This window comes from Neobacillus soli NBRC 102451 (assembly GCF_001591665.1).
GTDB lineage: Bacteria > Bacillota > Bacilli > Bacillales > Cytobacillaceae > Neobacillus > Neobacillus soli.
In genome coordinates, this window is record NZ_BCVI01000035.1 from 1 (window position 1) to 49,756 (window position 49,756).

A 49,756-nucleotide genomic window follows, 5' to 3' on the forward strand; every position below is an offset into this window, starting at 1 on the left:
GAACAATATAATTTCCAAGTGAAGAATTCTAATTGACTTTTCACTGGCTCTTGTCTTACTTTTTTATCAGCCGCTCAAAAGCGACTTCATTAATTTATCATATCTCACTTCGTTATGTCAATAACTTTTTTTAATTTCTTTTTTTCGTTGTTGACTCTCTCGAAGAGGACAGGAATTAATATAACATGATAAATAAATGTTTGCAATATAATTTTAAAAGTTTTTTCAAAATGTATTTTTCTTAGTTTCATTATCATCTATATTAGTCCTGCCCTAATATATCCTTTTATTACTTCTTTCACCCAGACAAAAAGCAAGACGCCGGCAATTGGTATTAATTAAAAGAGTGAGTAAACTCATAAAATAAACAACAATTGTATATGTAATAAGAGATAGCCTTTTTCGAACATTTTAATTGAATAATAAATAAGCTGTTATTAACGCACATACATGAAGGGCAAGTCACTCACCAATTAGGGGGTTCCACTGATTAGGAATTAATTTAAAAAAAGCTTCAGTTAACCTACTCTTTTATAATGGACGTGAATAGATATGAGCAGTATTGATATGAATATTTTAATTAAGTTGGGAATATCAGCTGTTTTGGGCCTTATCATTGGTCTTGAACGTGAATTAAAAAGAAAGCCAGTGGGACTTAAAACAAGTCTTGTTATCTCCGTGGTTAGTTGTTTGCTGACGATTGTATCTATTCAGTCTGCCTACATGTTTCCTAATTCGGATAATGTCAAAATTACGATGGACCCTCTTCGGCTGGCAGCACAGATTGTCTCAGGGATTGGCTTTTTAGGCGCCGGGGTCATATTGAGAAGAGGGAATGACAGTATTTCCGGTTTAACGACTGCCGCTATGATTTGGGGGGCTGCTGGTATTGGAATTGCCGTAGGGGCCGGTTTTTTCATTGAGGCGTTCGCAGGTGTTTTCTTACTAATTATCAGTGTAGAATTCATCCCTTTTTTAATGAAACTTATTGGGCCTAAGCAATTACGAGAAAAAGAAATTATGCTTCAACTATTTATTAGGGATCAATCGCAGATTGATACAGCAATTTCTTTTTTATTAGAAAAAAAGTATATCGTCCGCAGACTAAAAATAAAGGATTTAGATAATGGGGATCATCTTGTTCAAATATTAGTGGCCGTTGATTATCGTGAAAAGACGACTGAAGTTTATGCATCTGTTTCGAATTTAGACGGAGTAAACAAGGTTGAAATAGAAAGTATTGGTTAAGGACGAAATATTTTTTCCCTTTCTTCAAATTTTCTCTTGCAAGAATTTTATTTTGCAGATATAATTTTTCTTGTACCACTCATATTGGGGGATTAGCTCAGCTGGGAGAGCGTTTGGCTGGCAGCCAAAAGGTCAGGGGTTCGAGCCCCCTATTCTCCATACGAAATAATGATTGAATAAAAGACCCGTCATATATAAATGATGGGTCTTTTTTCGTTTTTTTTCTTCTCTAAATTACATTTTGTCTATTATTAACCCAACCTAATTAACTCCGTCGGGAAGGTTGTAAGTACTTTTGCTTCTCCATCTTCTCCGATATATATATTTTCTTCAATACGGACGCCACCGAATCCAGGAATATAAATACCTGGTTCAATAGTAAACAAAAATCCCGGCTCTAAAGTTAATTCATTTTTTTCATGAATTGACGGTTCTTCATGTACTTCCATGCCTAAGCCATGTCCCACGCGGTTATTATAATACTGACCATAACCATTCGCTTTAATCACATTACGGGCAGCAATATCCACACTTCCGGCCAAAACACCGGCTTTCGCTGCAATAACTCCTTCACTTGTAGCTTCTCGGACGATCTCAAAAATTCTTCTCTGTTCAACTGTTTCTTCGCCTATTACGAAGGTGCGCGTAATGTCTGAACAATATCCATCAACAATCACACCCATATCAATTAATAAGAATTCACCGTTGTTAATGTTCTTTCCATCAGGGCTTCCGTGTGGTAACGATGATTTTGCTCCTGATAATACCGTCGTAGGAAACGCAGGACCTTCTGCACCGAACTTTCTCATTAAATATTCAAATTCAGCTGTTAATTCTAGTTCTGTCATGCCTTTTTTAAAATTTTTAATTCCTTCGCTTAATACTTTTTCAATCACTAGAACCGCATTTTGGACCTTCTTGCACTCTTCAGGGGACTTCCTCATTCGCTGGCCGGAAATAAATTCTCCTACATTTTGATAGCTAAAGCTAGAAAAGAAGTAATTGAGCTGTTCTTGTTGAAATAAACTAACGTTTTTCGTTTCTAAACCTATTGACGTTACACCTTCACCGATTGTATCTTTTAACACTTTATACGGATTTGATTCGTCTGAGATTGGAATAATCCTTTTTACATACGAACTTTTCTCTGCATCCTCTTGATCAAGTGCGGGAACAAATAAATAATTGGTTTCATTGCGCAGATCGATGACTAAAGCCATGAAACGCTCATATGGTTCAGAGTTAAAACCTGTATAGTAAAATACATTCTTAGGAGAATTTACAATTGCCATGTCCACTTGCCGTTCTTTCAAATACTGAACTAAACCATTCAATCTGGTTTGATACTGCTCACTCATAAAAACACTCCTCTATCGATGCGAATATTTGCGCTTACTTACAAGCGAATTCGAGTACCCAGTCCGTTTTGAATCGCTTTTTCGTAAACATATTTTGCTGTTACAATATCAACAACAGCCAGTCCGACTGACTTAAATATGGTTATTTCTTGGTTGCTTTCTCTTCCTCTCCGCTTTCCGCTGACGATTTCCCCTAACTCTGCATAAATATCACTTTCTTTAAAAACTCCCTCGTTAATCGGGATTTGCAAGTCTCCAGTCTCCTCTAAGGCTGCTTCTTTTGATTCCACCACTACTTTATCAGCTGTGGAAATGGCATGTGACGGAAGTTCTTGCATCGTAGGTTTGAATGAACCGATTGCATTCACGTGAACACCTGTTTTTAAAATTTCAGTAAAAACGGGCGCAGAAGAGTTTGTTGCCGTGACGATAATATCCGCTTCACGAACTGCCTCATTTGGGTCTGAATATACTTGAACATTCCTATTGAACTTCTTCGTAATGTATTCAGCAAAATCGGCTGCTTTTTGTCTTGTTCGGTTAGAAACAATAATTCTTTCAATATCCCGCACAGCAAGCACTGCTTCAACCAACCCTTCACTTTGTCCCCCTGTGCCAATAACTGATAATATTTTTGCATCTTGCCTTGCTAAATATTTTGTCGCTACCCCACTTAAGGCACCAGTACGGACCATCGTTAGATAGGACCCTTCCAAAAGTGCAAGCGGCTCTCCTGTTTCAAAGTCTGATAGCATGACAAGTCCGTTTATTGTCTTCTTTCCTATTTTCGGATTATTTGGTGCCACTGTTACAACTTTTATTCCCCATGTGCCAAGCCCTTCAGCTACCGAGGGCATCACTAACGCTGTATTTTGAGAATCATAGAATGGCAACGCCGCTCGGATTGGGGTCACCGTCCTAGACGCCGAAAATTCTTTTAGAGCACTAGCTGCATGTTCAATCACTTCATTCATATCTATTAAACTCTTCTGTTCCTCTGCATTAATCACTAGCATGCTTTCCCATCCCTCCCTGCTTTTCTGGAACTGGGCACTCACTATTGAAAAAGACTTAAGCCAATAAAAACCCTTGTTTCAATGGATCTCTTGGATCGATAACAAACTGGTGGAATCCCGTAATAAATGCCTGGCCGGTAACCCTTGAAACAATCGCTTCAAATTCATCTACCTTTGTCCTTGACAGCACTTCACCAATGAATTGTCCATCGGTAATACATTCATGGACGAAACTCCCGCCTTCTTTTAAAACACCTTGTTCTACTAATGTAGCTAGTCTGGCTGACGTCCCTGTCCCACAAGGGGATCGATCGACCTGCTCATCTGCAAAGATGGTTACATTCCTTAGGTCAGCACCTTCTTTTTTTGGCTCATCGGAAAATATAACACCATATATTCCTTTTAAATCCTCTTCAAGCGGGTGCTTCACTTCCATATTACTTTCAATATATTGTTTGATTTTCGTGCCCCATGTTTGAATCTCGGGTAAATCTTTGAAATTCACTTTAAGACCGAATTCTTTACTATTTACTACTGCATAAAAAGCTCCACCAAAAGCGATGTCGACTTGAAATTCGTATCCTTCAATTTTAACGGGAACATCCTTTTTAAAAACAAAGGAAGGAACATTTTCAAATGAGACAGATTCCACTTGGTTACCATTGTACTTTGCATAAGCAATGACCTCTCCAGCAGGGCTATCAATAACAAATTTTTGTTTACCACCTGTCAAATCGAACATACCCGTTTCTATTCCATATGTTACAACAGCAACGATTCCATGGCCGCACATTGTGCTCCATCCTTCATTATGCATGAACAACACGCCGAAATCGGCATGTGAATTTGCTGGCGGTGTAATGATACAACCGTACATACCATGGTGTCCGCGTGGTTCATACATAAGAACCTCTCGTAAATGATCCAAATGCTCCATGCAGTATGCACGTCTTTCCAATTGGGTGCTGCCTTTTATTTCTGGCAGACCACCGGTAATAATCCGTAATGGTTCACCGTAAACATGCATATCCACTGTCGTGTACATTTTACTGAAATTCATTTTCTTTCCCCCTCTGGATTTTGTATTTTCACGCTTTATAAAAAAATTTTATCTAAAAGTATGAATCTTCATTTGCGTATGTATTATACCCATTTCGTTAATTACCTTTGATTAACACTTTTTACATTTACCGGGGAACTATCCCCGGCACATTCTAACCTTGCTTTTATGCTCTTGAAACGGCCGTTAAGCTCGCTAAAATGTCTTTAAGTTTTTGATCTTCCTCAGGTGTTAACCCTAAACGCGGATAACGGGATGGTCCTCCTGCTTGGCCGTTCAACTCCATCGCACGTTTAACAATTTGCACATATTTCCCTGATCCTTCAAGGAATGTACATAGCGGTAAAATGCTATTATTGAGCACCCATGCCTCTTCTAGCTCACCATTTTGAAAATGGTTGAACATGTCTGTCACGAGCTTTGGTACAATGTTCCCCGCAACGGAAATCCAGCCTGTTGCCCCGACAAAATAGGACTCCATGACCAAATCTTCTGAGCCGCAGAAAACTTCAAAATCGCCTTTTCCATCTCTTGCTAAATCTCGTGCTTTGCGGATATCGCCGCTTGATTCTTTAATATGTGTGACTCTATCACACTCTTTCCCAATTTTAAGCATCAGCTCTGTGCTCATATCGACACCGGATGTAAACGGATTGTTGTAAAGCATAATCGGCACATTCACGGCATTAGAAATTTCTTTAAAGTGGAATAAAATTTCTTCTTCCTTTGGTTTGCAATAGTACGAGTTAATGATCAATGCACAATCAGCACCGTGTGCTTCAGCTTGTTTGGTGTACTCAATGGTTTCTTTCGTTGTTTCAGCAGCTGTTCCAACAATTACTGGAATACGGCCGTTAACTTCCTTCATAACCAATTCAACTATCTGAAACCTTTCTTCTTTTGATAAACTCACGAATTCTCCGGTACTGCCGTTGATCACCATCCCTGCTACGCCTTGATTTACGAAGTAGTTCACATTATTTTTCACTCCGGCCCAGTCAATCTCCTGCGCCTTATTCATGGGTGTAATCAAAACGGGATATGCCCCTTTAATTGATGCCATGTTCATCTCCTCCTCAAAGTTTTTATATCAAATTAGTATTTTTCTGATTTAATAGAATCCATTTTAAAAATTATTTTAATAAAAACCCAGCTGCTAAAGGATCTGTCGGATCTAATACAAATGTTTGTAAACCTGTAATGAAACCACGGCTTGTCACGGTAAACTGATAACCATTCTCTGCTTGTTCAGCAACTTTTGCTGCCAAGCGGCTTTCGAAAATACTTTCATTCACAAGTCCTTGTTCTGAACGCAATGCTCCCTTAGCTAGTAAACTTGTATAACAAGCAAGCGTTGGTCCAAAGCCAGGTGAACGAACGATAAATTGATCCTTTCGGAACGTTATTGATTTAATTCGTCCCACATCTAATGCAGAATCATCTAGTAAAATGGCTGCTTGTACCTGGACCTCTGAATCAAGTGCCTGAAACACCGTACGTGCCCAGCTTTTTAATTCAGATAGATCCTCCACCCGAATCTCTACAGGAAGATTGCGCTTCTCAAACACTGCATAGACTAGGTCCGCTTGCACGAGGGTAAACTTTGTGTTTAAACGTGAATGTGCGAGCGGGACATCTTGTTGGATCACTTGACACGGATCGCTTTCCAGCCTAACTGAAACGACTTCTTCCTCTGCGACGATGGCGGTAACGGAGATCACACCGGTGACCGTTTCGATTTTGTATTCACCTGTTTCATTTGTTTGCAAATGGCCGCATTCTAATAAAGCGGTAATCACGGCAACGATGCCGCCGTAATGAACAGGGACCGTTCCCTCATGGGTAAAAAAGAGTACTGCTGCATCCGCTTCCGGGCTAATCGGCGGAAGGGCAAGGCAGCCATTTAATCCAGCGAACCCACGAGGCTCATTTAATAATAGGTTTTTCTCCTCTTCATACATTTGCGGAAACTTTTCATACAGCTGCTCCAGGCTCTGATAATGGATAAATGGTACATTATGAATAATGCGGAACGCCTCGCCGGCTACATGGACATCTGTTGTTGAATACACTTTTTGAATCTTCATTTCACGTCCTCCGTTTCATGTTCCATCGGGGGAATGAGCAGAAACCCTTCTTTAAGCGGATCTCCTTCATGGTAAAAGAACCGGTGCATGCCCATTAGCCAAGCGGATCCGGCAATTTTTGTCACCACTGCCTCTACACCTTCCACATTAGTAGTTTCAAGGATGGATCCTCGAAATAACGAGCCGACAATACTTTCATGAATAAATTCTTTGCCGAGAGCAATTTTTTGATTGGCATAAAGCACAGCTAGTTTGGCAGACGTGCCGGTTCCACACGGTGAACGATCAATTCCCCCTGGAGGGACAATAACTGTATTTTTCACGTCGGCATCTTTATGTGTTGGATCGGTATAAAATTCAACATGGGTAAGACCGCGAATGAATGGATATTTAGGGTGAACAATCTCTGTATTTTCATTAATCGTGTTTCGGATAGTGATTGCTTTTTCGATAATCAGCGAAGCATTCTCCGGTATTAATTCCAGCCCGACCGATTTAGCATCAATGATCGCGTAAAAATTCCCGCCGTAGGCAATATCTGCATCCACTTGTCCAATCCCTTCGACGTCAAAGGAAACACTTTTTAAAAGAAAAGCAGGAACATTGCAAAAGGACACCTCTTTCGCTTTGCCCCCTTCTACAGCAATTTCTACTTCGACAAGCCCAGCAGGTGTATCCAATTTTACTGAAGTGACTGGCTCTTGAATCGGAATTAGTCCTGACTCCACTAAAGCCGTGCAGACACCAATTGTGTCATGACCGCACATCGGCAAATAGCCTCCTGTTTCTATGTAAATCACACCGATATCTGCTTCCGGATGACAGGGATCCGTGAGCAGCGCTCCAGACATGACATCATGGCCGCGCGGTTCGTTCATTAATAGTTTGCGAATCCAGTCATACTCCTCTTTCATATAAAGCATTTTTTCAGACATCGTTTCTCCCACTAATTCCGGGAGACCGCTAATGACCGTCCTTGTCGGATTCCCGCCTGTATGTGTATCAATCGTTGTAAATACTTTATGTGCCTTCACCTTGTTATCACCCTTTCTTTAAAACGATCAAAACGAAGCGGTTCAATCGGTATCGAAGTTTCTTTTTCATTAATCAGTTCTTCGATAATTTTCCCTGTGACGGCGGCTAAGCTGATTCCATCTCCTTCATGGCCGGCGGCAATGTAATAATTTGGGATATTCTCGACACGGGAAATGATTGGCAAATGGTCTTCTGTCCACGGCCTTAAGCCCGCATACGAACGAATCACCATCATATCCGCCATTTTCGGATAAAAGCGGATGGCGCGATTAGCTATGCATTTGATGACCTCATTGTTTACCTTCGTGTTGAAGCCGACAAATTCCCGGCTGCTTCCAATCAAAAAGTTCTGACTTTCCGTTGGTTCGAAAACAAGGGCCACTCCGTATTTTTCAGTAATTGGGTCGACATGGCGCTGCCCGCCGAATTTAGAAATTAGGTAACCAAACTCCATCACCTTGCGGGATCCGACATGCTGCTGCCTTGAAGCTACGATAATATGTCCTTTTCTAGGTTCGATCGGTATCGAAAGGTCAAGCATCTCTCCGATTCTCGGTGCCCATACCCCAGCTGCATTAACCACATGGTCGGCAGTAAAAACTCCATTTGACGTATCCACAGTGAATGTGCCATTTTCTTCTTTTTTCACTTGTTTTACTTCGGTTTGCTTCCAAGCCTTTGCTCCTTGTTTTTTCGCTTCCTCTAGCAGCGTAAAGGCAAGAAGATAGGGATTGACAGTGGAATCGGTCGCGCATTCCAATCCCCCTAACAAGTCATCTGCAAAGTAGGGAGATTCCTGACGGATATCTTGGCGGTCGAGCATTCTGAATGGAAGGCCGGCTGCTTTCTGACGGTCGACCCAGCGCTTGGCCGCTTCCATTTCTTCATCTGATTCGCAAACAAGAATGCTTCCCGGTGCCCGATATTCAAAAGAGTTTCCTAAATCTTTGCTCCATTCATCAACTAAGCGCTGGCTGAACAAAGACATCTGGCTATCAAAGCCAGGATCTTTATCAATCGCCAAAATATTCCCGTCACAACGGGAAGAGGTGCCGCTGACAAATTCCCCTTTTTCAATGATGGTTACAACTCTGCCATACTTAGAAGCATAATAGGCAATCGAACAGCCAATAATCCCCCCACCAATGACTAAAACGTCGCAATGCCTCACAAAACCTTCCTCCTTTCGTTTGATTATCTACTTCCTAATAATGCAAGTAGTGTGCCAAACAAAAATTCCAAAAGTGGATACCCAATAGTAAAAATATTTTAAATATTCCATATTGTTGTGTATAATTATTTTTACAGTGTTCATAAATTTTTACACATATGGAGGTTATTATGGCATTTTTATTACCACCGGTGAGAGTTATGATAAATCATAATCTAAAGAAGGCATCGATTGAAAAACACATGATTGAACAGAAAAATGGAGAATTTTTTTTTCGACTTTCAGAAAAGACAGCAGCCATTCCCTGCAAAGTTATCAAGGAGGATGATTCCTTCGATACCCTGATTCAGTCTTTTAGCGGTCATTCCGTGGTGGTTATTCTTGATAAAAACGACCTTTCTCTCGGCTTTATAACCGCTCAACAAATGGTCGGTTTCCTTCATAACGCCTACAAACAATTGGAGGCATTTTATGAAACAGTCATTCAAACGACTGATTCTTCCATTACTGTCATTGATGAAACTGCACGGGTACGCACTTGGACTGAAGGTGCTGAAAAAATTTTCTCCGTCAAAAAACAAGAGATTATCGGTCAACATATTTCTGATTTTTTTGACCCTAATAAACTGGAAATCTTACAAACACTGTATAAGGGAAAAAAAATTACTGGACATTACCATCAGCCCCGTTCTGATCTTTTTGTTTTAATTAACTCTAACCCGATTTACTTTAACAACCGGATTATCGGCGCAGTTGTTTCAGAAACAGATGTTACAAATCAAGTCGTACTCAACGAAAAATTATTTAACATGTCCACCGAAGTCCACCGTTTAGAGCAAGAAGTGGCAAAATACAAGGATTCTTCCGATCCGTTTCATTCCATCAAAGGGAACAGTCCTACTATTCAAAGAACGATCCATTTGGCAAGAAAAGTGTGTTCGGTTAAATCAACGGTGCTAATTTTAGGCGAAAGCGGTGTTGGAAAAGAAGTATTTGCCAAGGCCATTCATGATGCTAGCGAGAAGCCGAAAGCTCCCTTTATTTCTATTAATTGCGGTGCTATCCCCCCTTCTTTATTTGAAAGTGAGCTGTTTGGATATGAGCGCGGCGCCTTCTCCGGTGCGGACGTGAAGGGAAAAAAGGGGAAAATCGAACTAGCAAAAGGAGGAACTTTATTCCTTGATGAAGTAGGAGAAATGCCGCTTGAAATGCAGGTAAAGCTACTGCGAGTGTTGCAGGAGCGGAAATATTACCGTGTCGGTGGAGAAAAGGAAATCATTGCCGACTTTCGTGTGATCGCTGCTACGAACCGTGATTTGCATGAATTAATGAGCAAAGGCCGGTTTCGCGAAGATTTATATTATCGCTTAAACGTCGTTAGTCTCCACATCCCCCCGCTAAGAGAGCGGCACGAAGATATTTTTGAATTGACGCATTATTTTTTAAATGATTTTTCACAACGGTATCAACGGCCAATTTATGAATTTTCTCCAGATGTCATGCAGGAACTGCTCCGTTATCATTGGCCAGGTAATATTCGTGAACTTCGCAATATTGCTGAACGGCTCGTTGTCTTTGCAACTGATGGAGTAATAAAAAAAGATTATTTACCGTTTTCCGCAGGCAGTGTCGGCCTTGAAACCAACAGGATGATCTCACCCAATGCCTCCCAAGAAATAGATGACACCATTTTATCGCTGCAGGAAGAAATGGATCAGCACGAGAAAAAAGTTATTGAAAGAGCGTTACGAATTGTTGACGGGAACAAATTGGAATGTGCTAAACATCTTGGCATCACGAGGGCCACTTTATACAACCGATTGAAACGTCTTGGGTTACAGTGAAACTTCAATCAGTGGGGGGTCCATCCCCCACTGATTGTTAGTTGAACCAATCGGACTTTTACGGGCAGTTGATCCCCCAATTATCCTTATTTGTTTACTCAAATTTTTGAAGTGGGGGTCTTACTGCCCGTTAATGCGGGATAAAATAATTCCCTCCCCCTCTAAGTTGGTACGATTATTGCATAATAAATTTATATAAGAAAAATTAGAGGAGGAAATATCATGGCCAACATGGGGGAAATTGTTATTTGCCGTTGTGAAGAAGTTACATATGGACAACTTCAAGCGACAGCGGAAGAACATAAATGCACAGCGAGAGAATTAAAATTAAGAACGAGGGCGGGCATGGGCTTTTGCGGCGGTCGTACTTGCAGGCCCTCATTGGACAGAATCCTGGAAAGTGTCATTCCTAACATTGCTCCAGGTGAAATTCCGTTAAAATATCAGCCCCCAATCCGACCGGTGACATTTGGAACGGTAGGTGAAAATCAATGACCCGAATAATAGACCATCCAATCTTAGGGAAACTAGCTGACCGGGAGATCATTACCTTTCAGTTTGATGGCAATACATATGAGGCATATGAAAATGAAACGATTGCTGCCGCACTTTTAGCAAATGGGATTAGAAAACTGCGGGTTCATGAAGGATCCGGGACACCTCGGGGGATTTATTGCAATATCGGCCACTGCATGGAATGCCGTGTAACGGTTAATGATCAAGCGAACGTAAGAGCATGTTTAACAGTAGTGAATAAAAACATGATTGTTGAAAGCGGCAAGCAGCATCCCAACATTTTCAAAAGGATGGTGGAGCAGCGATGAGTGATGTAATCGTGATCGGCGGTGGACCGGCAGGATTGGCGGGTGCCATTGCCTGTGCCAGTTCGGGGCTTAATGTAACCATCGTTGATGAATTTATCAAGCCCGGCGGCAGATTACTCGGGCAGCTTCATCAAGAACCTTCCGGTGAATGGTGGAATGGAATCAAAGAATCAGAACGCCTTCATCAGGAAGCAAGAAAGTTATCAGTCGACATCCGATGCGGGGTATCTGTTTACAATTTAGAAAAAGAAAATCATCTTTGGAATGTATACACAAATTCAGGAACCCTGACTGCGCCTTTTGTGTTAGTGGCAACGGGTGCAGCTGAATATCCAATCCCTCTCCCCGGCTGGACACTTCCCGGTGTGATGTCGATTGGGGCTGCTCAAGTAATGACGAATGTTCACCGCGTCCAAGTTGGTAAAAAAGGAATCATTATCGGGGCGAATATTTTAGCCTTTGCGATATTGAATGAATTACAACTGGCCGGAATAACAGTCGATCGCATCGTTCTACCTGAAAGAAACCAGATCAGTCAAAAAGCCGGCGAGCCAGAAGAAGTCATGAAATCACTCTTAAATGCAGCCCACCTTGCCCCATCACCGCTTTTACGGTTTGGAAGCCGTTTCATGAGAAGAGACTGGATAAGAAAAATCGGGTTGAATTTTTATCCTAAAAATGGCGTGAAGGTAAATGGTACACCGCTCCAACTTCGCAAAGCAGCCATTGAAATCATCGGTAAGGATCACGTGGAAGGGGTCCGAATAGCCGATATTGACGCGAATGGTACGATTATTGCTGGTTCTGAAACGATTTACGAAGCAGACTTCGTTTGTATCGCAGGGGGCTTGTACCCGCTTGCAGAACTGACCGCCGTCGCCGGATGCCCGTTTCAATACATTCCGGAACTTGGCGGACATGTTCCCCATCATTCAGAAACGATGGAAACCCCTCTTGAAGGGCTTTTTGTTGCAGGCAATATTACCGGTATTGAGAGCGGAAAAATTGCCATGGCCCAAGGAACAACCGCAGGCCTATCCATCGCCAAACACGTCGGAAAAGGAGCAGGCACCATCGACGAGCAGCTACAGCAAGCTGTAAAAAACGTCCGTACCGTAAGGCAGCATGCTGCTATCCAATTCAATCCTGAAATCAACAGTGGAAGAAGCAAAATGAATCAACTTTGGGATGATCTTTATGCAAATAATAATCGCGAAGATTCCCCAAAGAAGATCGTTTAAAAAATAACTAGAAGCACTTGTTTTTTGTCACTTTTATAGAAAAAGGCCACATTCTAAAATACCCAGTTACTGAAATTATTGTCAGAAAATTATATACTTTCAGAAATAAATCGATTAATATATTTCATGAAGATGACAACTATGATTTCACTCCATAAAACTAATGAACTAAAAGGGCAACGTTTAATTGAAGGTTTTCTATTCACACTGGATTTAGCAGTGAACCCTCTTTTTTTTAGAAAGCCCTTTCATTAAGGAGGTGATTTACTAGTAAATCGTTATGCATTTGTAGGAGCCAGGTAAAAAAGTGCCATTTTAAAAAAGTAATCAAGGGGGATGAAAATGAGAAAACATTTCATGATCACATTAGGTTTTGTGCTTGTCCTGTCACTTTTTTTAAGCGCTTGTTCCAGTAAAACTGGATCAGGTGATAGTGCAAGCGGGGATGAGATTTTAGTGGGGGTCCTTTTGCCTGTCACAGGAAATAACGCAACAGACGGGAAAGACATGTTGAATGCTATGAAAATGGCAGTTGAAAAGATTAATAGCGACGGCGGAGTTTTGAAGAAGAAAATTAAACTGGAAGTGGCAGATGATGGCTGTGACCCGCAAATGGCCACTACCGCAGCTAACAAGCTAGTTTCTAAGAAAGTAGTTGCCATTGTCGGTGGTTATTGCTCGGGCTCGACATTGCCGGCATCAGGTGTTTTCCATAATGCAAACATCCCGATGATTGTAGCTGCAGCCAATTCATCAGAATTACCTAAACAAGGGTATGACACTTTATTTTTAATAAACGGACTTGTCCCTGACCAGGCTAAATCAGGAGCAGATTATTTTAAGGATAAAGGTGCTAAAAACATTGCGATTATCCATGATAACTCCGCCTACGCGAAGGATTTAGCGGATTTCGCCAAAAAATCAGTTGAAGAAAATGGCGGAAAGGTCATTGCCTTCGAAGCCATTAATCCCGAAGAAAAAGATTTTGGATCACTGATGACAAAGTTAAAGTCACTCAAACCTGACGGAACCTATTTTACAGGGTATTATGCAGCCGGCGGCCTTATGCTTAAGCAATTTAAGCAAAAGGGTGTTTCAGGTTCATTTATGGTCGGTGATGGAAGTTATTCACCGGATATTATTGATATTGCCGGGTCTGAAGAAGCGAATGATCTGTTAGTAACCGCAACACCAACAGCTAATTTTATCCCGGGTGCTGAAGAATTTGTTAAAAATTATAAAAGTAAATACAATAACTTGTCCCCTGGTCCATTTTCCGCCCTTTCTTACAATGGGATGAACCTTTTGGTTGATGCCCTAAAAAGAGCGAATTCCACGGACCAGGATAAGATTAAAAAGGCATTAAAAGAGACAAAAGCATTTGAAGGAATTGGACAAGTAATAGAATTTAGTGACAAAAATACATTAAATCAATCAAACTTCCATGTGATGAAGGTAGTTGGTGGAAAATTTACTTTAGAAAAATAGAGTAGATCACTCGTTGGAGCCGTTTAAATACAGCTCCAACGATATTCATTCTTTTACAAGCAAATACAGCGGAAGAGAGTGATAAAATAATGGATGTTTTTTTACAAATATTTTTTGATGGACTTGTTATGGGTGCTTTTTACAGTTTAATTGCTTTAGGATATACGATGGTATACGGGATTATCAAACTGCTAAACTTTGCCCATGGTGATTTTTATATGCTCGGTGCTTTTATAGGCTATGCACTACTCTCCTTTTTTACTGGAGACGGCGGGCTAAATACCGGCTTACTAGGTATTGGAGCTGTTTTTATCGTCACCATGATTATTGTTGGCCTCGCCGGAATGGGTGTGGAAAGAATTGCTTATCGTCCCCTGCTCACGGCCCCAAGACTTTCAATCCTTATTACCGCAATTGGAGTCTCATTATCATTAGAGTATGCTTCCATGATTGGCTGGGGAGCTTCTTATAAGGTATACCCGATCAAATTACCTAAAAATGGATTAGAGATTATCGGTGCGCAAATCTCGTTTGCTCAAATCGGGTTGATTGTCCTATCTGCCCTTTTGATGATTGGGCTTCGACTTTTTATTGAAAAAACCATATATGGGAAGGCAATGCGTGCTATCGCCTTGGATCAGGCAGCTTGCAGCTTAATGGGGATAAATGTTTATCGCATTATTTCTCTTACCTTCTTTATCGGTGCCTTTTTGGCTGCAGGAGCAGGAATCATGTCGGGAGTTTATTACGGAACCATTAATTTTATGATGGGCTTCATCATTGGATTGAAAGCGTTCACAGCTGCTGTTTTAGGTGGGATTGGAAATATTACCGGTGCCATGATAGGCGGTATAGTCCTTGGGATTGTTGAATCCTATGGTACATATTACTTGGGTGGTTCGTGGAAGGATGTATTAGCGTTCGGGATTCTCATTTTATTTTTAGTATTTAAACCGACTGGAATACTTGGTGCAAAAGAAATGGAGCGGATGTAAATATGAAAAAGTATAAGAAGCATTCCCTCTTGCTGCTAGTCCTTGCCATGTTCCTTCTCCCATTTCTACTGGATATCTATTGGCTGGATGTCATAACACTCGTTCTATTTTATGTCGTGCTCACACAAGGATTAAATATAGTAGTCGGCTATACAGGCCTGCTCGACTTGGGCTATGCCGCATTCTTTGCCGTTGGTGCCTATACGACAGCGATATTAATGACCACTTTCCATTGGTCCTTCTGGTTAACACTTCCTGTCGCTGCACTGTTTGCTGCCATAGCTGGGATCATTGTTGGCACACCAACACTAAGACTAAGAAGTGATTATTTGGCCATTGTTACCCTTGGCTTCGGTGAAATCGTGCGAATATTAGCGATAAATTTAGATATTACAGGATCAGCATCAGGGATTTATGGAATTCCTAGACCAACCATCGGCAGTTACGTGCTGTCATCGCAACAAGATTTTTATTATTTAATTTTGATTATCGCCATCCTATCTGTTTTGGTTGTCTATCGATTAGGTCATTCTAGAATTGGTCGCGCATGGGTATATATTCGCGAAGATGAAGACGCCGCTGAAGCGATGGGAATCAACCGCATTCGCCTTAAATTATTATCCTATGCAACAGGCGCTGTCATTGGCAGTTTAGCCGGATCAATATTTGCAGTAAAAATGAGTGCCATCGCTCCATTAAGTTTTAGTTTCCTGCAATCTGTTATGATTCTCCTTGCGGTTGTATTAGGAGGGCTAGGCAGTATTCCAGGGGTTGTTATCGGTGCAGCATTGGTCATTGTCCTTCCAGAAGTCCTGCGCGGGGCAGAAGATTGGCGTTATTTAATATTCGGTGTGGCCTTAGTCATTATGATGATATTCCGTCCTCAAGGGATCTTACCGAAAAAATATGAAACAGAGGATCGTTCCGACCCTGAAGAGGAAACGAATGATAAAAACCACTCGATATCTGTTTAATTTTATCTATTAACTCCATAGGGGGTATCGCATGTCTATTTTAACTGTGAAGAATCTAAAACTTCAATTCGGAGGATTACTAGCCGTTAATGATTTATCTTTTACTGTCGAAAAAAACTCCATATCCAGTATAATCGGTCCAAATGGTGCCGGAAAAACATCGGTGTTTAACATGATTACTGGATTTTATCGACCAACTAGCGGGGAAATTGAATTAGATGGTACTAGTTTGGTAAATAAAAAACCTAGTCAAATAACAAAATTAGGAATGGCCCGTACCTTTCAGAACCTTCGTTTATTTCCTAACCTTTCCGCATTAGATAATGTCAAGTCAGGGATGCATTGCCGAACGAAAGAAGCAGTCTGGGGGGCATTATTCCATACAAAGAGCCAAAAGGAAGAAGAAAGATTAATAGAGGAAGTGGCACAAGAGTGCATTGATTTTGTAGGGGTACGCAAATATATGCAGCGATCTGCAAAAAATTTGCCGTATGGTGCACAACGATATTTGGAAATTGCCCGTGCCTTAGCCACAAAGCCAAAAATTTTACTTCTTGATGAGCCGGCTGCAGGCTTGAATTTTGAAGAAAAGCAATACTTGATTCAGCTTATTCGGCGTATTCGCGATGAATTCCATATTACTGTGCTAATGATCGAACATGATATGGGATTAATCAAGGAAATCTCTGAACATATCACCGTCATTGATTATGGCTGTAAGATTGCTGAAGGAACCCCTAATGAGGTGCTGAACAACGAAAAGGTAATCGAGGCATACTTGGGAAAGGAGGAGGTAATTTGAAATCCCTGTTAAAACTTACGAATGTAAATTCCTACTATGGAAAAATTCGCGCGTTAAATAATCTGAGTTTGGAAATAAACGAAGGAGAAATAGTCGCCTTGCTTGGCAGCAACGGAGCGGGTAAAAGTACGACCCTTAAAACAATTTCCGGTCTTATTAAACCAAAATCTGGAGAAATAGAATGGAACGGGCGAAGTATGGTTGGTGTCCCCCCTCATAAAATCGTTGAATCAGGGATTATTCATGTACCTGAAGGCAGACGAATTTTCGGTGGGTTAACCATCACAGAGAACCTGGAATTAGGCGCCTTTACCTTCAGAAAGGACAAGAAATGGGTGAAAGAAGGAATCGAACGCTCATTTGATCTGTTCCCTCGATTAAAGGAACGGGCGAAACAGCCAGCCGGTACACTTAGCGGCGGTGAACAGCAAATGCTTGCCATCAGCCGCGGTCTCATGGGCGACCCGAAGCTTCTGATGCTGGATGAGCCCTCGATGGGACTGGCCCCTATCATTGTTCAAGAGATTATGAGAATTATCAAGGAGATCAACAAACAAGGAACAACCATTTTGTTAATCGAGCAAAATGCAAAATCCGCATTGCGCTTGGCAAACAGAGGATATTTAATTGAAATAGGAAATATAATCATGCACGATACAGCCGAAGTATTACGTGAGGATGATAAGATTATTAAAGCTTATTTAGGTGCTTAACGGAAGCTTTGATTTTTTTAAAAAAATTGTCTTCTTTTAGTCCACCCGAAAGTATCATTGAAAGACAAGAAAAACAGCACAAGCATTAAGTGCTGTTTTTCTGTTTTATTTGCGCTTTAGTATAAATAAATTTTTAGGTAAAAATCCCTCTTGCGTCTTAAATATAATTAAAACTATAATAATAAATATAATAATTCACAAAATTTAGAAAAAATATCAATTTAAGGAGGTGATAGCTCAAGTTATTATTTGGTATCCTCTAGAGATTTATCTTGCCGCATTATTTTTCTTCATCCTATGACCATTCAGCATTGCCTTTTATTTTGACCTCAAATTTGAACAAAGGTTTTTATTGCGAGAGGGGGCGCTTCCATTGGAGGCACGGGAAATTAAAGTTAATTCTGAAAGCGATTACAGTTCTATTGTTCAATCACCATCGTTTCAACAGTTACTCTCCGAAAAGAAAAAGTTTATCATCCCGATCACTATTTTCTTTTTTTGTTTTTATTTTGCACTGCCTATCTTAACCTCCTATTCAACCGTGTTAAATCACAAGTTTATCGGCAGCATTACATGGGCATGGGTTTTTGCCTTCTTACAATTTGTCATGACATGGGTATTGTGTATGCTTTACTCCAAAAAGGCAGCCAGATTTGATAAATTAGCGAATACGGTTATCCAAGAAGGGAGAAATAACTGATGAATACTCCCGCTTTTATCATGTTTCTTGGAATCGTTTTTGTAACGTTAATCATTACATATTACGCTTCTAAAAAAACAAAAAATGCAAGTGAATTTTATACGGCAGGCGGTGGGTTGACCGGCTGGCAAAATGGACTGGCTATCGCCGGTGATTATATGTCCGCTGCCTCTTTCCTAGGAATTGCCGGGGCGGTCGCCTTAACGGGTTTTGATGGATTCTTTTATAGTATTGGTTTCCTTGTTGCCTATCTAGTTGTTCTTTATTTAGTAGCTGAACCACTTAGAAACCTTGGAAAATATACCTTTGCGGATATGATTGCAGCAAGATTTGATGCAAAAAAAGTACGTGGATTTGCTGCGATGAACACCGTTACAATTTCTATTTTTTATATGATTGCTCAACTTGTTGGGGCTGGTGCACTAATCAAATTATTATTAGGTTTAAGCTATACTACATCCGTTTTAATCGTTGGGGTTTTGATGACCGTTTATGTTATTTTTGGAGGAATGCATGCAACAAGCTGGGTGCAAATCATAAAAGCAGTCCTTTTAATGGGCGGTACCTTAGTCATCTCGCTGATTGTTTTTTCCAAATTCAACTGGAGTATTACCGACATGTTTGCCCAAATGAAAACGGCAACACCTCTAAAAGAATCATTTTTAAATCCAGGCGTAAAATACAACGATGGTCTTGATACGATTTCGTTAAACATGGGACTTGTGCTTGGAACCGCCGGGCTTCCCCACATTCTTGTCCGTTTCTTTACGGTAAAGGATGCGAAAACAGCACGTTCATCTGTTGTTTATGCCACATGGGTAATCGGCATATTCTATGTAATGACAATCTTCCTTGGCTTCGGTGCAGCGGCGTTTGTGGGTAACAGCACGATTATCGCAGCAAATCCTGCCGGAAATATGGCGGCACCACTGTTAGCAAAAGCGCTCGGAGGCAACATGCTGTTTGCCTTTATTTCAGCAGTAGCCTTTGCAACCATTCTAGCCGTTGTGGCAGGGCTTGTTCTGACGGCAGCATCTGCGTTTGCCCATGATTTCTATAATGTCATTTTAAGAAAAGGAAAAGCAACAGAAAAGCAGCAGGTTAGTATGGCACGCTGGGCCGCGGTAGGTGTTTCTGTTATTTCTATTATTCTTGCATTAGGGGCGCAAACACTTAATGTCGCCTTCCTTGTTTCATTAGCCTTTGCAGTAGCCGCAAGTGCAAACCTGCCAGTCATTCTATACACGATTTACTGGAAACGCTTTAATACAACAGGTGCCATTTGGGCGATGGTGGTTGGGCTCATTTCAGCAATCGGATTAGTTCTCATCGGCCCAAGTGTGATCAGTCCGGAAGCCGGAAAGGCTATTTTTACAGGTAAACCTATCTTCCCATATACAACACCAGGGATTGTTTCCATACCGCTTGGATTCCTTGCAGGTTACCTAGGAACAATCTTCTCCAGCCAAAAAGCGGATGTAAAAAAATATGAGGAAGTATTGGTTAAATCGAATACTGGAATTGGGATTAATGGATAAGTAAGCGGATGGGACTGAAATTAATTTCAGTCCCATTTCTCATTACCTTTGCTTTTTTCTTCCCGTACCTGTTTTCGTACTGCTTCTTCCAGACGAAAAGGATCGGGAATTTGAATTTGTTTGTTTTCCTTTAAAGGTCCCGCCTGACCTTTTGTGTTTTTCTTTATTCATTCCACTTTTCTCTTTTGGAGCGGTGGCGATGTTCCTCATATTTTCTTTTTCCGCTCCATTGTTTTGTTTTTGAATCGTGATGTTTAATTCTTTTTCTATTAACTCAAGCATTGGCTCATCTGCTGAAGAATAAAAGGTGATGGCCAATCCAGTCATTCCCGCCCTGCCGGTTCGGCCGATTCGATGGACATAGCTTTCCGCGTCTTGAGGGATATCGTAGTTAAACACATGGGTAACCCCTTCGACATCTAATCCTCTTGCTGCCACATCTGTAGCAATCAGCAATTGAACCTCGGCATCCCTGAAGCGCTTCATTACTCGTTCTCTCTTAGCTTGGGACAAATCACCATGCAATTCATCGCAGGAAAAGCCGTTTGCCTTCAGGACATCATATAGTTTACTTACCCTGCGTTTTGTCCGGCAAAAAATAACCGCTAAAAAGGGGCGATACGATTCTACTAATTGAATGAGCGTTCCTTGTTTTGCACGGTCCGTTGTATGAATCGCTACCTGGTTGACATTGTCAGCGGGTCCCTGTGTTTTTTCTACTTGAATATATTCTGGTTCACGCATATGCTTTTTTGCCAATTGACGAATTTCAGGTGGAATGGTTGCTGAGAACAGCATCGTCTGCCTGCTTGCAGGTGTTTCCCTGATGATATCTTCTACCTCACCAAGAAAGCCAATATGAAGCATTTGGTCGGCCTCATCCAAAACAAGGAAAGAAATTTCTGAAAGTCGGACCGTTTCTCTTCTTATATGATCTAATAGCCTTCCAGGTGTTCCAACAACAATTTGCGGATTCCTCTTTAATTTTTTTAACTGTTTCGCGACATCCTGCCCGCCATAAACAGCCAAGACATCTACTCCCTCTATATCAGCAATCATTTTTTCAAATTCGGCTGTAATTTGCAAGGCTAATTCCCTTGTTGGTGTGACGACAAGTGCTTGAACATGATCAGCATCGTGATTAATTTTTTCAAGAATCGGCAGAATAAAGGCAAACGTCTTCCCTGTTCCTGTTTGCGCCTGGGCAATAATATCGTTACCCTTCATTACAAATGGAATGGCTTGCTCTTGAATCGGTGTTGGTTTGGCAACACCTTGGCCGCGTAATTTTTCGACTACTACTTCAGAAATCCCTAATGATAAAAAATCTGACAAACATACCCCTACTTTCTATATTACCTATCTATTTATATTGATTGTTTATCGGCACAATTGCAACTTTACGGTAAAAATACATCATTAAGCAGACATCGTCATGCCCAAAATCGGGAATAAAGAGGAAAAGCGGATCCCCCAGGTAATATCCAATTGATATCCAGGAGATGTCGTATGTTTTGTAAATGAGGTAGTAAGTGTCCGGAAATATGTCGTAAGAGCCTAAAAATAGGACCTAAAGGAATGCTAAATCTTTTTTGTGAGTCAGCATCCACGGTAAGATCGAAGTAGATGAGTTCTACTTCGATCTTCTAGTCCAAAATTATGGGAAACATCGAAGTAGACAGATTCTACTTCAACTTTCTAGTCTAAAATCCAGGGAAACATCGAAGTAGATGGGTTCTACTTCAACTTTCTGGCTTAAAATCCAGGGAAACATCGAAGTAGACAGATTCTACTTCAACTTTCTAGTCTAAAATCCAGGGAAACATCGAAGTAGATGGGTTCTACTTCGACTTTAAAGCTAAAAATCAATCGGATTGTCGAAGTAAAGAAGAATCTGGATACAGCATTATCATTACAAATGACAAAAGATATGTCGTTCATAAAAAAGAATAGACATTAGTTACCTTTTCAATTTATAATGAATAATACCAACTTAATTAATCGGAATAGTGTGTTTAGGAGGAGGGTATTTATGACCAAACATAGTTTTCTCATCATTCATGGATTAGGCGGCAGCGGTCCTGACCATTGGCAAACCTGGCTTGCTCAAGAATTAACCAAAAGAAACTATCATGTATGTTATCCGACATTCTCAAATTTCAATTCACCCAATAAAGAAGTTTGGCTGGAGGAATTAGCTGCTGCAATTGCGACAATTCCAGACAACCATCGCCTCACAGTTATTACACACAGTCTAGGCTGCCTCCTATGGCTCCATTACGCAGCAAATCAAAACAGACGAATTGCCAAGCAAGTGGTTCTTGTTGCACCGCCTTCCCCAACAATCGTTCTTTCAGAAGCAAAGTCTTTTTATCCTGTTCCTTTGAATGGGCAGCAACTACCAAGGACGGCAGAGGATACATTATTTGTCCACTCATCTAATGACCCCTATTGCAGTATGGAGGATGCGGAAAAATATATAAATATTGGCCTGCCTTCGATTACTTTTCCTAACATGGGACATATTAATCCCAATTCAGGACATGGAAGATGGCCATGGATTTTGGAGCAATGCCTTGCTTCGGAAAAAAATCCCGTCATTGTTTAAATAATTTTTGCGAGCACACAAAAGGCTGTTGAAGTTTCCCAACAGCCTTAGAGGTTGCTACTATTTATTTAAAAAGTTCTTTAATATTGTATTTACGGAGGATGCCTTCTATTTTAAGTCCCGTACTAATATCCCCTTTTGCCTTTACCTTCCCTGTCAATAACGCCATGCTTCCACTTTGTTTTCCTAAAAGACTATTAGAAATCAAAGCATTTCCATAATTCCATGATACTGTTACCTACCAATATTGGACAGTGGAAGTTTCTTGAACTTTTCAACTTGTACTAATTTTCCCCTACATATTGAATTAGATTCCAAATTTAATCCCATACAACATTTATAGCCTCAGCTGCTTGACTTTTTCCTGCATGCGATAATCCATAAATATCCTCAATCGTCCGTAATAGATTAAAGTGATTATAATCTTTAGTAAATTGTCCTGTTTTTACCATTGGGCCGACAAAAAAGGTTGGAATCTTATTGTTTTGTGAATTATCGTCTTCGTCCCATGTAACAATCAATAGGCTATTATGGGTTTTTGCCCATTGAACATATGCATCCATATGTTTCTTTAGCCATTGATCTGCCTCTTGAATGGTCCCATCATGCATGTCATTCTGAAGATTGGGAATGACAAAGGAAACAGTCGCCAACTGATTAAAATCCTTCGGAAAATTTGTCAATGGCTGATTTACTTCTTTAGGTACATTGGTAAAGTTTACCCAAGGATTATGTTTGCGGGCATAGCCTCCATCTCCTGCTAAAGGTCCATTAAAACCAATCGAGGGTAGGTCTTCTGAATAACCTCCAAAGGAATACTTTCTATCTATCAGTTCACTTCCCAAATTCGCTGTAGAGAATTTAACTTTTGGGACTTCATCATTGGTAACCCCTTGGTTTGAACCAGAAAACAAATCCAGATAATTAGGCTGGCTTGGATGCTCGATTGCATAGTAGTTTGTTAGGTTTGCTCCCTGGTTCATAAGTGAATTCATATAGGGAGCGGAAGGATTATCTTGTATTTCTTGGTGTGAATGATTTTCCTCCACTACGATAACAATATGATCAATTTTTGGAAGACCCTTCACTTTTAGGCGGTTTTCAACCGGTTCCATTGGCTCCTTTTTAGGGGATTGATTTTGTGTACAAGCGCTTAAAATGAACATACCACAGACGAGAATAATGCCCCATTTTTTCAACAAAAGGTCCCTTCTTTCCTTACGTTCGTTGTTTATTTGATATTAATATTGATTGTTTATTTTTGAAAAAGCAAACAATCTTTCTTGTATTTTACGCAAAAAAACCCTATCAATTTGATAAGGTCTTTACATATTATCATGCAGTGAACAATATGGTCTGTTAAATCAAACCGTTACTTCAGCCTTCACCCATTGGTTTTCCACAGGAATTCCAGCATCCTTTATTGTTCTAAAAACAGGACAGCGCTGGTCAACGGCATTTTGCAATTCGTCAATTCTTTCCTGTGATTCCGTTGTTTCGAGGGTTGCTTTTACGGTCACTTGCTGGAAATAAGGTTTTACCGTTAAATCGCCCATTAAACCAGCTAAATCCAAGCTGCCTTCGACATCAAATGATATTCCCTGAAGGTCAAACTTCATTTCCTGCGCAATTAATTGCGCCATCACATTTTCACAGGAAATCAGTGAGGATAAAAATGTTGACAGTGGATCGATTGCTGAATCCTTTCCGCCAAATGATTCCGGTTCATCGATTGCGATAGTGTGCTTTCCAGCTATAGCATCCAGACGCATCCCAGTCCCTTTACCTTCTACCTTAAAGCTCTTCAATTGTCCCATTAAAACTCCTCCATTCATTAAAAAGCTATGCCAAAACCATTTCCCTAAGTTTTTTCGCTGCTTCCGACATGACTTGTAATTTTTCATAAGCAATTTCTTCACTGTTCATTGGCCGCTGCGCAAATGTTCCAAAACCGCAATCCGGGTTTAAGAAGATCTTTTCATCGGGCAGATATTTTCTTGCCTCCTGAACTCGCCCAACAATTTCATCAACCGTTTCAACGGTTTCCGTGCGCGGGTTAACGATTCCAAAGCCCAGCTCTTTTCCGCCAAAATCACCAATCGCATCAATCTCCCCGGCTCTTGGTGTAGCATATTCAAGAATCAACTGGTCAACATTTACATGGGCAAGATATGGAATTAACGGATAATAGGGACCACGAAGCAGTACCTGCTCCTGGGTGCTCCAATTCCCGCGGCAGACATGAACGCCAATTCGTGTGCCTCTGCCTACCATCCCAGCAGTTACCTGGTTCATCAAGTCTAAAGCAAAGGCAATTTCTTCTTCTGCATCCGCCTTAGCAGTCAACGCCCCGCACATAAACGTCCGATTGGCATTTTTCTGCGTGAACACAAGCTCCGTCAGGACAGGCTCATCGAATTGAACAAAGTCTACTCCTGCCTCAATTAACTCTTCCATTTCTTCACGTAAAACGTTAATGATATCTACCGACAAATCTTCTTTTGTCGGATAAGCTTCCTTGGACAAGCCCTCGACCCACATCGCCCGTGTTAACAGGTACGGGCCAGGCAAGGTCACTTTAATTGCTTTGTCTGTGTGCTTTTTTAAAAATAAATAATCATCTAATGCCAGCGGCTTTTTGCGGCTGATTTTTCCTGCAGCGGCCGGATTAGACATCGAGAATGCCGGGACATCTAATGTACCGAGGATCTCCTCGAAGCTTGCTTTATCCTCAACATATTCAAGCAGTTCTGATACCATCAGCATCCGAACATTATCCAAATGCTCGGCAACAAACGAGATAAAATTATCGCGCCGCTGCTCGCCGTCGCAAACAATATCGATGCCTGCTTCCTCTTGGAATTTCAAACACTGCAAGACGGCACCGTCAGCAATCTTCTGAAACTCTTCTTCACTTATTCTTCCGGCACGTTTATCGCGCATCGCCCTTTTTACTTCGTTAGGCCTGGGCCAGCTGCCAATAACCGAGGTAGGAAACTTAGGTAAATTCATATCTGTTGTAACCCCCTGTTAAAATACAATGGAGAGCTTGATTTCTATATTTAATGCTTGTTTCAGAGTTTGATAGATGGGCGAGCGTGCAAGCGTATTGTTCCACAATTCCTCCAGCTCGATTTCAGACTCTGGTGATGAAACATAAAAGGTGCCTGTGATCCTATTCAGTTTAGGGCTGCCTTCGTCTTCTAATTCCAAATGGTACAAGACATTATCCAAACCACCCTTTAAAGAAAGCTCAAGATTATCAATCTCGAGATTACGCTTTGATGCCTGCGCTTTATAGCCGACCGTCAGGCATGAGGCCAGTGAAGCCAACAGATAATCGAGCGCACTTGGCGCATTTACCTTTGGACTGAAATCAGCTGGCTGTCCCGCTAGAAATGTATGGTTTCTGGAATGAACCTTTGCAGAGAGATCTTTCTCCCCACGGACCCGGACACTCCATTGATAGCCTTTGGCTGCCTGTAAATCCTGCTCTAATTCAGCCTGAGCTGAACTCCTAAGAATAAAGTACCGGGTGGTATTATCTCCAGGCTCTGAGCCAAGGAATTCATGGTCCACCATCCGGCACCAGGCCGGCAGGTCCTCAGCCACCGTTCGCTCCCGGCTGCGGACTTCAAGAATCTGACCATCTAACAAAGGATCCATCGCTTTTTTTATAATCAACAGCAAGCCGGAACCACAATCTAAATCTCCGCCATCACAGACTGCATTAGGAGTTCTCATATTATTCACCTGATTTTTAGTAGGTAATAGAAGCTGCACCTTGGCTAAGGAACTCAACTAATTTCGCTCCGCCCACAATCGTTGCACCTTCAACAAGATTTTCTTCATCTAACTCGCGCTTTTTATAGCATGGGCTGCAGACCCAAAGCGTACCACCAGCTTCAACAAATTGATCCATAAGCTGTTTTAATGGAGCAAATCCCGTTTCATGAATGTCATCTGCATATCCTTTCGACGCCAGGTAAGCGCCTTCAACATTTAGAAAAATAACCGTTTCCTGCCCTGATGCTACCGCAGCATTAGCTACTACGAACCCAACCGTTGCTTTATCAGGATCATTCTTCGCATTTGTTAAACTTACTAAAAATTTTCCAGCCATATTTCATTCCTCCATTAATATCGTTTTGTATGTAAAAGGTTGAAATTAACCTTTTTCAATAAAATAATGACTTGTCTTTCCAAAATCCTTGCGGTCATGGAGAGTGTGTTGTTGCATTCTGCACCATGCAGGGAGATCCTCACGGGCACCAGGGTCATAGGAAATGACTTCAATGATTTGCCCGCTTTCCATCCTTTTCATGGTTAAAAATAGGTTCATAATCAATTCTCCGCACCCTGTTGGGCCTGCGTCATAAATAAAGTCGGGAATATATTGGACCGCCATTCATTCCTCTCCTTTTTACATCTGTCATAAACTATACAACTAGATGACTCCACTTCATTATAAGGAAATGGTAAGCTTATATAAATTCAATTTATCTATTTTACCAATCACTACTAATCGATTATATGAATATCCAAGGAGAAGATGCTCATGGATTTGCATCAGTTGTATGTTTTTACGAAGGTGGTCGAACATAAAAGCTTTTCAAAGGCAGCGGAGGATATCTTTTTGAGCCAATCAACGGTTAGCTCTCATATTCAAGCATTAGAAAAAATGCTGGGTGTGAGGCTTTTTGACCGAGTTGCCCGAGAAAGCATTCTTACACCGCATGGGGAACGGCTGTATCAATGGGCACTTAAACTTTTACTCATGAAAGACCAGGCATTGCTTGACTTAAAACAAGGAATGACGGAGCTGCGGGGAATGATTCGGGTCGCTGCCAGTTCTGTACCAGGACAATTTATGATTCCAAAGATGGTCAAACAATTTAGGGTTGAATATCCTGAAGTCACCTTTCATATCGACCAGTCCTCTTCAAAGATTGTCGCCGAGAAAGTGCTGGGTGGTTCTGTTGATATTGGTATTTTAGGGGAAAAATATGAAAGCGAAAAACTTCGCTATATCCCTTTGTTAAAGGAGAAACTGGTGCTCGTCACATCGAATCAACTAGAAATGAAGGGTCCTGTGAACATTAGGGATATTTTACAATACCCTTTTGTGATGCGAAATTCTGATTCTGGAACAAATGCCATTCTCGAACGATTTTTGAAAAAAAGTAAAATAGCTAAGGAGCAATTAAATGTGATTTCCTATATCGAGGACGGGCAGAGTTTAATACAATTTGTCATCCAAGATGTTGGTATTTCAATCATTTCCGAAACAGCAGCAACTGAATATGCCCGCCAAAACATGCTTAAAATACATGAAATCAATGGTTTTAACGACGAAAGGTATTTCTATCTTGTTTACAATGTCAATAAAACACAATCGTTGGTTTCAAAGTTATTTATCGAGAATGCGGTGGATTTGATTTAGACACCGAATAAGGCGAAGGCTGGAGCGATTCGAAGTCCAGCCCTCAACACGGGGGTTCTTTTTCTGATTGGACAAAATTCAGGGTTTTAATATTACCTTAATGCAATCCTCCATTTTCGTATCAAACACTTCATATCCATGTTTGGCTTGGTCAAGTGGTAAGACATGGGTGATGATATCGCCAGGATCAAGCTTTCCATCATTGATCATTTCATAAAGGAATGGCATATAAGGTATGACCGGTGCCTGTCCAGTCAGGATATCGATGTTGCGATTGAATAGATCTCCGAGCGGAAAAGCATTATATCTACCGGCATAGACACCTGTTAATTGGATGGTTCCGCCCTTACGAACAGCTTGGCTGGCAATGACAATTGCACTCATTGCCCCGCCTTGGAGCTTCATTCCCGAAGCTAGAAATTCAAGCGGTGTCATTTTCCCATCCATACCAACAGCATCAATGACAATGTCAGCCCCGCCTTTCGTAATTTCAAGTAAATAGTCGCCAACATTTTCATGATCCTCGAAATTAACAATCTCCACCTTATTTGTACGTTTTGCATGTTGCAGGCGGTAATTAATATAATCAACGGCAATTACTCGTTTAGCACCTTTCATCCAGGCAAATTTTTGCGCCATTAATCCTATCGGACCACAGCCAAGGATAATGACCGTATCACCCGCTTTGACACCTGCATGATCAACACTCCAGTAGGACGTTGGGACAGCATCCGCAAGTAACGCTAGTTTTTCGTCCTCTACTTCACAATTCTCCGGAATCTTAAATGGCGTAAAATTTCCAAAAGGAACCCGCATGTATTCGGCCTGTCCCCCGGCATAGCCGCCCGTGGTTTCTGAATATCCGAAAAACCCTGCCCCTTGGCCATGTGGATTTCCATTGTCGCATTGACTTGTCAGGTCGTGATTGCAATACCAGCAGTGACCACAGGCTACATTAAACGGGATGATGACCCTATCACCTTTTTTTAACTTTGTTACTTCTGGGCCTACCTCCTCGACAATCCCCATCGGCTCGTGTCCAATCACATAATCAATCGGCAGATTCGGAATCATCGCATGAATTAAATGTAAATCGGATCCGCATATCGCAGAAGAGGTAATTTTTACAATAATATCGTCAGCATTTTTGATGGAGGGGTCTTTAACTTCCTTGACCTGAACATTCTTAATCCCTTGGTATGTAACAGCTTTCATCGATTTATTCCACTCCTTCTACTGATTTGGCGTTGCAAACATCCCAAGGCGGTCGGTGTCTCTAGGGAATAGCTTTAACTTGGCAATTTGGACGGCTGTTTCGGCAGCCTTCACGTCAATCGGAAATTGTTCTTTTATATTATGGGGATGAAGCCAGCCTTTTTTGATCATCAAGTCGGAAATGTCCGTATGCAAATCGATAGCCGCCTCCATTTGTTTGTGTAAGGCCCTTCTAAGTTCGGGATTGGCGGTTTCCGTCATCGCGAAACCGTAATTGCGTATTCCCGTTTTGACAGCTAGTAAAAAGTCCATTGCAAAAGCAGAATCGGCCAAATTCGGCATTCCTTCTGCGTTTCTAGGGTCTAAATAGTCTTCCATTTTTCCCACCTCACTTACTGTAGTAGTTGGCTTTGTTTGTAAAAACTAATCAGCTCATTAATATCCTTAATGGATTGCTGTACATCCTTTTCCATTAGTGCTTTTAACTCATTATCAAAGCATATTCCCTGCATTAATTTTGATTTTAGCAGGCAAACGGTTTTAAAGTTGAGGATTTCATGGGTTTCCATTGTTTCATGTATGGCCAGGCTATCTTTTTCCATAGGGACACCTCCAGATTCATTACATAGGTATTTTCCCCTTTCTCCCGTTCCTTTTATGCAGGGGAATAAACTAGGATTGTCTAAGAAAACATAATGAAGATATATATGTTTGCATTGGAGGGATAGTCATTGACGAAGATTTTGGGGCTTCATGAAACGCTGGACCTACACGAATTGTTGTCATTTAAAAACCTTTGTTTAACAAAAGCTACGATGATGAGCGGATTAGCTCAAGACGCCGAACTGCAGGCAATTCTTTCAGAAGATGTGACCATGGGGATTCAGCATATTCAACAGTTACAGCAGTTTTTGACAGATCGGAGGGAAACCAAGTGAATCAGCTCATCCAAAACCTGATGGGAATGGGCGGCATGACCGACCAGGTGATTGCCACCGATTTTCTCATTTCAGCTAAAGCCGGCGTGAGAAATTATGCAGTTGCGATTACCGAAACAGCTACACCTGAATTAAAGGCCGCCTTAAGAGAACAATTAAATACAGCGATTGCAACGCACGAAAAAATAAGTAACTATATGATTGCTAAGGGTTTCTATCATCCATATGATTTAAGTGAACAGCTGGAAGTTGACCTCACGGTGTCAGGCACCGCACTGGATCTTGCCGAAAAAAGTTAAAAGGGAGAACATTTCAGTTCTCCCTTTTAACTTTGGTTACTCATTTCCTTTAGTTTCTTTTTATCTATTTTTCCAACATGGGTTTTTGGCAATTCCTCTAAACGAATGAATCGCTTCGGAATTTTATATCGGCCCAGTTTAGCTTCACAATAGGTTTTTAATTCTTCTTCTTCTAATCTAGAAGTGTCTTTTACGACAAGAAAGGCAGCAACGATTTCACCCCATTTTCCATCAGGCAATCCTAGGACTGCCACTTCATCAATTGCGGGGTGGTCCGCAAGCCAATGTTCGATTTCAAGCGGATATACATTTTCTCCGCCGGTAATAATCATATCTTTCTTCCTGCCGACAATATAGTAGAAGCCTTGTTCATCCCTTTTCGCTAAATCCCCTGTATGGACCCATCCATCCTGCAACGTTTCCTGTGTTGCTTGTTCGTGGTTCCAATAAAACGAAAAGGCGTGTTTGCCTTTTACTAATAGTTCTCCGACCTCGTGTGGCACTGTTTCGCGGTCATTTGACCTTACTAATTTAATGGCATTAAATAGCATCGGTTTACCGACAGAACCACGTTTCATCCGTGCATCCTCAGGGCTAATATAAAAATTATTCGGTCCCGCCTCAGTGAGACCATACCCTTCTTTAAAAGCTAACCCCTTTTTCTGAAAGGCCTCGTAGATTTGCATAGGGCATGGTGCTGCCCCCGATAAAAAAATCTTCATAAAAGGGAATTCACTGTGTTGAAATTCGTCAGTTTGAATAAGCATATGATACATGGTCGGTACAAGGAGAATGGTCGTACAGTGGTACCGATTAAGGGATTCCACCGCTTTTTTTCCGGTAAAAGGCTCGCCGATTACAACTGTCCCGCCAATCATCAGGATTGGAATGCTCAAGGCATTTAGTCCGCCGGTATGAAACATAGGCATATAGTTTATCGTCACATCATCCTCTGCTAAACTCCAGCTTACTATCGTGTTAATACCATTCCAAAGGATGGATTGATGGCTTAACACAACTCCCTTTGGTTTCCCGGTGGTCCCGCCAGTATAAATCATCGCGAGTGGATCAGTTTCTGAGATTTCCTCTCTAAAAAAATCTCTTAGTGGATAAGAAAGTAGTTCTTCGTAACTGGCATCCCCTATCAAAAAGGTCCTAAAGTTATTTAGTTGTGGACGTATAACTTCAAACTGCTGATGGATTCCGACTAAAACAGGGGTACAATCCGCCAATATCTCGTTTATTTCATGCAATGATAAGCGCCAATTAAGCGGAACGAAGATGGCGCCAATTTTCCCGCAGGCAAACAATAAATCAAAATAGCTAATATGGTTTGGCGATAATAGGGCCACTCGATCACCTTTTTTAACACCTTGTGCATGAAGCCAGCTTGCGGTCGAGTTTGCCCGCTTATTCAATTCTGCAAATGTCCAAGCATTGTTTGTCTTTTCATCTAAAATTGCATCTTTATTTGGCGATAATCGTGCCCGATTTCCAAGCCAATCCAATTCCCAGTTCACCGACCAATCGCTCCTTCACTACTAGATGGAACTATCTTACTCATTTTTAGTTACAGGGTAGTTACAGAGGATGACTTTTACCAAATTGTAGCTGTTTGGATTAAAGTTTCTTCAAATTTATTGTTTATTCACATGAAAAAGCTGATTTCCTAAACACTATTTAATAAATCAATTTTAAACCCATCAAATCATCAATTTTTGGTGTAAATTTATACTACAACAATTAGATTTTTTACCGACAAACTCTTCTATGGGCGAATTTTTGGGTTCTATGGGCGAATTTTGGGATTCTATGGGCGAATATTAAGGTTCTATGAGCGAATTTTACCATTCAATGAGCGAATCCAATAATGCAACAAAAATTAATCTATAAAAAAACGACCCTAAACAGGTCGCTTCAAATATTACATCATGATTCCGCCATCCACGTGGAGCACAGTTCCATTCACGTAATTCGATTCATCCGAGGCTAGGAACAAATAAGCATTCGCAATATCCTCAGGCTTCCCTAATCGGGCAAGCGGGACCATCTGCATCATTTGTGCCAATACCTTTTCTGGAACCTTTGCCGTCATCCCTGTTTCGATAAATCCCGGCGCAACAGCATTGACATTAATCCCTTTTCGCCCCAGCTCCTTCGCCCATGTTTTCGTCATGCCGACAACGCCTGCCTTCGTCGCAGCATAATTCGTTTGTCCGACATTTCCATAAACCCCCGAAACAGAAGATGTGTTAATAATTTTTCCACGGCCATTCGCAATCATCGCTGGCAATACGGCTTGCGTACAGTGAAAAACACCTGTTAGATTAACATCAAGTACCGTTTGAAAATCTTCAACCGATAGCTTTGACAGCATGGCATCTCTCGTGATCCCCGCATTATTAATGAGGATATCAATCTTACCGTAAGAACCCCTTACCTTTTCAACCATTTCATCAACACTACCGCGATCTGCAACATTCACTTGAAAAAAGCTAACCTCATAGCCCTTCTCCTGCAGCTCCCGGGCACGCGCTTCCCCTTGCTCTACATTAAAGTCTGCCATGGCCACCTTTGCTCCTTCTCGGGCAAAAACTTCTGCAGCCGTCAAACCGATTCCACCCGCTGCTCCCGTAATAATGGCCACTTTTTCTTTTAATCTCATTACTGCACCCCATCATCCAAAAATTGTGTAATTGCCGTTAATAATTGTGGCAGATCATCCACTAGCGGTGAATGCCCGCAATCCTTTAATTCGATAAAAACGGATTTTTCTCCTAGGTCTTCCAGCAACTCTTCGTTCATTCCTGCTGTAATAACAAAATCGCGCTCTCCTCGTAACACAAGGACAGGAATATTGATTTCATCCACTTTGCCATTTCCTTCAACGAGTCCATTATGATGATGACTGATATTAAATGTGTTGTTAGCATGATGTACCTCCGCTAAATTACGCTGAGTCCTCATATCTTGCACATACTCATCATAAAGCGCTGGATTAGGCTGATTGTGTGTATAAATAACCGCATTCCAAATCAGTTTCAATAAGTCCACATTATTCGTGTCATAGGCAGTTTGCACAGGGATCGTTCGAATCAAATCCTTTTTGATTTCTTCATGTAAGGAAAAGCGCCGCGGCTCCTCATTTTCATTTAACTTTCCGTCGAATGGGTAACCTCTTGTCGATTCCGACGCTAATAAAATCAATTTATTACAATATCCAGGATAATCAACAGCAAACTGCATCGCGACTGCTCCACCTGTTGACCAGCCAACCACCGCAAAATCCTTCAAGCCAATTTCGTCAACAAACAGCTTCACATCATCAGAAAAATCTTTAATCGACTGAACGAGATTGTGATAGCTTGAGCCTCCAAACCCCCGCAAGTCAACCGCATAAAGTTTATATTTTGTAGCCATATTTTCTAGCACGAGATCCCAATGCTTCGATGATGTCATATTCCCATGGATTAATAATACCTTTATCTCGCCGCCTTCTCTCTCCCTGTAAGCCAATGTTTCTCCATTTGGCAAAAGCACTTCCTTCAAAGAAACGTTACCCATCTCAATCACCCTTCCCCCATCTAATCGTTGTTGCCCCCCATGCGTAACCAATTCCAGCACTTACTAAAACGATGACATCACCATCCTTGATTTCCCCTTCTTTCAAGGCAAGCTCCAAGGATAAAATCTGATCAATTTGTCCGATATGTCCATAGTCTTCAAGATAAATAGACTGTTCTTCGGACAAGCCTAGTTCTTTTAATACATATTCATGGGCTGATTTTTTCATGTGAAGAATCGCCAGGTAGGAAATATCTGCCTCAGTATAGCCGCTTTTTCTTACAGATTCGCGAATGACCTTTAAAAAATTATCCATCGATTTTTGTTCTAAGCGCTGTTTCATCCCTTCAGGATCAAGCACATCAAGCTTATTCAGGCGTTGATCAATGGCTTCTTTGGTAATAGGGTGCTTGGTACCTCCGGAAATAACTACGACATCCTCCGAAAAAGAACCGTCTGTAATGAGTTTAGTTTCCAATAAGAGGTTTTCGTTCTGCCCCTTTTTTAAAAGAATCGCTCCACCGCCGGCACCAAGATTAAACATGAAACGGGTTCTCGGATTCTCGTAATCAATGAAATCCCCATTGCGATAACCGCCTGCAAGCAGGCAAGTTCGAATAGCAGGATCCGCAATCATCATACTTTTCGCTACTTTTAACGCCATAATGGTCGTACCGCATCTTAAGGCCACATCAAATGCCCAGGCGTTTAGGGCTCCAACTTCTTCCTGAAGTTTAATTCCGGCCGTCCAAAGCGGATATTCCTTATGTTCCTCACCAATATAAATGACAAGGTCAATCTCCAGCGGATCAATTCCCGCTTTAGCAATTGCTTGTTTTGCGGCAATAATCCCCATTTCACAAGTATGATCAAATGGGCCGGGTACATGCTTTTTCTTTATTCCCATTTTTTCTTCGACAACAGGAATAGGGATACCTGCCAGTTCTGCTATCTCTTTTCCGGTTAAACACTCCTTTGGTAAATAAATACCTGTACTAAGGATACCTATCTGCAAAACAATCACCCACTCATCTATGCTTCTTCTGCCATTTCCTTCATAAAGTCCATTGCTTCTTCAATCGACTCAAATAACGTTTCCCGTTCTTCTTGCACATGCGTAACCTTTATTCTCCATTGTTTCTTGCTTGTTTCCTTTTCGATAGCGGCCAGTTGAAAACGAACGACGAAGGAAGCAATTTGATTTATATCCATTGTTTTCTCCTTCTATCCCGCTAATTTCCCCTCTTTTTTAGCAGAATGTTGTTTTTTTCGTTTCCAAGAAATCGAACTTAACGTACCGACAATCCCTCTAGGGAAAAACATAACCACCAAAATATAAATAATGCCAAAGAAGATAATCCAGCGCTCAAATATCCAATGCTCTTTCGCCAGTTCCGTCAGCCAATGATGGGCAAATTCGATTAAACCTGCTCCAATGATGGCACCGACTAATGTTCCCACTCCTCCAATGATCGTCATTAATAAAGCATCTAAGGTGATATCCATTGCAAACACACTTGTATTCACAAATCGAAGCGATATGGCATATAAAATACCAGCTATCCCTGCCAATACGCCCGACATCACACTTGCGGCAATTTTATAATGGAGCACATGAAACCCTAATGACTCCGTTCTTTGTTCATTTTCCCTAATTGCCTGTAGCACCCTACCAAGCGGGGAATTGGTAAACCGCTTCAGGATGAGAAATACCGCAACCATGACGACCATACAAAGCAGGTAAAAATTAGTCCGGTCAATAAACAGTTCCGGGACGCGAAAGGTGAAGCCATCATTCCCATAGGTCAACGTCCGCCATTTTTCTGCTAAGACTAGAAAAAGTCCTGATAACGATAAGGTTAACATCGCATAGAAATGACTTTTTAAACGAAGTGTAAGCAAGCCAACAAGGAAGCTCACGAAACCGGTAATAACAATGGTTGTCAGGACTGCCAGGAGAAAATACCCGAGCGTTGGTTCAAACCGTTTCATAAAAATCCCCATCGAATACGCGCCGATGCCAAAAAACATCGCATGACCAAAGGAAACGATTCCTGTAAAACCTAGTAAAAGGTCATAGCTCATCGCGAAAATTGAAAAAACAAATACCTGTGTTAACAAGATTAATAAATTTCTTGATTCATAAACGAATGGCAATAGGAGTAAAAAAGCTGCAACGATTAGAACAATAGCCGTCATTCTATTTCCCTGAATAAATCTCATGTTCTCACCCCTTCGCCCCAAATAAGCCCTGTGGCCGAATGATTAACACAATAGCCATGAGGAGCATATTCACAGCCAATGATAGGTCCGGGACATAATAAGCCATAAACGAACCGGAAAGCCCGACTAAGATAGCCGCCAAAACGGAGCCTTTAAAATTGCCCATTCCCCCAATGACGACAACAATGAATGCTAAAATCGCGAATTCCATTCCCATACCAGCATGGATTACCCCGGAATAAGGGCCGAGCAGCACGCCGCCAAGCGCCGCCATACCGGCACCAATCATAAAAACAAACATAAACACTTTTTGAATATTAATTCCAAGTGCCTGAACCATTTCTTTATTCATCACACCCGCTCGGACAACTAGACCGATTTTTGTTTTTTTGAGTAAAAATTGTACACCGGCAAAAATAAGAAACCCTACTAAAATGATAAATATCCGGTACTTGATGATAATGACACCGCCAACCTCCCAGCTCCCCTTTAAATAATCAGGAGGCGATGCCGTAAGTTGATTGGGTCCCCATATTACTTTCAACATTTCAGATAAAACAAGCATGAGACCAAGCGTGATCAAAATCTGCTGTACATGGTTGCCATAGACCGGTTTAATGATCCACCTTTCGATAATAATTCCCAGCAGGAATCCTGTTAAGATGGCGCCAACAATGCCAATGACAAAGCTGTCTGTTTTCGCATAAATCCAAAGGCCGCTGTAAGCTCCCCAGGCAAATAACCCGCCATGGGCAAAATTCAGCACATCCATCAAACCGAAAATAAGCGTCAAACCTGCTGCCAATAAAAAGATCAGCATTCCCGTTGCCAAACCATTTAGGGTTAAATTCATGATTAAATCCACGAATACTTCCTCCTTCCTTAGGCAATCCCTAAATATTTTCGCTTCATTCCTTCATCTTCTTTTAATTGCTTCATCGTTCCATGGCTTATGGTTCGTCCATCATCAATGATGTAAAAACAATCACCAATCGTGCTAGCCATCATGAAATTTTGTTCCACTAACACGATGGTAGTTTGATCTTTCATTTGTAGAATGGAATCCATCACTTTCTCAACCACAATTGGAGCCAAGCCTTTACTCGGCTCGTCAATTAACAGCAGCTCGTTCTCATTTATATAGGCCCTTGCGATGGATAGCATTTGTTTTTGTCCTCCGCTTAAAAGGCCGCCCGGTTTTTTCCAAAACTTTTTCAAGTCAGGAAACAGATTTAAGATCCAATCCATTCGTTTCGCGGTTTCTTCATTCTCTTTTTGAATGGCGACTTTCATGTTTTCCTCAACGGTAAGTCCGGCAAAAATCCCCTGGTCTTCGGGTACGTAGCCGATGCCCTTATTAGCAATCGTGTAGGTTGGCAGGGAATGAATCGGTTCTCCTTTAAACGCGACACTTCCTTTCGAAGCCGGATTTAAACCCATAATCGTTCGAAGTGTCGTTGTTTTCCCTGCCCCATTTCTTCCAAGCAGAACGGTTACTTCTCCTTTTTTCACCTCAATCGATATTCCTTGAAGAATATGATATTGTCCGATAAATGTTTCCACATCATTAAGTTCCAATAGGCCTTTCAATTGTTGTGACCTCCTAAATAAGCAGACTGAACCGTTTCGTTTTTCATGATTTCTTCCGGAGTTCCGTCAGCTAACAATGTTCCATTAAACAAGACCATAACTGAATCCGATAAATCCAAAATCATATCCATCTTGTGTTCGATTAGAACAATCGTGCGGTTCCCTTGTACTTTTATTTTTTTAATTACTTCTAAGATTGCTGGAACTTCCTCTAATGACATCCCTGCAGTTGGTTCGTCTAATAAAAGAACTTCCGTTTCAAGCGCCAACAGCATCGCAATTTCAAGTTTCCGTTTTTCGCCATGAGCAAGATTACTTGCCAGTGAATTCTTTTTATCATCTAAAAGGACAAGCTTGAGCCACTCTAATGCCTTTTCCTCAAAAGCTCGATATTTTTTATAATGAAACAGCATCTGGTAACGAATTCCCGCTTGGGATTGAACCGCTAACCGTACATTTTCTAAAACCGTTAAGTTCGGGAATACATTGGTTATTTGAAAGGAACGGCCAATCCCCGCTCTTGTACGGTTTGTTGGTGAAAATTTCGTGATATCTTTCCCGCGATAATAGATTTTTCCTTGAGTGGGGGTTAATTGACCGCTTAGGAGATTAAAAAAGGTTGTTTTTCCAGCACCATTGGGTCCGATGATTGACTTAAAGTGCTTCTCTGGAACGGAAATACTGACAGAATCCACAGCAGTATGGCCGCCAAAGGTAATCGATAAATCATTTGTCTCAATAAGCGCAGACATTCACTTCACCACCTAAATTGTTAGCGTTAGAAATAAGGAAGAGGCTGACCGCGTTTTACTCGGTCGAACCCCCGTCATTTTTACTTGATATTTGCTTACTTGTTGCGGATCGGCGGCGCCGTTTCTTCCGGAGTCAGTTCCCTAACTAGCACTGGCACTGGATATGGAACGCCATCCTTCTTTTCGAGCTTAATCGCATACAATGCTTGCAGGGCTTGGTGATCTTCCGGACGGTAGGTCATTTTTCCTTTTGGTGTCTCAAAGCTCATTCCTTCCATCGTTTTGATTAGTTTATCAGCATCGGCATTCCCCTCTGTTTTCTTCAATGCCTCTACAATGGAAATGGCTGCACTCATCCCGCCAGGTGTAAACAGATCGGGAACGTCGCCGTTAAATTTCTTCGTATGCTCCGCTACAAGCCAGTCATTAATTTTATTTTTGGGCAGGTCATGATAATAAACGGTAAATCCCTCCATACCAATCAATGGCTCCATTGTCGATAATGCCGCAATATCCGGCGCTCCGGTTGAAATCTTGATTCCTTTCTCTTGCACCTTCATGTCGGCAATTTGCTTCCACGGTGAGTTTGCACCAGCCCATACTACAAACAGGTAATCAGGTTTGGCATCGACGATTTTTTGAATATTTGAAGTGAAATCTGTGGCCGCAGGATCCGCATACTCTTCCTTTACAATTTCGGCCCCCAGCTTTTTAGCCGCTTCTTTAAAGGCAGCTACCCCATCACGTCCAAAGGAATAATCAGGTGCAAGCGTGGCAATTTTCACACCCTTTTTCGCAATTGCCGCAGCACCAGCAACAGCATCCTGGGAAGAGTTACGTGCAGAATGGAAAATATACTTATTAAACTCTGAACCTGTAATACTATCAGCGGCTGCCGGTTCCACAACCATTACCTTTTGATATTCCTCCGCCAACGGTAAAACGGCCAGCGTGTCTGCCGAGCTGGACGATCCGACTAGAAAATCAACCTTATCTTCTTCTAATAACTTCGTCGCTTTTTGAACCGCTACTTCTGGTTTCGTTTCTGTATCTTCAACAATGAATTGAATTTTTCTGCCGGCAACCTCCATCTTTCCATCCGTTGCATAATCAAGCCCAAGTTCAAAGCCTCTTAACGTTTGCCTTCCATAGGATTCTAGTGCTCCTGTCTTAGAGGCAAGCACACCAATTTTAATCGGTTCCTTAGTTTCCGTTTTCTTTCCACCAGTGTCCTTCGTCTCTGAAGATGTTTTGTCAGAACTGCAAGCACTGGCAAATATCATCATAAACATAAGTAAACCTAATAATGCCCATTTCCCTCGGTACCCCTTCACACTTCTTCCCCCTTAATATGTTTAGTAACAACCTTGCAAAGCTTTGATTTTATGATAGTAAAAGGTAGTTACAGTGGAGTTACAAAATAAAAACAGCCTTCTTTAAGGCTGCTCAATGGGATTGATCATACTTTCTGATTCAATTATCATGCGGTACATATGCTTTGTCGGTTCTAATGGGGTGACACCCAGTTCATTCTCCAAAACCTCTGTACATTTTTGAAACCACTTCATTGCCTTCGGACGGTTGTTTTTTCGATAATAACAATACATTAGCAAGCGATAGGATTCTTCCCATGTTCTATCTCGGTCTAAGATCTTTTCGCACCAGTAAATTGCTGCATCGTAATTTTCGGTGCGGACCATCAATTGTGCCATTTTCTCCGCACCCCGTAAAAAATAAACGAGCAGGCTCTCTCTCTTGCTTATACACCAATCGTCATAACGGCGGTCAGGTAAATAGTCTCCTTGATAAAGAGTCAATCCTTTTTCTAAAAAGTAAATGGTTTTTTCGTGATCCGATTCATTTAATCCTTCTTGAATCCATACCTGAAATTGAGCCGTATCCACCTCAATTACAGCATGTGGATTTAACCCATAAAACATTCCTTCCCTTATAATGAAAAAGGGAGCAGCCCTTGCCTTCCGCGATGGTTCTAATACATGGTGAAGACTATTGAGGGCCACTTTGAAATCCCGATCAGCACTCTTTTTATCTTGATAGGGCCAAAGGATCTGAATGATTTCATCCTTTGCTATTAGTTCATTTAAAGTAATCAGTAATTGAAACAATTCCTTGGCTTTTTCTCTTTGCCAATCCTTTTCCCCAACCTCCTTCTCACCGAGCCAAAGTTTAAACTGCCCCAAAGTCTGAACTCGAACCGAATAACCCGGATGGGAGTCCAATGCAGTGATCCCCATATCCTGGAGTATTTTTACAACATACGGCTTTTGAATTTCCTCTTTCATACATTCAATTAACAGGGGGACAAACACTTGTAAATCCCTTGGGCCAAAGACAGACCTTTTATGAAAAAAGAATTCATACTCGTGAATTTGCAAGAGACTTAAAAATCCGTCCATCGTTTTCTTAAATAAATCATGTTTTTTCTCTAAATAAAAAACATAGGAAAGCCAAAACTTGCTTAGCATTTGTCCAAAGCCATCCTCACACTGATCAAATAATGCTTTCGTTTTTTCCAAGTAATTAAGCGCCTTCGGCAGCCGTTCATTGTATATGCATGTAATACCCATGCAAAGCGTGATTAATGCAGAAAGCCAAACATCATGAACTTTCTCTGTCTCCTGCAATGCTTTTTTCCCTGCATCCAATGCCCGTTCCAGTTCCCCCCTTACTCCATACAAAATACAGAGTCCCATTAGCGGCTCGGCTTTCCCTCTATCGACATTGAGCCTTTCCATTATTTCTAACGCCGTTTGGTAGCAGTCCTCGGCGAGATTGGAATCATATTTATTCAAAATTTGCACAGCATGACCCATACGAATCCAGCCGCAGGCCTCAACAAATGGGGCGTTTAGACTTATTCCTTGCCTAATGCCTGCTTGGGCAAGCTCCTTCGCCCTTAATCCCTCACCAGTAAAAGCTTCTATTAAGGAAAGCAATAAATCGGTTTCACGGTGGGCTTGTGGCAGCGACGTAACCTTTGTACCCTTAAGCATTTCTTTATCCTTGTAAAGTAATTTCTTCGCTTCATCAAAACGTCCAGTTCTTAAATACAATCTAGCTTCTAAATTCCCGTCAAGAATGGAAACCATTGATTCCTTCGTTCTTTGGATCCATTTTTCAGCCTCAGTAGATTTACCCGAGTTTAACAGATTCTCAGATAGTAGTTGATAGAGTTTACCTTTTTCCTCATCTGGGCCCCAGCTTTTTTCTCGATAGGCAATCGCCTCATATAAAAGCCTTTCGGCGTGATGCGGTTGAATCGTATCCAAATAAATCTTTGCCTTTCCTTCCAGCGCCATACTCATTCCAAGATCATCCTGCTTTTTCTCCGCCCCATTAAAGGCCTTTTCATAACACTCCTCTGCCTCTTTGTATTGGGAACGGTAACGATGAACCTCTGCTTTTAAGTGCTGAAGATGATAGTATGTTTCCATATCCGCTTCAGGAATAATGGTTAATTGATCAGAAAGGCTTTCCAATTTTCCGCTTTCAAGCATCCTAAAACCGTGCTCTTGTAAGATAGATGCAATCGCTTTATAGTGATTAATCCTTTTATAATGATGAAGTGCCCCCTCCCACAATTGTCTTTTTTCATAAAAGCGGGCACATCTTTCGTGAAGCAGGGTAAAGTTTCCAGGATTATTTTTTTGAAAAGTGTTTTCTAAAAACTCTTTAAATAAGGAGTGATATCGATATTGGGTTAAGCCAACCTTTTGAATAAACAAATTTCGGTCTTTTAATTGCTCAAGCATTCCGGAGGCTCCATGAAGCCCAATGACTTCATCACATATTTCTTCCTCAATTTCTTCAAATATCGAAGTTTGCTCGAGAAACTGCTGGACGATGGACGGCTGCTTCGAAAAGACCTCCATCACCAAATACTGAAAAAAGTCTTGAAGGGAGTGTGAGGAGTGTTCAAAAAGCTCAGAAATATCCTGCTTTAGGGGAATCTGTGCAGCAATCATACACAGGGCTATTACCCAGCCCTCTGTCATTCGGTAAATAGTTTGTAAATGTCCGGGCTCGATTTCTAATTGATAAAGATCGGTTAAAAGCAACTCCATTTCTTCAATCGTCAGGACTAAGTCTTCTCTCGTAATCTCTAATAACTGCCCGCAAACTTTCATTTTCGCTAGGTGCTTCCAGCCCGGGCGGCTCCTGCTCGAAATAACGATATGTAAATTGGCGGGGATGTGTTCAAGCAATTTTTCCATCCAACTATTAATCGTATAGGAATGCTCAATTTGATGGAAGTCATCCAAGATCAACGTAATATCAGCATTGACCTCAAGGATTTCATTGATAAAAAGGGAGCATAATAGACTCAATTCCTCATCCCGCATATAGCGGTCCATTGTATCAATATATGTAGATAGTTCCGTTCCAAAGTCAGGGACCACGCGGCAAATGGAATGAATGATATAAGAAAGAAAAGGAAGAATATCGTCATCCATTGACGAGATAGAGTACCAGCAGCCAGGAATTTTTTCGTCCCTCATAAATAAGGCAAGTGCCGTGCTCTTTCCATAGCCTGCTCCAGAATGAATGATTGTCAAGGGATATTCAGGGATCTTCTTCATTTTCCGAGAGAGCTTTGCCCGTCTAATAAAGTCATCCTTTGCATTCGGAATCCGCAGTTTTGTTTGAATAATTGGCAGTTTCATTAATTCCCCCCCTTTCATTTTCACAATATTTACACTATTTTACCATATCAGGAATGCTTAAACCATCTCATAGAAAAATACCACTTCATACCTTAGAGATTTTTCTATGGAATAAAATATGAAGAGAGGAAAAAACTAACTTCGAGGGAACTCATCCCAAATGAGTCGCAGTTAATGGGAGTGTTGTATCATTGTCAATTAAGAAAAAGATTCCGCTGATTTTTTGCCTTATCGTTTTTTTAATATTATTAACTAATAATGCCTTCCATTATATTCGTTCGAAAAACCAGCTACTTGAAAATAATGAACGTGAAATCGCTATGATCACGCAGGAAGTATCGTTTCAGGTTGGAAATACAAAGGAAGGCTCCTTATATGTAGAAAACATCCTTGGCAGGGATCTAAGAATGGCATCGATAGCCATTAAACAGGCACTTCCAGCTAAATATCAAGAGATAACGAATGAACGGTTAACGACCCTAGCGAAAGAAGTAGGAGTCTCGCATATAACCTTGTTAGTGCAAACCTCGGATGACATTATTGGAGTGAGATCGTCAGACCCTGAAGAGATAAACATGTCAACAAAAGATTGGGGTTATTGGTATGATGCCTACCAACAACTACTTGCATTAACTCCCGTTTCTGTTGGAAAAGGGATAACCTTGCCTAATTATTGGTCCGGTCCGATTGAAGTCGCCTCCTCCAATCCTAAACATATTGACAAATGGGGCTACTATTATGATGGGACAACGAATTATATCATCAACCCCTATTTTCGTGACAATGAAGTATTAGCCTATGAGAAACGATTCGGCCCTGGTAAAATGCTGAATGATTTTACAAAAGAAGAAGGAATCTTAGAGTTATCTGTGTTCAATCCAAAGAATTTTGGTAAAAAGAAAGAAATTGTCCATTTAAATGGAAATAGCTACACAAGAATATCTGCTCGGCCTATTTGGTACGGAAAGTATAATTATCGTAACATCAAAACAGACGCAAATTTTATTAAAAAAGCAATCAAAACAAAAGAAATGCAGTCCTACAAAGCTCAATTGAATGGCAAAAGTATCATGAAAACATTTGTGCCCATTTCTCCAACAAATGATCAACCATTCGTCATTGGACTCGTTTATGATTATGGACTTATTCAGGAGGAACTTACGCATGAGCTAATGGTACATATTCTTCTTTCCATCGCGATAATGATTATTGTGTTAATTGTAAGTTTTATTTTTTCTCGTTCGATTACACAGCCGATTGGCTATATCGTTGAGCAGGTCAATGAAATTGCTCAAGGCAATTTCGGAAAGAAATTACATTTAAAACGACAAGATGAGTTAGGCCTTCTTACGGAAAACGTAAATGCCTTATCCAACCATTTGCAAAGCTATGTGAATGATTTGAATAAAAGTAAGGAGCTAATTGAATACCAGGCATATCATGATCCATTAACTGGTTTGTTAAACAGAAGGTATTTTCAAGAAAAATTAACACCACTCATCGATCGTGCCCACGAAACAGGTGAAACGGTGTCTATTTTATTCATTGATTTGGATCGATTTAAACAGGTTAATGACTCGTATGGACATACGAAAGGTGATGAGTTACTGAAAATCGTTGCCGACCGGATTAAGAAATGCCTGCCTGATGATAACCATAACCTCATTACAAGGCAGGGCGGGGATGAATTTATTATTTTATTAATGAATCTCTCTCTCAATGAAACAAAAGCAGCTGCGGAAAAAATCGTATTAAATCTAAAAAGGCCATATTCTTTGGATGATAACGAAATTTACCTCGGTGCGAGCTGCGGTATTAGTATGTATCCCGAGCATACAAAGAATATCGAAAGTCTTGTCATTTATGCTGACCTTGCTATGTATGCAGCAAAAAGAGTGGGCGGAAATAAAGTAATCGTTTATTCTGAGCAATTAATAGAATCAAACATCGAAAAGCCGCGGCTCGAAGCACGCTTAAGAAAAGCCATTGAAACGGGAAACATTGAGGTTTACTATCAACCGAAGGTCAATGTTGATAAAGGGACCATCTTTGGGGCTGAGGCATTATTAAGGTGGAAGGATAAAGAATTTGGGTTTGTCTCACCAGAAGTGTTTATTGCCATTGCTGAAGATACTGGGTTAATTCAACAATTGTGGGAGTTAGTTATGAAAGTGGCCTGTCGGCAGGTTAGCAAATGGAACAGGAATCGTTCCAACCCATTATCGATTTCGGTGAATTTCTCTGCCTGCCAATTTCAAGAACCATGCAATATGGTAAGACGGGTCGAAGAGATTCTTTCTGAAAGTCAATTGGGACCTCAGAATTTCGAAATAGAGATCACTGAAAGTATTCTGCTAAATAATTCAACGGAAATCGTCCAATCACTTCAATCCCTTCAAAAAATGGGCATCGCTATTTCGATTGATGATTTTGGAACTGGATATTCTTCGTTAAGCTATTTGAAAAACTTACCCATTGATACCTTAAAAATTGATAAGTCCTTCATTGAGGATATAAATGTAGATTATGGGAATTCAGAGATCCCAGAGGCGATTATTAACCTTGCGCGCAGTCTTCATTTAAAAGTCATTGCCGAAGGGGTTGAAATGGAGTATCAAAAGGAATTTTTACTATCCAAGAACTGTTTTCAGATGCAGGGATATTTATTTAGTAATCCATTAAGCACTAAGGAATTCGAACAATTCCTTAGTGAATGGAAATAAAAAGCGGAGAGATTATTTTATAAATCTCTCCACTTCCTTTACACTGCTTCCAGAATAATCGATATTTAAGAGCCTTACAGTCATATCCGAAAAGACACTTTGCAATCCTTGGACGAGCCGTTGCCCTTTTCCTGTTTCAGTAAAGCAAATAACCGTTGGGCCGGCACCACTCAGGGCCACTCCGAATGCCCCGTTGAATTTAGCTATCTCCACTATTTCCTGATAGGCGTGGATTAGCGGTTTTCGGTATGGCTGGTGGAAACGGTCCTGCTCCATCATTTTTCCTGCCAGAGTCCAGTTTTGGCTTAAAAGGGCTGCGATCAAAAGATTAGCAGTAGAAGAAGCCTCGGTGGCCTCCTGACGGGAATAATCAGATGGTAAAACGTCACGTGATTCCTTGGTCAATAAGATTTCCTGCGGGATAACGACTGCCATCTCAAAGCTAATATTCGAAATGCTCAGCATGTCTACCTCCATTTGTTGATAACAGCCGATGACCAATCCCCCAAAAAGGGAAGCACCCACATTATCCGGGTGACCCTCAATTTCTGTTGCCAGAAGCAATTTTTCCTGCTGTGTTAATGCCAATCTTCCAACCGTATCAGCAAGTTCAATCCCAGCGACGATCGCAGCAGCACTTGAACCAAGTCCGCGTGCTAAAGGGATATCACTGTCAATATTAATTTTACAAGGAGGTAATTCAACTCCATATTTGGCTGCAGTTTGAAGCGCTATTTGACAGATAAAATGTTGCTCATTTGTGGGGAGACCCTTTAATTCATTGGACGTTGAATAGCATTCCCACTTTTCACTTTTCTCGACCTCTAACGTCAAATATAAATCCACAGCAAGTCCCATCGAATCAAAGCCTGGCCCAAGATTGGCCGTACTCGCTGGAACCTTGATCACAAAACGATCATTTAGTGTCATCCGCGGACAACTCCTCGAATATGTTCGGTTACAGCCCTTTCATCATTGGGTAATTGGATAGGCTTAACAAGGCTGCTTTCTATTGCCGTATCCGGGTCCTTCAAACCATTGCCTGTCAACACAGCAACAATTCTTGTTCCCTTTTCGATTTTTCCATTGCTGATATTCTTATAAACGCCGGCAATCGAAGCACAGGAAGCCGGTTCGGCAAAGATACCTTCAGACGAGGCTAACTTTTTATAAGCTGATACAATTTCATCATCACTGACCTCATCAAACTGCCCATTTGATTCTTGAACAGCGGAAACGGCTAAGTCCCAACTTGCAGGGTTGCCAATTCGAATCGCTGTTGCGATTGTTTCTGGATTTTCAAAGACACGATTATGAACGAGGGCAGCAGCCCCTGCCGCTTCAAAACCAAACATTCGCGGTAAACTAGTGCCCTTCTTATTGGCAAATTCCTTAAAGCCTTTCCAATAGGCGCTGATATTTCCGGCGTTCCCGACTGGAATCGCTAAAATGTCAGGTGCACCCCCAAGCTGCTCAATAACCTCAAAAGCCGCTGTTTTTTGCCCTTCTAATCGAAAAGGATTAACCGAATTGACAAGGGCAATCGGTTCTTCTTCGCTAATATTGCGGACCATTTTTAAGGCCTCATCAAAATTTCCTTCTATCGAAATGATTTCTGCTCCGTACATCATTGCTTGAGCAAGTTTTCCCATTGCGATTTTCCCCTCAGGGATGACAACAATACATTTTATTCCCGCCCGTGCTGCATAGGCAGCAGCAGAAGCGGAGGTATTGCCGGTTGAGGCGCAGATGATGGTTTTACTTCCTGACTCAATCGCTTTAGCGACCGCCATAACCATGCCGCGGTCCTTGAAGGATCCCGTTGGATTCGCCCCTTCTATTTTTGCATAAAGCTCTACATTCCATTCTTTTGATAGTCGTTCAAGTTTTATTAAGGGCGTATTTCCCTCATTTAATGAAAGTTTAGGTGTTTCGTTAGTTACCGGTAAAAATTCTTGATACGCTTCTAATAATCCAGTCCATCTCATAATGATTTCCTCACCACTCTATAAGCGCTTTTTATTTCCTTCACGGCATTTAAATCATATAATTCTAGCAATATTTTATCGTAATTAGTTAACGATGCTTTGTGGGTTACTAAAACGATTTCCGATGATTCATTTTTCTTGATTGGCAGCTGAAGTATTTTTTCAAAGCTGACACCAAATTTTGCAAATATGGCGGTAATATCTGCGAAAACGCCAACCTCATCCTGTACATGGATACGTAAGAAATACTTAGAGTACTTCTCTTCATTTTCCTTTAACCGCTTCGGATATTGCGGTGTAACTGCACTCCGGCCATTCACGCCCAGCCTTAAATTCTTCATGACTCCGACCAAGTCAGAAACGATGGCTGTCGCGGTCGGTAAGCTGCCGGCTCCAGGGCCGTAAAACATCGTTTCACCCACAGCTTCTCCGTAAACATAAACCGCATTATATTCGTTTTGCACGGAGGCAAGCGGGTGATTATTGGATAAGAAGGTAGGGGCAACGCTTACTTCGACTTTTTCGCCTTCTCTGTGCGCGAAGCCGATTAGCTTCATGGTATAGCCTAATTGTTTTCCATAGCTCAGGTCTTCTTCGGTAACTGCCGAAATACCGCTTACCTTCACATCATCCAAATCAATATGCATGGAAAAACCTAATGTAGCCAGGATTGTCATTTTCCGAGCTGCATCCAGCCCTTCCACATCTGAGGTTGGGTCCGCTTCAGCAAAGCCGAGTAGCTGGGCTTCCTTGAGAACCTCGTCATAGGACCGGCCCTCATCGCTCATTTTTGTTAAAATATAATTAGTCGTTCCATTAACAATACCCATCATTTGTGTGATTCGGTCTGATGCAAGTCCATCAACAAGGCCCCTTAGAATTGGGATGCCTCCGGCTACACTTGCTTCATAAAATAAATCGCAGCCATGCTCTGAAGCTACCGTTAACAACTCTGAACCATGTAGGGCCATCAAATCTTTATTGGCGGTAACGACATGCTTGCCTTCGCGAAGAGCAGTGATTAGGTAATCTTTCGTTTCCGCCACTCCACCCATTACCTCAATGACAACATCAATTTCCTTATTATAAAGAATCTCGTCGGCGTTGGATGTTAATAATCTCTCATCCACTTCTACCGGTCTTACCTTATGTAGGTCTTGAACAAGGATTTTTTTAATAATCACCTGACAGCCCACTTGATGGATTAATTTATCCTGATGATTTGCAATAATTTTTACGACACCGGAACCAACAGTGCCTAAACCTAATAACCCAATCGAGATTGCTTTCATGATATCCTCCTGTTCGTGTCCATTTGACGTGTACAAATGTATTTCTGTTGTAGACATTATATGATTCTATTTATTTTTTTACAATAGGTTTGTTTTCAATTATTGGTGGTGTAACCGCTTACTGCCGCATCGCAGTAGGATTACTATTTTTGGGTAAAAATTTTTTATTTTTAAAAGTGAAATTTTTTCCTTTTTATACTTTACAACAGCGAAGTTATGGTTGTAGAATAGTCCCTATATTCATTTAAATTTTGAAATTTCAATCAACTCATTAGAAAAGCACAAGCGCCCGTTTAGCGGCGTATGGACTGGAGCGCTTTGACTGAGATAAAGGAAACACGG

The 49,756-nt window shown here is 41.2% G+C and carries 48 protein-coding genes and 1 tRNA gene; 18 read left to right on the forward strand and 31 right to left on the reverse strand.

Annotated elements, in window-relative coordinates; genetic code table 11:
• The first annotated feature begins 552 nt into the window (after positions 1–552).
• On the forward strand, positions 553–1,248 hold the full coding sequence (locus BSO02S_RS12615) for an MgtC/SapB family protein (protein WP_066067445.1): 696 nt from the start codon (positions 553–555) through the stop codon (positions 1,246–1,248).
• An 86-nt stretch (positions 1,249–1,334) separates the two neighbouring features.
• Positions 1,335–1,407 (forward strand) — tRNA-Ala (locus BSO02S_RS12620).
• Positions 1,408–1,499: 92 nt separating this feature from the next.
• On the opposite strand, the gene BSO02S_RS12625 is transcribed toward BSO02S_RS12620, so the two are convergent.
• The 7 genes from BSO02S_RS12625 to BSO02S_RS12655 all read right to left on the reverse strand — a co-directional run bounded on the left by BSO02S_RS12625 (position 1,500) and on the right by BSO02S_RS12655 (position 8,975).
• Positions 1,500–2,606 (reverse strand): M24 family metallopeptidase, encoded by a 1,107-nt coding sequence (locus BSO02S_RS12625; RefSeq protein ID WP_066067448.1) that lies wholly within the window; start codon positions 2,604–2,606, stop codon positions 1,500–1,502.
• A 38-nt stretch (positions 2,607–2,644) separates the two neighbouring features.
• Positions 2,645–3,622 (reverse strand): ornithine cyclodeaminase family protein, encoded by a 978-nt coding sequence (locus tag BSO02S_RS12630; protein WP_066067451.1) that lies wholly within the window; start codon positions 3,620–3,622, stop codon positions 2,645–2,647.
• 55 nt (positions 3,623–3,677) lie between these two features.
• A complete protein-coding gene (locus BSO02S_RS12635; RefSeq protein ID WP_066067453.1) occupies positions 3,678–4,682 on the reverse strand; it encodes a proline racemase family protein in 1,005 nt (334 codons plus the stop codon).
• Between the two features lie 166 nt (positions 4,683–4,848).
• Positions 4,849–5,745 (reverse strand): 4-hydroxy-tetrahydrodipicolinate synthase, encoded by an 897-nt coding sequence (gene dapA, locus BSO02S_RS12640; RefSeq protein ID WP_066067456.1) that lies wholly within the window; start codon positions 5,743–5,745, stop codon positions 4,849–4,851.
• A gap of 70 nt (positions 5,746–5,815) precedes the next feature.
• Positions 5,816–6,769 (reverse strand): proline racemase family protein, encoded by a 954-nt coding sequence (locus BSO02S_RS12645; protein ID WP_066067457.1) that lies wholly within the window; start codon positions 6,767–6,769, stop codon positions 5,816–5,818.
• A complete protein-coding gene (locus BSO02S_RS12650; protein WP_066067460.1) occupies positions 6,766–7,803 on the reverse strand; it encodes a proline racemase family protein in 1,038 nt (345 codons plus the stop codon). Before BSO02S_RS12650 ends, BSO02S_RS12645 begins: the two co-directional genes overlap by 4 nt.
• A complete protein-coding gene (locus BSO02S_RS12655) occupies positions 7,800–8,975 on the reverse strand; it encodes an NAD(P)/FAD-dependent oxidoreductase (protein ID WP_066067463.1) in 1,176 nt (391 codons plus the stop codon). Before BSO02S_RS12655 ends, BSO02S_RS12650 begins: the two co-directional genes overlap by 4 nt.
• A gap of 170 nt (positions 8,976–9,145) precedes the next feature.
• On the opposite strand from BSO02S_RS12655, the gene BSO02S_RS12660 reads away from it, so the two are divergent.
• The 11 genes from BSO02S_RS12660 to BSO02S_RS12710 all read left to right on the forward strand — a co-directional run bounded on the left by BSO02S_RS12660 (position 9,146) and on the right by BSO02S_RS12710 (position 20,094).
• Complete coding sequence (locus BSO02S_RS12660) at positions 9,146–10,819, forward strand: sigma-54 interaction domain-containing protein (RefSeq protein WP_066067465.1); 1,674 nt, start codon at positions 9,146–9,148, stop codon at positions 10,817–10,819.
• A 222-nt stretch (positions 10,820–11,041) separates the two neighbouring features.
• Positions 11,042–11,314, forward strand: a complete 273-nt coding sequence (locus tag BSO02S_RS12665) for a (2Fe-2S)-binding protein (protein WP_066067467.1) — start codon at positions 11,042–11,044, stop codon at positions 11,312–11,314.
• The gene (locus BSO02S_RS12670; protein ID WP_066067470.1) at positions 11,311–11,643 is read left to right on the forward strand and encodes a (2Fe-2S)-binding protein; all 333 of its coding nucleotides are present in this window, start codon (positions 11,311–11,313) and stop codon (positions 11,641–11,643) included. The genes BSO02S_RS12665 and BSO02S_RS12670 overlap by 4 nt, the downstream gene beginning before the upstream one ends.
• A complete protein-coding gene (locus BSO02S_RS12675; RefSeq protein ID WP_066067473.1) occupies positions 11,640–12,884 on the forward strand; it encodes an NAD(P)/FAD-dependent oxidoreductase in 1,245 nt (414 codons plus the stop codon). Before BSO02S_RS12670 ends, BSO02S_RS12675 begins: the two co-directional genes overlap by 4 nt.
• Positions 12,885–13,226: 342 nt before the next feature.
• Positions 13,227–14,372, forward strand: coding sequence for a branched-chain amino acid ABC transporter substrate-binding protein (locus BSO02S_RS12680; RefSeq protein ID WP_066067474.1), 1,146 nt, complete (start codon positions 13,227–13,229; stop codon positions 14,370–14,372).
• 89 nt (positions 14,373–14,461) lie between these two features.
• Positions 14,462–15,367, forward strand: a complete 906-nt coding sequence (locus BSO02S_RS12685; protein ID WP_066067477.1) for a branched-chain amino acid ABC transporter permease — start codon at positions 14,462–14,464, stop codon at positions 15,365–15,367.
• Positions 15,368–15,369: 2 nt separating this feature from the next.
• Positions 15,370–16,341 carry a branched-chain amino acid ABC transporter permease gene (locus tag BSO02S_RS12690; protein WP_066067480.1) on the forward strand — a complete coding sequence of 324 codons (972 nt, stop codon included), beginning with the start codon at positions 15,370–15,372 and terminating at the stop codon, positions 16,339–16,341.
• 31 nt (positions 16,342–16,372) lie between these two features.
• Positions 16,373–17,143 (forward strand): ABC transporter ATP-binding protein, encoded by a 771-nt coding sequence (locus BSO02S_RS12695; protein WP_066067483.1) that lies wholly within the window; start codon positions 16,373–16,375, stop codon positions 17,141–17,143.
• On the forward strand, positions 17,140–17,856 hold the full coding sequence (locus tag BSO02S_RS12700) for an ABC transporter ATP-binding protein (RefSeq protein ID WP_066067486.1): 717 nt from the start codon (positions 17,140–17,142) through the stop codon (positions 17,854–17,856). Before BSO02S_RS12695 ends, BSO02S_RS12700 begins: the two co-directional genes overlap by 4 nt.
• 373 nt (positions 17,857–18,229) lie before the next feature.
• Positions 18,230–18,556, forward strand: coding sequence for a DUF485 domain-containing protein (locus BSO02S_RS12705; protein ID WP_084375009.1), 327 nt, complete (start codon positions 18,230–18,232; stop codon positions 18,554–18,556).
• Positions 18,556–20,094 (forward strand): solute symporter family protein, encoded by a 1,539-nt coding sequence (locus tag BSO02S_RS12710; protein WP_066067492.1) that lies wholly within the window; start codon positions 18,556–18,558, stop codon positions 20,092–20,094. Before BSO02S_RS12705 ends, BSO02S_RS12710 begins: the two co-directional genes overlap by 1 nt.
• Positions 20,095–20,136: 42 nt before the next feature.
• Here the strand turns inward: BSO02S_RS12710 and BSO02S_RS12715 are convergent, their stop codons facing one another.
• Positions 20,137–21,429, reverse strand: coding sequence for a DEAD/DEAH box helicase (locus tag BSO02S_RS12715; RefSeq protein WP_066067495.1), 1,293 nt, complete (start codon positions 21,427–21,429; stop codon positions 20,137–20,139).
• Positions 21,430–22,126: 697 nt separating this feature from the next.
• On the opposite strand from BSO02S_RS12715, the gene BSO02S_RS12720 reads away from it, so the two are divergent.
• On the forward strand, positions 22,127–22,702 hold the full coding sequence (locus tag BSO02S_RS12720) for an RBBP9/YdeN family alpha/beta hydrolase (RefSeq protein WP_066067498.1): 576 nt from the start codon (positions 22,127–22,129) through the stop codon (positions 22,700–22,702).
• 320 nt (positions 22,703–23,022) lie between these two features.
• On the opposite strand, the gene BSO02S_RS12725 is transcribed toward BSO02S_RS12720, so the two are convergent.
• From BSO02S_RS12725 to BSO02S_RS12750, 6 genes are all read right to left on the reverse strand, one after another.
• The gene (locus BSO02S_RS12725; RefSeq protein WP_235846920.1) at positions 23,023–23,904 is read right to left on the reverse strand and encodes an alkaline phosphatase family protein; all 882 of its coding nucleotides are present in this window, start codon (positions 23,902–23,904) and stop codon (positions 23,023–23,025) included.
• 162 nt (positions 23,905–24,066) lie between these two features.
• On the reverse strand, positions 24,067–24,519 hold the full coding sequence (locus BSO02S_RS12730; protein WP_066067504.1) for an OsmC family protein: 453 nt from the start codon (positions 24,517–24,519) through the stop codon (positions 24,067–24,069).
• A gap of 25 nt (positions 24,520–24,544) precedes the next feature.
• A complete protein-coding gene (locus BSO02S_RS12735) occupies positions 24,545–25,714 on the reverse strand; it encodes a cobalamin-independent methionine synthase II family protein (RefSeq protein WP_066067507.1) in 1,170 nt (389 codons plus the stop codon).
• Positions 25,715–25,732: 18 nt separating this feature from the next.
• Complete coding sequence (locus BSO02S_RS12740; RefSeq protein WP_066067510.1) at positions 25,733–26,446, reverse strand: sulfurtransferase TusA family protein; 714 nt, start codon at positions 26,444–26,446, stop codon at positions 25,733–25,735.
• A 16-nt stretch (positions 26,447–26,462) separates the two neighbouring features.
• Positions 26,463–26,825, reverse strand: coding sequence for a DsrE family protein (locus tag BSO02S_RS12745; RefSeq protein ID WP_066067512.1), 363 nt, complete (start codon positions 26,823–26,825; stop codon positions 26,463–26,465).
• A 45-nt stretch (positions 26,826–26,870) separates the two neighbouring features.
• Complete coding sequence (locus BSO02S_RS12750; protein ID WP_066067517.1) at positions 26,871–27,110, reverse strand: sulfurtransferase TusA family protein; 240 nt, start codon at positions 27,108–27,110, stop codon at positions 26,871–26,873.
• A gap of 150 nt (positions 27,111–27,260) precedes the next feature.
• Between BSO02S_RS12750 and BSO02S_RS12755 the strand changes: the two genes are divergently transcribed.
• Positions 27,261–28,145, forward strand: coding sequence for a selenium metabolism-associated LysR family transcriptional regulator (locus BSO02S_RS12755; RefSeq protein WP_066067522.1), 885 nt, complete (start codon positions 27,261–27,263; stop codon positions 28,143–28,145).
• Between the two features lie 78 nt (positions 28,146–28,223).
• Here the strand turns inward: BSO02S_RS12755 and BSO02S_RS12760 are convergent, their stop codons facing one another.
• Genes BSO02S_RS12760 through BSO02S_RS12770 form a run of 3 tightly spaced genes read right to left on the reverse strand, consistent with a single transcriptional unit; the run spans position 28,224 to position 29,962 of the window.
• Entirely contained in the window at positions 28,224–29,360 is a 1,137-nt protein-coding gene (locus BSO02S_RS12760; RefSeq protein ID WP_066067526.1) for a zinc-dependent alcohol dehydrogenase, read from the reverse strand.
• Between the two features lie 18 nt (positions 29,361–29,378).
• Positions 29,379–29,738, reverse strand: coding sequence for a spore coat protein (locus tag BSO02S_RS12765; protein WP_066067529.1), 360 nt, complete (start codon positions 29,736–29,738; stop codon positions 29,379–29,381).
• Between the two features lie 14 nt (positions 29,739–29,752).
• The gene (locus BSO02S_RS12770; RefSeq protein WP_066067532.1) at positions 29,753–29,962 is read right to left on the reverse strand and encodes a spore coat protein; all 210 of its coding nucleotides are present in this window, start codon (positions 29,960–29,962) and stop codon (positions 29,753–29,755) included.
• A 129-nt stretch (positions 29,963–30,091) separates the two neighbouring features.
• On the opposite strand from BSO02S_RS12770, the gene BSO02S_RS12775 reads away from it, so the two are divergent.
• Both BSO02S_RS12775 and BSO02S_RS12780 read left to right on the forward strand, forming a co-directional pair.
• Positions 30,092–30,298 carry a hypothetical protein gene (locus tag BSO02S_RS12775; RefSeq protein ID WP_066067535.1) on the forward strand — a complete coding sequence of 69 codons (207 nt, stop codon included), beginning with the start codon at positions 30,092–30,094 and terminating at the stop codon, positions 30,296–30,298.
• On the forward strand, positions 30,295–30,597 hold the full coding sequence (locus BSO02S_RS12780; RefSeq protein WP_066067538.1) for a spore coat protein: 303 nt from the start codon (positions 30,295–30,297) through the stop codon (positions 30,595–30,597). Before BSO02S_RS12775 ends, BSO02S_RS12780 begins: the two co-directional genes overlap by 4 nt.
• Positions 30,598–30,623: 26 nt before the next feature.
• Here BSO02S_RS12780 and BSO02S_RS12785 read toward each other — a convergent pair whose 3' ends face one another.
• The 11 genes from BSO02S_RS12785 to BSO02S_RS12835 all read right to left on the reverse strand — a co-directional run bounded on the left by BSO02S_RS12785 (position 30,624) and on the right by BSO02S_RS12835 (position 43,411).
• The gene (locus tag BSO02S_RS12785; protein ID WP_066067542.1) at positions 30,624–32,117 is read right to left on the reverse strand and encodes an acyl-CoA synthetase; all 1,494 of its coding nucleotides are present in this window, start codon (positions 32,115–32,117) and stop codon (positions 30,624–30,626) included.
• A 404-nt stretch (positions 32,118–32,521) separates the two neighbouring features.
• Positions 32,522–33,262 (reverse strand): 3-oxoacyl-ACP reductase FabG, encoded by a 741-nt coding sequence (fabG, locus tag BSO02S_RS12790; RefSeq protein ID WP_066067546.1) that lies wholly within the window; start codon positions 33,260–33,262, stop codon positions 32,522–32,524.
• Positions 33,262–34,161 carry an intracellular short-chain-length polyhydroxyalkanoate depolymerase gene (gene phaZ, locus BSO02S_RS12795; RefSeq protein WP_066067549.1) on the reverse strand — a complete coding sequence of 300 codons (900 nt, stop codon included), beginning with the start codon at positions 34,159–34,161 and terminating at the stop codon, positions 33,262–33,264. Before phaZ ends, fabG begins: the two co-directional genes overlap by 1 nt.
• 1 nt (position 34,162) lies before the next feature.
• Entirely contained in the window at positions 34,163–35,176 is a 1,014-nt protein-coding gene (locus BSO02S_RS12800) for a 3-oxoacyl-ACP synthase (protein ID WP_066067551.1), read from the reverse strand.
• 17 nt (positions 35,177–35,193) lie between these two features.
• The gene (locus BSO02S_RS12805) at positions 35,194–35,373 is read right to left on the reverse strand and encodes a hypothetical protein (RefSeq protein WP_066067554.1); all 180 of its coding nucleotides are present in this window, start codon (positions 35,371–35,373) and stop codon (positions 35,194–35,196) included.
• A 12-nt stretch (positions 35,374–35,385) separates the two neighbouring features.
• On the reverse strand, positions 35,386–36,384 hold the full coding sequence (locus BSO02S_RS12810; RefSeq protein ID WP_066067557.1) for a branched-chain amino acid ABC transporter permease: 999 nt from the start codon (positions 36,382–36,384) through the stop codon (positions 35,386–35,388).
• A 4-nt stretch (positions 36,385–36,388) separates the two neighbouring features.
• A complete protein-coding gene (locus BSO02S_RS12815) occupies positions 36,389–37,249 on the reverse strand; it encodes a branched-chain amino acid ABC transporter permease (protein ID WP_066067560.1) in 861 nt (286 codons plus the stop codon).
• Positions 37,250–37,266: 17 nt separating this feature from the next.
• On the reverse strand, positions 37,267–37,974 hold the full coding sequence (locus BSO02S_RS12820) for an ABC transporter ATP-binding protein (protein WP_066067563.1): 708 nt from the start codon (positions 37,972–37,974) through the stop codon (positions 37,267–37,269).
• Complete coding sequence (locus tag BSO02S_RS12825; protein WP_066067566.1) at positions 37,971–38,726, reverse strand: ABC transporter ATP-binding protein; 756 nt, start codon at positions 38,724–38,726, stop codon at positions 37,971–37,973. Before BSO02S_RS12825 ends, BSO02S_RS12820 begins: the two co-directional genes overlap by 4 nt.
• Positions 38,727–38,821: 95 nt before the next feature.
• Entirely contained in the window at positions 38,822–40,018 is a 1,197-nt protein-coding gene (locus tag BSO02S_RS12830) for a substrate-binding domain-containing protein (RefSeq protein WP_066067584.1), read from the reverse strand.
• Between the two features lie 144 nt (positions 40,019–40,162).
• Entirely contained in the window at positions 40,163–43,411 is a 3,249-nt protein-coding gene (locus BSO02S_RS12835; RefSeq protein WP_066067569.1) for a winged helix-turn-helix domain-containing protein, read from the reverse strand.
• 191 nt (positions 43,412–43,602) lie between these two features.
• On the opposite strand from BSO02S_RS12835, the gene BSO02S_RS12840 reads away from it, so the two are divergent.
• Positions 43,603–46,134, forward strand: coding sequence for a putative bifunctional diguanylate cyclase/phosphodiesterase (locus BSO02S_RS12840; RefSeq protein WP_066067571.1), 2,532 nt, complete (start codon positions 43,603–43,605; stop codon positions 46,132–46,134).
• Between the two features lie 12 nt (positions 46,135–46,146).
• Here the strand turns inward: BSO02S_RS12840 and thrB are convergent, their stop codons facing one another.
• Genes thrB through BSO02S_RS12855 form a run of 3 tightly spaced genes read right to left on the reverse strand, consistent with a single transcriptional unit; the run spans position 46,147 to position 49,417 of the window.
• The gene (gene thrB, locus BSO02S_RS12845; RefSeq protein ID WP_066067574.1) at positions 46,147–47,064 is read right to left on the reverse strand and encodes a homoserine kinase; all 918 of its coding nucleotides are present in this window, start codon (positions 47,062–47,064) and stop codon (positions 46,147–46,149) included.
• Complete coding sequence (gene thrC / locus BSO02S_RS12850) at positions 47,061–48,122, reverse strand: threonine synthase (RefSeq protein ID WP_066067577.1); 1,062 nt, start codon at positions 48,120–48,122, stop codon at positions 47,061–47,063. Before thrC ends, thrB begins: the two co-directional genes overlap by 4 nt.
• Positions 48,119–49,417 carry a homoserine dehydrogenase gene (locus BSO02S_RS12855; protein WP_342352017.1) on the reverse strand — a complete coding sequence of 433 codons (1,299 nt, stop codon included), beginning with the start codon at positions 49,415–49,417 and terminating at the stop codon, positions 48,119–48,121. Before BSO02S_RS12855 ends, thrC begins: the two co-directional genes overlap by 4 nt.
• Positions 49,418–49,756: the final 339 nt, after the last annotated feature.

Bases quoted from the DNA above. Each gene is read 5' to 3' on its own strand.
- BSO02S_RS12680 (WP_066067474.1), top strand. From the start codon at position 13,227: ATGAGAAAACATTTCATGATCACATTAGGTTTTGTGCTTGTCCTGTCA.
- phaZ (WP_066067549.1), bottom strand. From the start codon at position 34,161: ATGGGTAACGTTTCTTTGAAGGAAGTGCTTTTGCCAAATGGAGAAACA.
- BSO02S_RS12825 (WP_066067566.1), bottom strand. From the start codon at position 38,726: ATGTCTGCGCTTATTGAGACAAATGATTTATCGATTACCTTTGGCGGC.
- BSO02S_RS12710 (WP_066067492.1), top strand. From the start codon at position 18,556: ATGAATACTCCCGCTTTTATCATGTTTCTTGGAATCGTTTTTGTAACG.
- BSO02S_RS12810 (WP_066067557.1), bottom strand. From the start codon at position 36,384: ATGAGATTTATTCAGGGAAATAGAATGACGGCTATTGTTCTAATCGTT.
- BSO02S_RS12695 (WP_066067483.1), top strand. From the start codon at position 16,373: ATGTCTATTTTAACTGTGAAGAATCTAAAACTTCAATTCGGAGGATTA.
- BSO02S_RS12835 (WP_066067569.1), bottom strand. From the start codon at position 43,411: ATGAAACTGCCAATTATTCAAACAAAACTGCGGATTCCGAATGCAAAG.
- BSO02S_RS12730 (WP_066067504.1), bottom strand. From the start codon at position 24,519: ATGGGACAATTGAAGAGCTTTAAGGTAGAAGGTAAAGGGACTGGGATG.
- BSO02S_RS12630 (WP_066067451.1), bottom strand. From the start codon at position 3,622: ATGCTAGTGATTAATGCAGAGGAACAGAAGAGTTTAATAGATATGAAT.
- BSO02S_RS12830 (WP_066067584.1), bottom strand. From the start codon at position 40,018: ATGTTTATGATGATATTTGCCAGTGCTTGCAGTTCTGACAAAACATCT.
- BSO02S_RS12645 (WP_066067457.1), bottom strand. From the start codon at position 6,769: ATGAAGATTCAAAAAGTGTATTCAACAACAGATGTCCATGTAGCCGGC.
- BSO02S_RS12740 (WP_066067510.1), bottom strand. From the start codon at position 26,446: ATGAGAACTCCTAATGCAGTCTGTGATGGCGGAGATTTAGATTGTGGT.
- BSO02S_RS12670 (WP_066067470.1), top strand. From the start codon at position 11,311: ATGACCCGAATAATAGACCATCCAATCTTAGGGAAACTAGCTGACCGG.
- dapA (WP_066067456.1), bottom strand. From the start codon at position 5,745: ATGGCATCAATTAAAGGGGCATATCCCGTTTTGATTACACCCATGAAT.
- BSO02S_RS12665 (WP_066067467.1), top strand. From the start codon at position 11,042: ATGGCCAACATGGGGGAAATTGTTATTTGCCGTTGTGAAGAAGTTACA.
- BSO02S_RS12805 (WP_066067554.1), bottom strand. From the start codon at position 35,373: ATGGATATAAATCAAATTGCTTCCTTCGTCGTTCGTTTTCAACTGGCC.
- BSO02S_RS12660 (WP_066067465.1), top strand. From the start codon at position 9,146: ATGGCATTTTTATTACCACCGGTGAGAGTTATGATAAATCATAATCTA.
- thrC (WP_066067577.1), bottom strand. From the start codon at position 48,122: ATGAGATGGACTGGATTATTAGAAGCGTATCAAGAATTTTTACCGGTA.
- BSO02S_RS12685 (WP_066067477.1), top strand. From the start codon at position 14,462: ATGGATGTTTTTTTACAAATATTTTTTGATGGACTTGTTATGGGTGCT.
- BSO02S_RS12770 (WP_066067532.1), bottom strand. From the start codon at position 29,962: ATGGAAAAAGATAGCCTGGCCATACATGAAACAATGGAAACCCATGAA.
- BSO02S_RS12765 (WP_066067529.1), bottom strand. From the start codon at position 29,738: ATGGAAGACTATTTAGACCCTAGAAACGCAGAAGGAATGCCGAATTTG.
- BSO02S_RS12625 (WP_066067448.1), bottom strand. From the start codon at position 2,606: ATGAGTGAGCAGTATCAAACCAGATTGAATGGTTTAGTTCAGTATTTG.
- BSO02S_RS12615 (WP_066067445.1), top strand. From the start codon at position 553: ATGAGCAGTATTGATATGAATATTTTAATTAAGTTGGGAATATCAGCT.
- BSO02S_RS12745 (WP_066067512.1), bottom strand. From the start codon at position 26,825: ATGGCTGGAAAATTTTTAGTAAGTTTAACAAATGCGAAGAATGATCCT.
- BSO02S_RS12760 (WP_066067526.1), bottom strand. From the start codon at position 29,360: ATGAAAGCTGTTACATACCAAGGGATTAAGAATGTTCAGGTCAAGGAA.
- thrB (WP_066067574.1), bottom strand. From the start codon at position 47,064: ATGACACTAAATGATCGTTTTGTGATCAAGGTTCCAGCGAGTACGGCC.
- fabG (WP_066067546.1), bottom strand. From the start codon at position 33,262: ATGAGATTAAAAGAAAAAGTGGCCATTATTACGGGAGCAGCGGGTGGA.
- BSO02S_RS12750 (WP_066067517.1), bottom strand. From the start codon at position 27,110: ATGGCGGTCCAATATATTCCCGACTTTATTTATGACGCAGGCCCAACA.
- BSO02S_RS12635 (WP_066067453.1), bottom strand. From the start codon at position 4,682: ATGAATTTCAGTAAAATGTACACGACAGTGGATATGCATGTTTACGGT.
- BSO02S_RS12720 (WP_066067498.1), top strand. From the start codon at position 22,127: ATGACCAAACATAGTTTTCTCATCATTCATGGATTAGGCGGCAGCGGT.
- BSO02S_RS12755 (WP_066067522.1), top strand. From the start codon at position 27,261: ATGGATTTGCATCAGTTGTATGTTTTTACGAAGGTGGTCGAACATAAA.
- BSO02S_RS12690 (WP_066067480.1), top strand. From the start codon at position 15,370: ATGAAAAAGTATAAGAAGCATTCCCTCTTGCTGCTAGTCCTTGCCATG.
- BSO02S_RS12675 (WP_066067473.1), top strand. From the start codon at position 11,640: ATGAGTGATGTAATCGTGATCGGCGGTGGACCGGCAGGATTGGCGGGT.
- BSO02S_RS12735 (WP_066067507.1), bottom strand. From the start codon at position 25,714: ATGAATTTACCTAAGTTTCCTACCTCGGTTATTGGCAGCTGGCCCAGG.